The sequence below is a fragment of the Enterobacter sp. Cy-643 genome (assembly GCF_011752815.1).
In the GTDB taxonomy this organism is placed as follows: Bacteria; Pseudomonadota; Gammaproteobacteria; order Enterobacterales; family Enterobacteriaceae; genus Cedecea.
In genome coordinates, this window is the sequence record NZ_VWWV01000004.1 from 345135 (window position 1) to 402805 (window position 57671).

A 57671-nucleotide genomic window follows, 5' to 3' on the forward strand; every position below is an offset into this window, starting at 1 on the left:
ACGGAGGCAAGGGCAGAATCGTTGATGCTATCTACCGGCTTGCCGCTAAAGGAGAAGCTGTTCAGGGCACCGATGAAAATACTGACGATCACGATGACCTTCCCGGCGCGAAGCACGAAGCCTTTCAGGCGCTGCCAGGTTTGTAAAATCAGGCTCTTGAGGTGAGGGACGTGGTAAACCGGCAGCTCCATGACAAACGGCGAAGCTTCGCCGCGCATGATGGTATGCTTCAGCATCAGGCCGGTGAGAATAGCCATGACAATGCCGAGAATATAAAGTGAGAACACCACCAGCGCGCCCTGCTGGCCGAAGAATGCGGCAGCAAACACCGCGAAAATCGCCAGGCGGGCGCCGCAGGACATAAACGGCGCCATCATGATGGTCATCAGCCTTTCGCGCGGCGCATCAAGCGTGCGGGCACCCATGACCGAAGGCACGTTACAGCCGAAGCCGACAATCAGCGGCACAAAGGATTTACCCGGTAAACCCAGCGACTGCATCAGGCGATCCATCACAAAGGCTGCGCGCGCCATATAGCCGGAATCTTCGAGGAAGGAGAGGAACAGGTACATCATGCCGATTTGTGGCACCAGCGGCAGCACGGTATTGATCCCGCCGCCGATGCCCTGGGCCAGGAAAATCGTCAGCCATTCCGGGAAGTGCAGCGTATAACCGAGCCACTGGATGCCGTGAATGAATATCGCCACCGAGCCGCCATCAAAAATGGGCTGCAGCGCGCCGCCGATGTTAATCGCCAGCAGGAACATCAGGTACATCACCAGCATGAAGATTGGCAGGCCGAGATAGCGATTGAGGATGATTTTATCCATCGCCACCGTCAGTCGGTTTGGTTCGGCGGTCAGGCTATTACTCACCGCGTCGCAAATGGAAGCGATGCTTTGGTAACGGGCATCCGCGATCAGCAGCGCGGGATCGTCAACTGTTTCAGCCAGGCGCGCGCGCGCTGCGTCAAGTTTGTCCGTGAAATTGCCCGCATAAGCGAGGCTGTAGATATCGCCTTCCAGCATCTGCAGCGCCAGCCAACTGCGTTGCGTCACCGGCATTTCCTGCGGCATATCCTCGGCCAGTTTTTTTGCCTCTTGCTGTAAAACCTGCGGATAGTGCACCAGCTCGTTTTTCTCGTTGGGCTGCTTGCGGTCAATGGCGAGCTTCAGGCTTTCAATGCCGCGCCCGCGAGTAGACACCAGCGGCACCACAGGGCAGCCAAGGCGAGCGGCAAGCGCGTCGATGTCGATGCGAATCGCCTGTTTCTCGGCAATATCCAACATATTGAGCGCCACCACGCACGGGATACCCAGCTCGAGAAGCTGCAGCGTCAGGTAGAGGTTACGCTCAAGGTTAGAAGCATCCACTACGTTGATTAACAGATCGGCATCGCCGCTCAGGATGTAGTGACAGGCGATTTGCTCATCAAGCGAAGTTTGCGACGAAATGGTGGTGAGGGAATAGGTGCCGGGTAAATCAACCAGCGTCACCTGGTGCTCAAGGGTGGAAAACTGACCTTCTTTGCGTTCTACGGTAACGCCAGCCCAGTTCCCCACGCGCTGGCGGGCACCCGTCAGCTGATTAAATAAGGTGGTTTTCCCCGAGTTAGGATTGCCGATTAAACCTATGGTTAAGTTTTTCATTTTATTCGTGAACTTCGTTGAGTGTGCAAAAAGCGCGGACGCTTCCCCGCCATTACGCTACGGCTTCAATATTGACCAGCGCGAGATCTTTTTTACGCAGCACCAGGCTTACGCGGCGCGTTTCGATATGAATAGGGTCGCCGAGAGGCGCCACGCGGACGACGTTGAATGAAGAACCCGGCAACATGCCGAGGGATAATAATTTTTGGCGATAAGCCGGACTGATTTCACTGGCGAAGCCGGTAATTTTCCACGCGCTATTCGGTATGAATTGCATAAGACCTACTTAGAGCTGGGCTCTGCATTGACGCTGACTGAACGATCGTTTTTTTTCACGAGTCATGCATGTAATAAAAACGAATTAAACTATCGGAAGAAAGAGAAGAAATATCGTCCAATGCAATGATAATGAGAATGGTTACTGTCGACAATATATATTTTTCTTAGCGAATTTAACCAAAAATACGTATTTTTCTGGCTGGTTTTGCGGGGTGGCCATTAATGAACTAAAGCGGATAATTTCTTAATTATATGAAAAATAGAAGAATGGCTTATCGTTGGTGAGCGATGAATGTTATTTCGCTATTGCCGATGTTACAAGGATGATAATTACTGGTTTCACGGTGGAGTAATTATTGAAAATTGATTTAGATCAAGAGTCGGTTATTTTTCTGCCTTTGCAGGCGACTGCAGAAATAAAACCTCTCCCCGAAGGGAGAGGTTAAACAATTAACGCTTCTTGCCCATCGCGGCGGCGAGTGCATCCATCATCGCGCTGTTTCCACCGCTGGCATTTTCGCGCCCGCGCGGTTTTTGCTGCGCTGCTGGCCTGCCTTTTTGCTCGCGAGGTGCGTTGTTGCCCCCATTACCGCGACGGCTGCCACCTTCGCCAGGCTGCTCGTCAAGACGCATGGTCAGGGCGATGCGTTTCCGCTGCAGATCGACTTCCAGGACTTTGACTTTAACGATATCGCCCGCTTTCACCACTTTATGCGGATCGTCGATGAATTTGTCCGACAGGGAGGAGATATGCACCAGGCCGTCCTGATGTACGCCGATATCGACAAAGGCGCCGAAGTTGGTGACGTTGGTCACCGCGCCTTCCAGCACCATACCCGGCGTCAGGTCGTTCATGGTTTCCACGCCTTCGGCAAACTGTGCGGTCTTAAACTCAGGGCGCGGGTCACGGCCCGGTTTTTCCAGCTCTTTAATAATGTCCGTCACGGTAGGGACACCGAAACGCTCATCGGTAAACTGGCTGGCCTTCAGATCGCGTAATTCGCTGCTGTTGCCCATCAGGTCCTGCAGCGCCTGCTGAGTGGCGGCCAGAATACGTTCGACCACCGGATAGGCTTCCGGGTGTACGGTAGAGGCATCCAGCGGGTTATCGCCGTGGTTGATGCGCAGGAAGCCCGCACACTGCTCAAAAGCTTTGGGCCCCAGGCGGCTGACTTTCAGCAACTGCTGGCGGTTCTGGAAGCGGCCATTTTCGTCGCGCCAGTTGACGATGTTCTGCGCCATCATGCGGGTCAGGCCAGCCACGCGGGTCAGCAGCGGCACGGAAGCCGTATTGAGATCCACGCCAACGGCGTTCACGCAATCTTCGACGACCGCATCCAGTTTTTTCGCCAGCTGAGTCTGGCTGACATCGTGCTGATACTGGCCTACGCCGATAGATTTCGGGTCGATTTTCACCAGCTCGGCGAGGGGATCCTGCAGACGGCGGGCAATGGAGACTGCGCCGCGGATGGACACGTCCAGATCCGGGAATTCCAGCGCCGCCAGCTCGGAAGCTGAGTAAACGGAAGCGCCGGCCTCGCTGACGATCACCTTCTGGGCGGTGACTTTCGGGAACTGTTTTTGCACATCCAGGAAGAAGCGCTCGGTTTCACGGGAGGCTGTACCGTTGCCGATAGCGACCAGCTCGACGTTGTGTTTTTCACAAAGGGCAGCCACGGCCACGGCGGCTTTTGCAGCCTGACCGGTATGCGGATAAATAGTATCGGTTGCTACCAGCTTGCCGGTGGCATCAACCACCGCGACTTTTACCCCGGTACGCAGGCCCGGATCGAGACCCATGGTGGCGCGCAGGCCAGCCGGAGCTGCCATCAGCAGATCGTGAAGGTTGCGGGCGAAAACGTTAATAGCTTCGTCTTCGGCGCGTTCGCGCACGGTGCCCATTAGCTCGGTTTCAAGGTGCATTAACACCTTGATGCGCCAGGTCCAGCTCACCACGGCCTTGCGCCAGCTATCGGCAGGGGCATTGTTCAGGCGCAGACCCAGATGATTAATGATCAACTGCTCGCAGTAGCTCTCGCGCGGCGGCTCATCAAACTGCGGATCGGCATTCAGCGACAGCTGTAAAATACCTTCGTTACGTCCGCGGAACATCGCCAGCGCACGGTGGGAAGGAACGGTGGCAATGGCTTCGCGGTGGGCGAAGTAGTCGCGGAATTTGGCGCCTTCTTCCTCTTTGCCGCTTACAACGGCGGAAACCAGATGCGCATTTTTCCACAAATAGTCGCGCACTTTCGCCAGCAGCGCGGCGTCTTCAGCGAAGCGCTCCATCAGAATGTAGCGTGCGCCGTCCAGCGCGGCTTTGGTGTCGGCCACGCTTTTGTCGGCGTCCACGAAGCGAGCAGCTTCCTGCTCCGGGTCGTGTGAAGGTTCGTTCCACAGTAAATCCGCCAGCGGCTCAAGACCTGCTTCGATGGCGATTTGCCCGCGGGTACGGCGCTTGGGTTTGTACGGCAGGTAAAGGTCTTCGAGTTCGGTTTTGCTCAGCGTGCCGTTGATGGCACCGGCAAGTTCGTCACTCAGTTTACCCTGCTCGGCAATAGATTTGAGGATGGACTGACGGCGCTCCTCCAGCTCGCGCAGGTAGCTAAGACGAGTCTCCAGTTGACGCAGTTGCGTGTCATCCAGACCGCCGGTGACTTCCTTACGATAACGTGCAATAAACGGCACGGTATTCCCTTCATCCAGCAGGCGAACGGCGGCTTCCACCTGTTCGTTTCTGGCCTGAAGCTCACCCGCAATAATGCGGCAAAGCGAATCATTCATCATGGCTTTTCATCTGTGTAGTACGGAAAATTCAGCAAACAGTTATACGGATCGGGGCGCGAAAATGCCAGCCGACGACCCACGGATATTGGGTTTCAGACAGTTCTGTGCACATTACTCGGGTTTAGGGTACTCAATTTCATTGACGTACCACTGCGCCTCTCCCGCCGGCGTTTGCACCACGGCTAAATCACCCACTTCTTTTTTGAGCAGCGCGCGTGCCATCGGCGAATCAATAGAAATGTAGTCCTTGCGGCCAAAGATTTCGTCGTAGCCGACGATGCGAAAGCGCAACAGGTCGCCGTCGTCGTTTTCGATTTCGACCCACGCGCCGAAGAAGACTTTGCCTTCCTGCTGCGGTGAGTAATCGACGATTTTCAGTCGCTCAAGAGATTTGGTGATGTAGCGAACCCGGCGGTCAATTTCACGCAGGCGTTTTTTGTTGTACTGATAGTCGGCGTTTTCGCTGCGATCGCCGAGGCTGGCGGCCCAGGTCACTTTTTTGGTCACTTCGGGGCGCTCTTCACGCCACAGATAATCCAGCTCTTTTTTGAGCTTTTCGTAGCCTTCGCGGGTGATTAACGGCGTTTTCATCTTTCTGCCCTACAGCCTGTAAAATCAGAGTGTGATTTAAACCGATGCTCAATAAGGAATGCAACCGGCGCATTTTGGGAAGCAAGTCACCAAATTTTGATTTAAAACGTTGATAACCGACTGTTTAATATGCTTTGTAACAATTTCGACTAGAATGTATACCAGAATTGACTGGTTGTATTAGCGCAGTTTTTTAAGAATACACACTCAACTGTTCGAGCCTTTGGGAGTACAAACGATGCAAGAGAACTATAAAATTCTGGTGGTCGATGACGACATGCGTCTGCGCGCGCTGTTAGAGCGTTATCTCACCGAGCAGGGCTTCCAGGTTCGCAGCGTCGCTAACGCCGAACAAATGGATCGCCTGCTGACCCGTGAATCCTTCCATCTGATGGTGCTGGATCTCATGCTGCCGGGCGAGGATGGTCTGTCTATCTGCCGCCGTCTACGCAGCCAGAGTAACCCGATGCCGATCATCATGGTCACTGCGAAAGGCGAAGAAGTTGACCGTATCGTCGGCCTGGAAATCGGCGCGGATGACTATATTCCGAAGCCGTTTAACCCGCGTGAGCTGCTGGCCCGTATTCGTGCGGTTCTGCGTCGCCAGGCGAACGAACTGCCGGGTGCGCCTTCTCAGGAAGAAGCCGTTATCGCTTTCGGTAAGTTCAAGCTGAATCTCGGCACTCGTGAAATGTTTCGTGAAGACGAGCCAATGCCGCTGACCAGCGGTGAGTTTGCGGTGCTGAAAGCACTGGTCAGCCACCCGCGCGAGCCGCTTTCCCGCGACAAACTGATGAACCTGGCCCGTGGCCGTGAATACTCCGCGATGGAACGTTCTATTGACGTGCAAATCTCCCGCCTGCGCCGCATGGTGGAAGAAGATCCGGCGCATCCGCGTTATATCCAGACCGTTTGGGGTCTTGGCTACGTCTTTGTCCCGGACGGCGCTAAGGCATGAGGCGAGTTCGCTTCTCCCCCAGAAGCTCGTTTGCCCGTACGCTGTTGCTGATCGTCACCTTGCTGTTCGTCAGCCTGGTGACGACTTATCTTGTCGTTCTGAACTTCGCGATTTTGCCGAGCCTGCAGCAGTTTAATAAGGTGCTGGCGTACGAAGTCAGAATGCTAATGACCGACAAACTGCAGCTTGAAGACGGCACCCAACTTGTGGTGCCGCCTGCGTTTCGGCGAGAGATTTACCGCGAGCTGGGTATTTCACTTTACTCCAACGAGGCGGCGGAAGACGCTGGCCTGCGTTGGGCGCAACATTACGAGTTTCTGAGCCAGCAAATGGCGCAGCAGCTTGGCGGCCCGACCGAAGTGCGCGTTGAGGTGAACAAAAGCTCCCCGGTTGTCTGGCTGAAAACCTGGCTGTCGCCGAATATCTGGGTCCGCGTTCCGCTGACCGAAATCCATCAGGGCGATTTCTCCCCGCTGTTCCGCTACACGCTGGCGATCATGCTGTTGGCGATAGGCGGTGCATGGCTGTTTATTCGAATACAAAACCGACCGCTGGTCGACCTGGAGCACGCTGCGCTGCAGGTCGGTAAAGGAATTATTCCTCCTCCCTTGCGCGAATATGGCGCTTCGGAAGTGCGGTCTGTGACGCGGGCGTTTAACCATATGGCCGCGGGCGTTAAACAGCTGGCCGACGATCGCACGCTGCTTATGGCGGGCGTCAGCCATGACCTGCGCACGCCGCTGACGCGTATTCGCCTGGCGACCGAAATGATGGGGCAGGAGGATGGCTATCTGGCCGAGTCGATTAACAAAGATATCGAAGAGTGTAATGCAATTATCGAACAGTTTATCGACTACCTGCGCACCGGGCAGGAGATGCCGCTGGAGATGGCGGATCTCAACAGCGTGCTCGGGGAAGTGATTGCGGCAGAAAGCGGCTACGAGCGAGAAATCGATACCGACCTGCAGGCCGGCGAAATTCGCCTGAATATTCATCCGTTGTCCATCAAGCGTGCTGTGGCCAACATGGTGGTGAACGCAGCGCGCTACGGCAATGGCTGGATCAAGGTCAGCAGCGGCAGCGAGTTAAACCGCGCCTGGTTCCAGGTGGAAGATGATGGTCCGGGCATTGAGCCAGATCAGCTTCAGCATTTGTTCCAGCCGTTTGTGCGTGGCGACAGCGCCCGCAGTACCAGTGGTACCGGGCTGGGCTTAGCCATCGTGCAGCGCATCATCGACAACCATAACGGAATGTTGGATCTCGGGAAGAGCGAGCGGGGAGGGCTGCGAATCAGGGCTTATCTCCCGCTGCCGATAACCCGGGTGGTAACTCACCGGGAAAGCTAGCTGGCCTGTGGCCCAATAAAAAACGAACCCCGAAGGGTTCGTTTTTTTTCGCCTAATGCTTCAGATTTACAGCTTCGGGCCGGCTTCGACCAGAGCTGCACCGGCAGGAGTATCGGTGTATTTCTCGAAGTTCTCGACAAACAGCTTCGCCAGCTGCTCAGCTTTTTCCTGCCACTGCTCCGGAGACGCGTAGGTATTACGCGGATCCAGAATCTGGGTATCAACGCCCGCGAGGGAGGTTGGAATGGCAAGGTTAAACATCGGCAGCGTAAAGGTTTCTGCGTCGTCCAGCGAGCCGTCGAGAATCGCGTCGATGATCGCGCGGGTGTCTTTAATTGAGATGCGTTTGCCGGTGCCGTTCCAGCCGGTATTCACCAGGTACGCCTGGGCGCCGGATGCCTGCATGCGTTTCACCAGCACTTCAGCATACTGCGTTGGGTGCAGCGACAGGAACGCCGCGCCGAAGCAGGCGGAGAAGGTTGGCGTTGGCTCAGTCACGCCGCGTTCGGTACCCGCCAGTTTGGCGGTAAAACCGGACAGGAAGTGGTACTGAGTCTGGTTCGCGGTGAGGCGGGAAACCGGTGGCAGTACGCCGAAGGCATCCGCAGTCAGGAAGATAACTTTGGTTGCGTGGCCCGCTTTCGATACCGGCTTAACGATATTGTCGATGTGATAAATCGGGTAAGAAACGCGGGTGTTTTCCGTTTTGGACGCATCATCGAAGTCGATGGTGCCATCAGCACGGACGGTCACGTTCTCCAGCAGCGCATCGCGGCGAATTGCGTGATAGATATCCGGCTCTGCCTCTTCTGACAGGCGAATGGTTTTGGCGTAGCAGCCGCCTTCAAAGTTAAACACGCCGTCGTCGTCCCAGCCGTGCTCATCGTCGCCAATCAGGCGGCGTTTCGGGTCGGTAGAAAGCGTTGTTTTACCGGTGCCGGACAGGCCGAAGAACACCGCCACATCCCCTTTTTCACCGACGTTTGCCGAGCAGTGCATGGAGGCGATGCCCTTCAGCGGCAGCAGGTAGTTCATGATAGAGAACATCCCTTTTTTCATCTCGCCGCCGTACCAGGTGCCGCCGATAAGCTGCATACGCTCAGTCAGATTAAAGGCGACAAAGTTTTCGGAGTTCAGGCCCTGTTCTTTCCAGTCTGGATTGGTACATTTAGCCCCGTTCATCACCACAAAATCAGGCTCAAACGTCTCCAGTTCTTCGTCCGTTGGGCGAATAAACATGTTTTTCACGAAGTGGGCCTGCCAGGCAACTTCGGTGATAAAACGCACTGACAGGCGGGTATCGGCGTTGGCGCCGCAAAATGCGTCGATAATAAACAGGCGTTTGCCCGAAAGTTGATGAGTGACGAGCCCTTTAAGCTGGTGCCAGGTCTCTTCGGAAAGCGGTTTGTTATCGTTTTTGCCTTTACCGTTGTCAGCCCACCATAAGGTGTCGCGGGTGGTGTCATCGCGGACGATGTATTTATCTTTTGGAGAGCGGCCGGTGAAGATCCCGGTATCTACGGAGACGGCGCCTAATTTAGTGACCACACCGCGCTCAAAACCCTGCAGATTTGGGTCGAGCTCTTCGCGGTAAAGAGTGTCGTAATCGGGGTTATAGACGACTTCGCTGACGTCATGAATGCCATAAGCCTTGAGATCTTGCGGGGTTATGCCTTTAACTCGCATTTCACTGCTCCTTAGCCAATTTATACTGCCGAATATTGTAGGGTTGTTTAGGGGGTGTTAACCGCGACCACTATCATAAATTTACGCGCCTGCTTAAATTTAACAGGGGAAATGCACAGGGGATGCCGCAACGGGGGCAGAGTATGGCAGGAATTCTCTGGCTTTCGGGGAAAATATGGTGGATATGTTAATAATTAGGATAATAACGGAGAACTTTGTGAATGAACGCGCTCTCATGCGCAACGCAATGAAACAAGAGCGTCATTTGCAAGTCGCAGCAAGCCGTTACACTAACTCAAAAATGAGCTCATAAGGGATGACAACCATGTTCATGTCAGAACCGTTACCTAAGGCGACCCGCTGGGGTATTTTGCTGGTGGGGTTTCTTTTAGGCGTGGTGCTGTACCTCACCGAAGGAGATAGGGTGAGTAGCATCTGGCTGCGAGGGGATAATCAGGCCCTGTACCTGCGCTCGCTGTCCGTGGTGCTGGCGGCAACGCTGGCGCTAATCGTCCAGCGTTTCAATGACCTGCGATTTTGGAGATGGGTGCTGCTTCCCTTGCCGATCGTGGCATTGATGAGCGGCTGGGTGAACTGGACGACCCAGGGGCTGGAAAGCTGGAACCGGCACGATATCGTGCTGGGGTATCTGTGTTCGCTGGCGGCGATGTTGTTTCTGGCCTTGCCCTGGCTGCAGGGGCGGCTGTATTCGAATCGCGGTTGGGGAGGCTGGCAGATGTTCTACGGCCAGCTCTGGCGGAATGGCATTACTCTGCTGCTGACCGGGCTGCTGGTACTCTTTTTCTGGGGCGTGCTGGCGCTTTGGGCCGGTTTATTTAAGCTGGTGGATATCACCTTCTTTGACCGCTTGTTCTTTAGTTCTTCGGCGTTTGCCTGGATTGCCACCTGTATGGCAGCATCGCTGGCGGTAACGCTTTGCCGTGACCAGATCCGGGCCATAAACGCGGTAAAACATTTCTTCAGCATTTTTGCGACGGGACTTTTACCGCTGCTATCGCTGATCTCTCTGATGTTTTTGGCGACGCTGCCGGTGGTCGGCCTGGGGTCTATTTCACTGCATTTTTCCTGTAACGCACTGCTCAACACGCTGACGCTGATGGTGATGGGCACTGCTGCAGTGGCATATCATCCGGAAAGAGAAAGCCGGCCTTATCCCGCTTTGCTTGATGGCGCGATAAAGCTGACGCTATTGCTGTCGCCGATTTATGCCTTGCTGGCAAGTTATGCGCTGTGGCTGCGCGTTTCGTCATACGGCTGGACGCCGACGAGGGTGTATGCGGCGCTGATAACTTTCACCGTGCTGGTGTGGGCTTTCGGCTATGTTGTCACGCTCGTTCGCCAGCGTCGGGAGCCTGTTCTACAGCCGGGGGGGATTAACCGCGCGGTGCTTTTGCTGGCGCTGGTTCTGTTGGTTGCGGTGAATTCTCCGCTTTTGGACCCTTACCGGATCAGCGTTAATAACCAAATGGCGCGTTACCACAGCGGCGTCCTGAAGCCCGAGAAGCTGAGTATGAACATGCTGCAATACGCCGGGCGGCGGGGCTATGATGCGCTCAGCGAGCTGCAAAAAGACCCGGTGTTTGTCGCCAGCCCCGATCGCAGAAGGCAATTGGCTATGCTGTTGAGCAACGGCAAAGCTGGCAGCGTGGCTGCGGTGAAGCTTACTGTTGAATCTTTGCGCCAGCGAATCGTGCTGGCGGATAAAAACCGTGTACCGGAAAACGCGTGGTGGCAGGCCATGGTAAAAGATGAAAGTTACCAGGCTCGTGAGTGTCTGGATGACGAGGATAAGTGTCTGCTGGTTGGGATGGATCTGAACGGCGATGGACGGGATGAATGGCTGCTTTGCCAGCCGGAAATGAGCTACTGCAAAGTTTACGGCAAGATAGACGGAAGCTGGAAGGATATCGGCCAGGCCCGGGATCTGGATAAAAACCAGATGATGTCAGCGCTGAAGCAGGCCGCTTCTGAAGGAAAACTGACGGCGGCGCCGAAGGTCTGGCAGGACGTGATGGTGCAGGGGCAGCGGGTTAAAATCGACTATTACCGCTGAAAAAAAACGCCTCCGATTGGAGGCGTTTTGCAAACTTAGTGAACCTGCGGATCCGCCGGAGAGGCATTGTTGCGAATCGCTGCGATATCCATGGAGTCAAACACATAGCGGCTGCCGCAGTAATCACAGTTCATGTCGATTTCGCCGTCTTCGGCCAGAATACTGTCGACTTCTTCGTCCGGCAGCGTGCGCAACGCGTCAGCACAGCGCTCGCGTGAGCAGGTGCATTTGAACTCTACGTCCTGCGGATCGTACAGCGTGACTTCTTCTTCGTGGTACAGACGCCATAGCACATCGTTTGCCGGCAGCGTCAGCAGCTCTTCAGCCTTGATGGTTTCGGTGAGCGTCGCCAGGTGGTTAAAGTCGTCGGTTTCGGCGTTCTGCGCTGGCAGAACCTGCAGCAGCATACCGCCCGCCGCCGCTTTACCGTCTACTTCACCGGTACGAATAAACAGACGAGTTGGCAACTGCTCGGAACGCATGAAGTAATCTTCCAGGCAGGCGGCCAGCGTATCGCCTTCCAGGCCGACCACACCCTGATATCGCTCGCCTTCGGCTGGGGTGATGGTAATCACCAGATAGCCGTTACCCACCAGATCTTTTAACGCAGCATCCGCCGGAATATCACCCTGCACACGCGCTACGCCGCGCATTTGCTGCTTGTTGTTGCCGTTAATCACGGCCAGCGTCATCGGGCCATCGCCCTGAAGCTGAACGGTGATATCTCCGTCAAACTTCAGCGTGGCGGTCAGCAGGCTGGTGGCGACCAGCAGTTCGCCCAGAATTTTTTTGACCGGCTGCGGATAGTCATGGTTTGCCATGATCTGCTGCCAGGTTTCGGAAACCGTCACCAGCTCGCCGCGCACGGCGTGGTTTTCAAACAGATAGCGGTGTAGTTGGTCGTGTTGAGTCATCGTCATCTCTCTTACTGGTCGGCGAATTTACGCTTCGCCACCGTGTTTAAATTTCATCAAATCTCGCCGCTCTTTTTTATCCGGGCGGCGATCGGGATGCGGCATGGTCAGCGCGTTCATTTTGCGTGCCTGCGCCATTTTTTCCCGTTTGGCGATGCTTTCTGCCGTCTCTTCATAAAGCTGAGTGGCTTCCGCGGCTGGCCTGCGCTGTTCGGTAATACCCAGGACGATTACGGTGCGCTCGTCATTTCCCTGACGCAGCGTGAGTACCGCGTGAAGCTCAACCAGTTTGCTCGGCTTGCTGCGTTGGCCGTTGTAATGCACTTTCCCGCCTTCAATCATTTCCCGCGCCACCGCGCGGGTTTTATAAAAGCGTGCGGCCCACAGCCATTTATCCAGGCGTACGCCCTCGGCGGTTTTTTCTTTCATTACGCCTCCTTAAGCGGAAAGCGACGGGATCAGGCTACGGTAATCGCTTAGGCCTGGGTGGCGCTCAAACGTTTTTTCCGCTTCACCTGAGTCCGGGTTGAGGACGCCAAAGCAGTAGCGAATCCCAAACGTTGCGGCTGCATCAAGAATCGCTTCGCTGTCGTCGATAAAGACGGTTCTGGCCGCATCGAATCCGGTATGCCCGGCTACCGCCTGCCATAAACGCTGATCTTCTTTCGGATACCCAAATGTGTGGGTGGAAAGTAATAAATCAAGGTGCTCGTTCAAACCCGTGTGCTCAAGCTTCACCGCCAGGTTGTGCGGGTGCGCGTTGGTGAGCAGAATTCGGCGCTTGCCGCTGGCTTTCGCAGCTTCAAGAAATGGCACGGTATCTTCACGCAGCGCGGCTTTTGGCCCCTGTTCGGTGGTCATGCCACAGATATCAAGGCCGAGGCGTTCGCTCCAGTAGTCGAGACAGTACCAGTTTAGCGTATGCTGCACGGCGTGGTACTCGCGGGAAATCAATTCATAGGCATCCTGAAGCGGAATACCGCGCTGCAGGCTAAGGGTTTCCGGCACCAGCTTTTTCCAGAAATGGTTATCAAAGGCCAGGTCCAACAGGGTCCCGTCCATATCCAGCAGCAGGGTGTCCACGTCCTGCCAGGCAATAGCACCAGACATAGCTTTAGTCTCGATTGAGGGAAAATAGCGTACCAGGGTAGCATAACCCGGTACGCAAAGTTTACCCGTAGCGGCTACTTCAGCGGCGCGGGCGGGGTCAGTGTGGGGTTGAGGCAGCTATCATAATAGCGCTGTATTTCAGCCAGTCGCGTACTGGCGCGTCGATAGCGAGACACCGCCAGAACGCCGTTTATGGCTGCGCAGGCCAGCATCGCGATCAGCATCAGAGAAATACCGATGTAGCTCCAGAGGCTATGCGTGTCGGAGATCCGATGCAGGGTGACGTGCTGCGTGCCGTTGGCATCCGTATAGATGCCGGTAATGATCCCTTCGGCGTGGAACGGCGTGTGCAGCAGCATTTCCGCCAGTCGCTGGAATTCGGTCCATTGTTCCTGGGCCGGGAAGTCATACAGCGACATTGGCGGCAGCGGCTGGTCCACAAAATCACCACCTTCGTCGTTGATGATAATATAGCCGCCAGGAGCAGGGCTATTTAATGCCTGTGCGGCCCGCGCCGTTTCACGAATAAAGAAGGGGGCGGTTGAGGTGGTCACCAGATTATCCAGCGACTCGGCGCTAACTGGCCGCAGCAAAACATTCACCCCGGTCAGTTTTCCTGAGTCCGCGCGCTTGATCAGCGAATCCCAGTCTTTGGTGTTACCCAGGTTCACAAGCGCATTCTTCAAACGTACGCACTCTTCTTCTGCAGTACACAGTGCCTGGGTTTTTTTCACAATCCCGGCAAAATCATCCAGCAGGACCATGCCTGATTTCTGAATGGCGTCCGCGAGCTGGGGGTTAACTTTGCTGTCACCTTCTCCACCCTGAGGATGAATTTGCCCGCTGACGGCTTTGGTCAGAGCGACCGCTTTATCCATGATCTCGGACTCCGGCAAGGGCAGAGGGCGGGCGGTATTCCATATAATCTGCGAGCAGTCGAATGGCGTGAATGGGAAGTTTTGGCGCGAATGATAGCCGCCTGGCGTTTGAATATTACACATCCCCGTCCCGTTAACTCTCAGCGTATCGCCTACCTGCAGCTTGTATTTAGCGAGCTCCTCAACGCTGGTGGCTTCAATGGACTGAGCGCCCTTCAGCCATGAGGCGCTAAGCTTGATAGGCATTTCCAGCGGCACCCAAATAGTCATCATCAGCAGGACTAGCAGCGCGCCGGCGGCAATCAGCAGGTTACGCACCCAGTGCTGTAGCGGGAAGTTACGCACTTCATCATGGAGCGAAAGGAAACGCCCCTGACGCACCACATGGCGATCAAGATAGATATCAATATTGGTTTTCTGCCCCAGATCCTGAGCCACAAAAGGCTGCCAGTGCGGCGGATAAACCAGGTCGATAATGCCCAGGGAGATGTTGTTCATCTGGTCCTGGTCAGACTCGCCGAACAGCCCCCAGCGTTTAGGTGTGCCGCGCAGGCAGTGGATCTCGCGCAATGCCGTTTTTGCCGGCGGAGCAAACAGGCCCCACAACCCGGCGGCAATCAGCAGGACGGCTCCGCCAATCAGCCAGGGGAGAAACACCGACGGCGTCACGAGGCTCAGGAACAGCATGATAAAAGCGATGCAAATAAGCGCGGCTTCGCGTACGCCGTCGGGACGGCTCAGGGAATACTCTTCCTGAGTTTCCTGACGAATGTTTAGTAGTTCGATTTGCTCGCTTTCTTCGCCACGAATGGATGCCTGAGTGCCTGAGTAGCCTTCCAGGGCATACTGCTGAACATCCATCGTATCGTTTTGCAGCGTATTGCCATTGAGCGAAATCACCAGCGGGATGCTGCTCGTTCGAATCAGCTCTACGTCGTTATCGTTGGTGATGTACTGCTCCCACAGCGGCGGGAGGTGAACTTCAACAGAATCAAGATAATAACGCCATTTATTGGCGTCATCGGCAGAGAGGCCGTAGCGAGTGATCGACCGGGTCAGGGAGAAAACCGTACTGCTTTGCGCGGTGAGCGTTAGCCTTGGCGGTGGGTTGCTTGCGCCGGAGGGGCCAATCAGCTCCTGGGAACGCGAATAGCGCTCGAGATAATTTTCGACGGCAAGGCGCTCTTCCGGGGTGAGTTTGCGCGTGGTGGCACCGGTGAAGGAACGATCGTGCGAAACCTGGGCACGTAGTTTCAGGCTTCGCCAAATCAGCCATCCGGCAATGACCGCGCAGGCCAGCATAGCAGCTAACAGAAATAATAAGGTGCTCATGCTTTCCCCATCAAACAATCGTCTTTTTCATCAAACTCGGCAAAAGATCGGCCTTTCAAATGGTTAAGAGTTCAGAAGTCATTATCGGCAGGTAAAGCTGCAAACTTGAGCTATTTTTAAGGTGACCGGCCTACAGTAACACAATGTTAGCAAAGCGACTTCGTCCGAAATACAAGTAAATTCCTATTCAATAATACCTGCCTTGACAGACTGGCGTATTACGTGTTTTAGCGCGCCAAACGTTACAAAAATGTAAATAATAGCCAATGCTCGTTGCACGATATGTGCGGCATGCCGCACAATAACTTACCTCTTTCACTGTTGATCCCGGCCACATGAGCAAATCACTAATAAAACCAACGATTTTAAATGTCGAAACCGTGGCGCGTTCGAGGCTGTTTAATGTCGAAACGGTGGATCTGGAATTTAGCAATGGCGTTCGCCGCGTCTACGAACGCATGAAACCGTCTTCCCGTGAGGCGGTAATGATAGTGCCTGTTGTTGATGACCACCTGATCTTAATCCGTGAATACGCAGTTGGCACAGAATCCTATGAACTTGGGTTCTCTAAAGGGCTGATCGATCCGGGCGAAACGGTATTTGAGGCCGCTAACCGTGAGCTAAAAGAAGAAGTGGGCTTTGGCGCGAATCAGCTAACGTTTCTGAAAAAACTGACGATGGCACCGTCCTATTTCTCGAGCAAAATGAACATTGTGATTGCGGAAGATCTGTATCCCGAATCCCTGGAAGGGGATGAGCCGGAAGAACTGCCGCAGGTGCGGTGGCCGCTGGCGAAAATGATGGACTTGCTCAATGAAGATGATTTCAGCGAGGCGCGTAACGTCAGCGCTTTGTTCCTTGTTCGGGAATGGTTAAGACAGCAGGGCAGGCTGTAAATCTGACCGCTAAAGCGTGAAAAGGGCCGCTAAGCGGCCCTTTGCTATTTTGCTATGGGTTAGAACAGCTCGTGCTCTTCCCCGTTATCGATAAGCGTCGTACCCACTTCATGCACGGCCTGTTGCGTAGGCTGCGTACCTTCGATGAAATACTCCTCACGACTGTTACCGCCGTTGGCTAGCTGCCCGGTACTGCGGTCAATATTGACGGTGACGATACCCGGCGGTGGCGTCATCGGCTCTTCCGGTACGCCAGCCAGCGCGATTTTCATGAAATCATCCCAGGCGGGCTGGGCGCTCTTAGCCCCGCCTTCGTAGCCGGAGATCTGATCTTTAATCGCGCCTGAAGCGGTGGTGCGACCAAGATCGCGGCGATGGTCGTCGAACCCAATCCATACCGACGTGACCACGCCAGGGCCGTAACCGGAGAACCAGGCATCTTTCGAACTGTTGGTCGTCCCTGTTTTGCCGCCGATATCCCGGCGTTTCAAATCACGGCCTGCTCGCCAGCCGGTTCCCTGCCAGCCCGGTTCGCCATAAATGTTGCTGTTAAGCGCACTTTTTATCAGGAACGCCAGCGGCGTGTTGATCACGTGTGGCGCATACTCCTCGCCCTGTGCTTTCGCCACCAGAGCGCTGTTAGCTTGCTCCAGCTGAGGCATGGGTACGCTGCTGTTTTGTGGCGTTTGCGAGATGGCAACGTCTTCTACGTCCTGGTTTTCCAGAACCGTTGATTTAGGCGTATCGCCGTAGATAACTGGAATATCACAGCTGGCGCAGGCAATTTTAGGCTTCGTCTCAAACACGGTATTACCCGCGTCATCGACAATTTTGGTGATGTAGTAAGGGTCAACCAGGAAGCCGCCGTTTGCCATCACGGAGTAACCGCGGGCAACCTGCATTGGCGTAAATGAGGCAGAGCCCAGTGCCAGCGATTCGGTATGAACAATGTTTGCCGCAGGGAAGCCAAAACGCTGCAGATATTCTGCGGCATAATCTACGCCCATTGCCCGCATTGCGCGTACCATCACCACGTTTTTGGACTCACCCAGCCCCTGACGTAGACGGATGGGTCCGGCATATTGGGCTGGAGAGTTTTTCGGCCGCCAGTCGGAACCTGCCCCGGCATCCCAGCGTGAAATAGGCACGTCATTGAGAATGCTTGCCAGCGTCAGGCCTTTGTCCATCGCTGCGGTATACAGGAAAGGTTTGATGTTTGACCCTACCTGGCGTAGCGCCTGGGTCGCGCGGTTAAATTTGCTTTGGTTAAAGTCAAAGCCGCCGACCAGCGCCAGCACGGCACCATCATGCGGATTGAGCGAAACCAGCGCTGAGTTCACGTCGGGCACCTGGCTAAGCCACCACGCATCGTCCACTTTACGAACCCAAATTTGCTGGCCTGCCTGAACCACATCGGTCACTTTGCGTGGCGTAGCGCCTTGCGCGGTGTCGGAACGATACGGACGCGCCCAGCGCATGCCTTCCATACCCAATGAAACGGAGCTGCCGTCTGCCAGCATGGCCGTGGCTTCATCAGGCACTGCGCGGGTGACAACTGCCGGGAACAGCGGGCCATAAACCGGAAGACTTTTCAGCGAATCGGTGATTTTTTTCTTATCCCAGGCGCTTTCCCCCACTTTCCACAACACATTATAGGGGCCGCGGTAGCCATGGCGCATATCGTAGGCGATGACGTTGTTGCGAACGGCATCCTGAGCACCCTGCTGGATTTTACGGCTCAGCGTGGTGTAAACCTTGTAGCCATCTTCGTAGGCTTTGTCACCATAGCGGGCGACCATGTCCTGACGCACCAGCTCTGAAAGGTATGGCGCGGAGAAGGCGATTTCAGGCGTATGGTAGCTGGCGTCAATCGGCTGATTGCGCGCTTCATCGTACTGACTTTGGCTGATGTAACCTTCGCTCAGCATGCGCGACAGCACCACGTTACGGCGTGCCGTAGAGCGATCCATGGAGTATAGCGGGTTAAAGGTTGACGGCGCTTTAGGCAACCCGGCAATCACCGCAATCTCGCTCAGGGTCAGCTGATCCACCGTTTTGCCGAAGTAAACCTGAGCGGCAGCGCCGACGCCGTAGGCGCGGTAACCGAGGTAGATTTTGTTCAGGTAGAGCTCAAGGATCTCGTCTTTGTTGAGCATCTGTTCGATGCGCACCGCAAGAAACGCTTCCTTAATTTTGCGCATCAGGGTGCGTTCGGGGCTAAGGAAGAAGTTACGCGCCAGCTGCTGCGTGATGGTACTTGCTCCCTGAGAAGCATGGCCCGAGAACAGCGCCACGCTTGCAGCACGGAAGATGCCCACCGGGTCAACGCCGTGGTGCTCGTAAAAGCGGCTGTCTTCTGTCGCGATAAACGCTTTTACCATCACCGGAGGGATCTGGTTCAGGGTCAGAGGAATACGGCGTTTTTCGCCGTACTGAGCGATCAGCTCGCCGTCAGCGCTGTAAACCTGCATTGGAATCTGCAGTCGCACGTCTCTCAATGTCGCCACGTCAGGCAGCTGGGGCTCAATGTATTTGTATAAACCGTAAATCGAGCCAGCTCCCAGCAGAACGCAACAGACTGCAAGGATTAATAAATACTTTACGAACTTCACCTTAAATTTCCCATCAGGTTTCAATTGGGCAGTTTCTAAACAACCGCGCGGTAGTATAAAGGCAAGCCAGAAGCTTTGATATACCCGTTACTGTTTCGGGGTCAGGGCTGTTCATCATCCGGATAAGGAGATCGAAACCATGATGTTTCCTGGTTGGCGGATTGGCCTGGATATCCAGGCGGAGGGCGTACGTGCCGCAGCGGTTCAGTGGCACCGGCAGGGGTGGCAGCTGCGCCATTGGTGGCATTTACCTTTCCCGAAACAGACACTTGCGGACGGCATGTTACCCGAACCCGACATGCTGCGCGAGGCGCTTGCGGCATGGCGTAAAGAAATCCCTGTACGCCATCATCTGCGGGTTGGCTTTCCGGCACAGCGGGCTTTGCAGCGGCAGGTTCCCAGACCTCCAGGGCGGTTACAGGAATCAGTTCAGGAGAAGTATATCTCGGGGGCAACGGCTCGCCAGTTGCAAATGTCCGCGGAACAACTCTGCTATGACTATCTGGAGGAAGATTCGTCATTTTCCGTGACGGCGGCTAAACGGGCGGATATTGCTTCATTGCAGGCCATTTTTGCCAGCATGAAGCTCTTTCCCCGGACAATAACGCCGGGAGACAAAATTCTGAGCGCCTTGCCTCAGGATTGCTATCCAACACATTGTCGTTTTCTGGTTCATGAAGAGCCGGGTTACTGGTTGTGGGCATCAGTCAATAACCTCGAACGTTCCGGCTGGCTGGATAAACGGCAGACAGTGGATTTCCCGGCTCTATGTCAGCAGTTGGAGGCCAGCGCCGACGAAATTGCCTTTAGCCATGCCGATGCCGGGCGCTCCTGGCCTGCCGGAGCAGAAAGGCTAAATACCTGGCAACCCATTGTCCGCCAGCAGCCGCCGTTGCCGCGTCATGGCGGGCTTTACACGCTCGCATTGGGGCTCGCTCTGGGAGCCGAACGCTAATGATGCCGCTGATAAACCTTCTGCCATGGCGGCCGTTAAAACGCCGTCATCGGCTAAAACTTTGGGGCAGCCTTCTCATATGTGGCGTGCTTTTAGTTATGGGGCTGATGCTGCTTTGGGCTCAATCTCTCGGCATGAAAGTGCGCTGGCAACAGGCCCAGACAACCGAATATGAGGTGCAGGAATCCGCCCTGAAGGCGCTGTTATCACGTCGGCTAACAGAGTTGAAAGATAATCAGCAGCGGCTGGCGATATTGCAGGCGGAGGTGGTGCGCACAGGCAATATTTCCCGTTGGGAAAGCGTGCTGAATGTGCTGGCCTCACGGTTGCCTGAGAACAGCTGGCTACAGAGCGTTAGCTGGCAGAACGAAAGCGCTATCGTCTCTGGCGTGGCGGGAGATGCACGCGAACTGGAGCGGTTTGAGGCAGTTTTAGCCGATTTGCCGGGAACGTTTGAGGTCAAGCCTGGTGAGCTGCGTGATGAAAAAAACAAAGGTCTGGTCTTTACCTTCACCTTAAACCCTCAGGGGGGCGAACATGCTCAGTAACCTGGATCGCCTCATTGATGGGCATGTTGCCTGGCGGGCATTGAGCCTGTTGGTATGTTTGTTGTTCATCGCTTTAGCCTGCTTGTGGCTGCTGGTTTGGCCCCTGCGACAAGAATTGCAGGCTAAACAACAGCATCACCATCAGCGCTGGCAGCATGTGCTCTCGCAGCAGCGGGAAATTGCAGCCTTGCCGAAACCAGAGCCGCTGCCCGATGTCGTGTCTCTGGAGAGGTTTTCTGCCATGGCAGCGGTAAAACGATCCGGCGGGAGGCTGGTGACGTGGCGGCCTGAACCTCAGCATTCTGTGTTGGAAATGCTGATTCCCTGGCCCAATGTGCCGCCCCTTTTTAGAGAACTGGCTAACTATTCAAGCCTGAAGCTGCCGGCATTTATCTTGAGTGAAGCTGGGGAAAAGGTGCGGGTTTTGCTCACACTGGAGTTTACTGATGAAAGCCGCTAGTTGGATGTTACTGGTCGTGCTCAGCTCACCCCTGCAGTCGTCGCCGCGTAATCCTTTTCTTTTACCCGTCTCACCCTGTGAAGCGCTGCTCAAGCGTCTTGATGGCTGGCAGTTACGCGGCGTGTTTTACCCGACTGGCTCTGCAGACAGCATTGCTTTAATGAAATTCTCGGGGAAACGCTGGCAAAGGGTAAAAGAAGGTTTTTTTCTGGAGCCTGGCGTGCAGGCGATCGCGCTTCATGAGCGGCAACTGAGAGTTTCGCTCAACGGCGCCTGTGAAGGGCGTCATTACCACTGGGAAATAGAGGGAGGAGTCAATGATAAGGCACATCGTGGCAGGCATACTGATGCTGATGCCCCTGACGGGGTGGACGAATAATCGCGTTACTCTGACGTTAGATGAAACACCGGTCGTGCAGGTTTTGCAGGCGCTGGCCGAGCAGCAAAACTTTAACGTGATGATTGCGCCTGAGGTGACGGGGAGTCTTTCGCTACGTTTGGCTGATGTGACGTGGGAGCAGGCTTTCCAGCAGGTACTCAGATTAGCAAACCTGACTTCGTCGAAAACGGGCAATATTCTTCAAATCCAGCAGAAACAGGATCCGGCGCAACGACGTGCTCAGCAAGAGGCCACTCGTAAGCAAAAAGCGCTTGAGCAGCCGCTGGTACAAATGGTTTATACGCCGCGTTATGCTGAAGTTGCCGACCTTGCCGCGGGGATAAAAGCCCATGAAGAAAAACTGCTTGGTCCCCGGGGCAGCATTACCGTAGATAAGCGCACAAACCGGCTTGTGGTCCGCGACAGCCAGCAGGCACAAAAACGAGTGGCAGCCTGGATTAAAGATATGGATGTTTCGATGGGGCAGGTCGAGCTGTCCGCGCATATTGTCACCATCAACCAGGACAAGCTTCGAGAGCTCGGCGTGAAGTGGAGTGCCCCGGCAGGTGAGACTGAATCCGGACTATATCAGGCCACAACAGTCTCAAGTGAGTTAGCAGTAAACGCGGCAACCACAACGGTAGGATTTAATATTGGCCGGATCAACGGCCGTATGCTTGAGCTGGAACTCAGCGCGCTTGAGCAGCAGCAACAGCTAGAAATCATCGCCAGCCCGCGCTTGCTGGTGGCACACCAGCAGTCTGCCAGCATCAAACAGGGCACTGAAATTCCCTATCAAATCTCTAATGGTAAAAATGAAGCCACTTCGGTGGAATTTAAGGAGGCGGTGTTGGGGATGGAGGTTATGCCGACGATAAGTCACCACGGGACAATTCGCCTGCAGCTTCGCATCAGCCAAAATATGCCTGGGCGCAGCATCCAACACGCAGATGGGGAAGCACTCGCCATTGATAAGCAGGAGATTGAAACGCAGGTCGAGGTGAAAGACGGTGAGACGCTGGCGTTAGGCGGAATCTTCCAGCAGCAGAACAACCACACCAGGGATAGCGTTCCTTTGCTGGGAAATATTCCTTTTATCGGACAATTGTTCCGGCACGACGGGAAAAAGCACCAACGTCGGGAATTAGTCGTGTTCATCACGCCCAGATTAATTGCATTACCTTAGGTTTTTCCTCTTCCCCCTGCGGGTTTTTCTGCCAAACAGCGCCCAGGTGTTTGACGACAGAGAGGAATTAGCTTACAAGGTGTACCGTTTCGGGAGGCTGGGTATTGAGAGCCTGTGGTCGGTAAAGCTGGCGCACGCTTTTCGTCCCGAGCCGGGCGCCAGGTGATTTATTCGGTTGCCAAACCCCCTTGAGTGTTGAGATAATTTTTAGTCTGATTCTCGAACTCACGCTTATGAGGTTTCAGTTCATGTCCCGCCGCAGCAAGTTGTTACCGGGCGGGTTTATCATCAACGAATTGTCTTAGTAGTACCGAAAAAATGGCAGAGAAACGCAATATCTTTCTGGTTGGGCCTATGGGTGCCGGCAAAAGCACTATTGGGCGTCAGTTAGCTCAGCAACTCAATATGGAATTTTTCGATTCTGATCAAGAGATTGAGAAACGTACCGGAGCTGATGTGGGCTGGGTATTCGACGTTGAAGGCGAAGAAGGCTTCCGCGATCGCGAAGAAAAAATCATTAACGAACTGACTGAAAAACAGGGCATCGTGCTGGCTACCGGTGGCGGCTCTGTGAAGTCTCGTGAAACCCGCAATCGTCTTTCCGCCCGTGGCGTAGTGGTTTACCTTGAAACCACCATTGAGAAACAGCTTGCTCGTACTCAGCGCGATAAAAAACGTCCGCTGTTGCAGGTTGAGACTCCACCTCGTGAGGTGCTGGAAGCACTGGCCGGCGAACGCAATCCGCTGTATGAAGAGATTGCCGATGTAACGATTCGCACCGATGATCAAAGCGCCAAAGTGGTCGCAAACCAGATCATTCATATGCTGGAAAGCAACTGATTCTGGCTTAATTAAGAAACGCCTGCGGGCAAAGCAACAATAAGGTGGGCTCCGCGTAATGGAGAGGCTGACAGTCACTCTCGGGGAACGTAGTTACCCTATTACCATTGCCGCCGGGTTATTCAATGACCCGGCTTCCTTTTGGCCGCTGAAGGCTGGCGACCAGACCATGCTGGTTACCAATGAAACCCTTGCACCGCTCTATCTGGACAAGGTTCGTGGTCTTCTGGAACAGGCAGGCGTTAAAGTGGATACCGTCATTCTTCCGGATGGCGAGCAGTTTAAAAGCCTCGCGGTGCTTGATACCGTCTTTACGGCACTGTTGGAAAAACCTCACGGCCGCGACACCACCTTGATTGCTTTAGGCGGTGGCGTTGTGGGCGATTTAACCGGTTTTGCCGCAGCGAGCTATCAGCGCGGGGTGCGTTTTATCCAGGTTCCTACCACACTGCTTTCGCAGGTGGACTCCTCCGTTGGCGGCAAAACGGCCGTTAACCATCCCCTCGGCAAAAACATGATTGGCGCATTCTACCAGCCCGCTTCGGTGGTGGTGGATCTCGACTGCCTGTCGACTTTGCCTGCTCGGGAACTGGCTTCGGGCCTGGCGGAAGTCATTAAATACGGCATTATTCTGGACGGCGAGTTCTTTGACTGGCTGGAAGAGAATATCGACGCATTGTTAACGCTGGACGGCAAAGCAATGGCGTACTGCATTCGTCGTTGTTGTGAGCTGAAAGCCGAAGTTGTTGCCGCAGACGAGCGAGAAAGCGGCTTACGTGCTTTACTGAATTTGGGTCATACGTTTGGCCATGCCATTGAAGCTGAAATGGGCTATGGCAACTGGCTGCATGGCGAAGCCGTGGCGGCCGGGATGGTGATGGCGGCGCGGACCGCTCAGCGTCTGGGTCAATTCAGCGAGGCAGAAGTTCAGCGCGTGATCGCGCTGCTGGTACGAGCCGGTTTACCGGTTAACGGGCCGCAGGAAATGTCCCCTGACGCGTATATGCCCCACATGATGCGTGACAAAAAAGTATTAGCCGGTGAGCTGCGTTTGATTCTGCCGCTGGCGATAGGGAAGAGTGAAGTGCGCGGTGGAGTACCGCACGATGTCGTTCTATCAGCCATCGCTGATTGCCAGCAGGCTTAACAACTAGAATTTTTATAGTATTTAACTTCGGGCGTGATGCAGAGATGAGCATACGCCTTTGAGTGGGGTGTTAAATGGATGAGTTTAAACCAGAAGACGAGCTGAAACCCGATCCAAGCGATCGTCGTCCTGGGCGTTCCCGCAAACCTGACGAGTTCGATAAAGAACCGCAGATCAACGTTGATGACGTCGATCTTGATGCGGACGACCGTCGCCCTTCACGTGCTCGTCGTGAGCGTGAAGAAGAGGTTGAGGAAGAGTACGAAGGTGATGACGGCCTGGCCGCGGAGCCTCGTCCGGCGCGTGGGCGTAAAAAGGCAGCGAAACAGAAAGCGCCTGCTTCTCGTCAGCACATCATGATGGGCGTCGGGATTCTGGTTCTGCTGCTGCTTATCATTGGTATCGGCTCAGCCCTGAAAGCGCCTTCATCCACCCCAGATACTGCCGAGCAAAAACCAGGCGCCGAGAAGAATATCGATCTTTCCGGTTCTAACGGTGCGGCACCTGCCGACCAGGCCAACGCCGCTCAGCCATCGTCAGGAAATACTCCAGTTGCTGGCCAGCAGAATCAGCAGGATGTTTCACTGCCGCCTATTTCTTCTACACCAACCCAGGCTCAGACGCAGCCGCAGCCGGAAGGGCAGCAGCGCGTTGAGGTTCCTGGAAATCTGAATAACGCCCTGACTCAGCCTCAGCAGCAGGGCCAGATTGACAATGTGGTGAGCAATTCCACGCTGCCTACTGAACCGGCTACAGTCGCGCCAATCGCTGGCAGCAAAACCGAGCCTCGCAAGCTGGCTGGTACCCAGGAGCCAACCCGCGCCGTTGAATCTCGCCCTGAGCGTAAGAAAACGGTCATTGAGCCTGTGCGTAAAGCCGAGCCTAAACCGCAAGTGAAAACTGAAAGCAAGCCAGTTGCAACGGTGAAGCGTAGTGAACCTGCACCGGTGGTTTCTGCTCCGGTAACGGCACCATCAACCAGCGCGGCCACTTCAAACCCGGCACCGAAGGCGACGGCATCTACTGCACCAAAAGCAGCACCGCAGGCTGCCGCGACGGCAAGCACTGGCGGTACAGTCGCGGGTGATGCGAGCGCGATTAAGAGTGCGCCCGGCAGCCACTACACGCTGCAGCTGAGCTCTTCTTCAAACTCCGCAAACCTGAATGCGTGGGCGAAAAAAGAGAACCTGCAACATTATATGGTTTACCAGACTCAGCGTAACGGCCAGCCCTGGTTCGTGCTGGTGAGCGGTGTTTATGCCACGAAAGACGATGCAAAACGCGCGGTGACAAGCCTTCCGGCCGACGTTCAGGCTAAGAATCCGTGGGCAAAACCTATTCATCAGGTGCAGTCTGACCTCAAGTGAAAATAAGCGCAGTCGCTGTCGGAGCCTTTCCACAGCTGGATAAGGTGTAAATAGTAAGACAGCATGAAAAAAAATCGCGCTTTTCTGAAATGGGCAGGGGGGAAATTCCCCCTGCTGGAAGATATAAAAAAGCATCTGCCGGAAGGCGACTGTCTGATTGAGCCTTTTGTTGGCGCCGGGTCGGTATTTCTTAATACCGACTACTCACGCTACGTCCTCGCCGATATCAATAGCGATCTGATTAACCTCTACGATATTGTCAAAAACCGTGCAGATGAGTACGTGCGGGAGTCTCGTTTGCTCTTTACTAAAGCGCAAAACGAGGAAGCGATTTATTACGCTTGCCGGGCCGAATTTAACCAGTGCACCGACGAATTCCGGCGTGCGGTGTTGTTTTTGTACCTTAACCGCCATTGTTACAATGGCCTGTGCCGTTATAATCTGCGCGGTGAATTTAACGTTCCGTTTGGCCGTTACAGTAAGCCTTACTTCCCTGAAGAAGAGCTGTACAACTTTGCCGAACGGGCTAAAAATGCCACTTTTGTCTGCCAGTCTTATGATGTCAGCATGGTAAACGTTGCTGCGGGTTCCGTAGTGTATTGCGATCCGCCCTATGCGCCGCTTTCCGCCACCGCCAACTTTACCGCTTATCACACGGACAGCTTCAGCATGGTGCAGCAGCAGCATCTGGCCGAACTGGCTGAAAGACTGCGGGAGCAGAGTATTCCGGTGCTGATTTCGAATCATGACACCGAGCTGACTCGCCTGTGGTATCAGAACGCTACCGATTTCCATAAGCTGCAGGTTCGCCGCAGCATCAGCCGAAACGGTGGTAAACGTAACAAGGTGGACGAACTTCTGGCCCTTTATAGAGTAAAGGTTGCCTGAGCCGTTTCGCCCGCCGCCGAAAGATGAATGACTCCTGGAGATGCGGATGAAACAGTATTTGATTGCCCCCTCAATCCTCTCTGCCGACTTCGCCCGACTGGGCGAGGATACGGCTAAAGCGCTTGCCGCAGGTGGTGATGTCGTCCATTTTGACGTCATGGACAACCACTATGTTCCCAACCTGACGATGGGGCCGATGGTACTCAAGGCGCTGCGCGATTACGGCATCACTGCACCTATCGACGTTCATCTGATGGTGAAGCCAGTGGACCGGATCATCCCCGATTTTGCCGCTGCGGGCGCCAGCATTATTACTTTCCATCCTGAATCCTCCGAACATGTCGATCGCTCTCTGCAACTGATCAAAGAGCACGGTTGTAAAGCGGGTCTGGTGCTTAACCCGGCGACCTCGCTTTCCTGGCTGGATCACGTCATGGACAAGCTGGATGTCATTTTGCTGATGTCCGTCAACCCAGGGTTTGGCGGGCAGTCGTTTATTCCACACACGCTGGAAAAGCTGCGCCAGGTGCGCGAACGCATTGATGCCTCCGGCTATGATATTCGCCTTGAAGTGGATGGCGGCGTCAAAGCCGACAATATCGCGGAAATTGCCGCAGCGGGCGCGGATATGTTCGTTGCAGGTTCTGCTATTTTCGGCCAGCCTGATTATAAAGCGGTCGTTGATCGCATGCGTTCTGAACTGGCTAAGGTAAGTCATGGATAAGTTTCAAAAAATTCGGGGTGTTGCCTTTGATCTCGACGGCACGCTTATCGACACGGCGCTTGGCCTGAGTCAGGCCGTTGATCTCGCGCTTTATGCGCTTGAACTGCCTGTGGCAGGTGAAGATCGCGTCGTCACCTGGATCGGCAACGGTGCAGATATCATGATGCAGCGGGCGCTTAAGTGGTCGCTGAAGGATAAAGAGCCCGATCTCGCCCAGCTGAATATGGCGCGCAAACTGTTCGATCGCTACTATGCGGAAACGGTTGAAGAGGGAAGCTTCTTGTTCCCGGGCGTAGCCGCAACGCTTGCTGCGCTGAAAGAAAAAGGTCTGCCGCTCGCCGTCGTTACCAACAAACCCACGCCTTTTGTCACCCCGCTGCTGGAAGATCTGGGCATTGCCGATTATTTCCAGACCATCATCGGCGGGGACGATGTGAAAGAGAAAAAGCCGCACCCGGAAGCGCTGTACAAAGTCATGGAAACCCTGGGGCTGGCCGCGGATGAGCTGCTTTTTGTCGGCGATTCCCGCAATGACATTCAGGCTGCGCAGGCGGCCGGTTGCCCAAGCGTCGGTCTGACCTGGGGCTATAACTATGGTGAAGCGATTGGCCTGAGCAACCCGGACGTTGTGTTCGATCGTTTCGAAGACTTATTGCCCGCTTTTGGGCTACCACCTTTAGCAAATCAGGAAGCAGAACATGAGTAAGCCCATCGTATTTAGCGGCGCCCAGCCGTCAGGCGAATTAACTATCGGTAACTACATGGGTGCGCTGCGTCAGTGGGTAAGCATGCAGGATGATTACCACTGCATTTACTGCATCGTTGACCAGCATGCGATCACCGTTCGTCAGAACCCGACCGCGCTGCGCAAAGCGACGCTGGACACTCTGGCGCTGTATCTGGCCTGCGGCATTGACCCGAAAAAAAGCACTATCTTTGTTCAGTCCCACGTGCCTGAGCACGCTCAGCTGAGCTGGGTGCTTAACTGCTACACCTATTTCGGCGAGCTGAGCCGCATGACGCAGTTCAAGGACAAATCTGCCCGCTACGAAGAAAACATCAACGCCGGCTTGTTTGACTACCCGGTGCTGATGGCCGCAGATATTCTGCTGTACCAGACCAATCAGGTGCCGGTGGGCGAAGATCAGAAGCAACATCTGGAGCTGAGCCGCGACGTTGCCAGCCGCTTCAACGCGCTGTACGGCGACATCTTCAAAGTACCTGAGCCGTTTATTCCTAAGTCCGGTGCCCGCGTGATGTCCCTGCTGGAGCCGACCAGGAAGATGTCCAAGTCTGACGATAACCGCAATAACGTCATCGGCCTGCTGGAAGATCCGAAATCCGTGGTGAAGAAGATCAAACGCGCGGTAACCGACTCCGAAGAGCCGCCTGTCGTTCGCTACGACGTGAAAGAGAAAGCGGGCGTTTCTAACCTGCTGGACATTCTTTCCGGCGTAACCGGCAAGCCGATTCCTGAGCTGGAGGCCAGCTTTGAAGGCAAGATGTATGGTCATCTGAAGGGCGAAGTGGCGGAAGCCGTGTCCGGTATGTTGACCGAGCTTCAGGAGCGCTACCACCGTTACCGTAACGACGAAGCTTTCCTGCAGCAGGTAATGAAAGAGGGCGCTGAAAAAGCCCGTGCCCGTGCCGCGGAGACATTGAAAAAGGTCTACGAAGCGATCGGTTTCGTCGCTCACCCATAATCTTTCCCTATGAATAACCCGTCATCCGGCGGGTTATGTCTTTTTTGTGACTTCATTCTCCTTTTGTCATTTTCCCCTTTGCCATCTATATTCAATTTTATGAAGATATATTCATTCAATAAATTGAAGATAACAAATGAGCCGCAGCTTTATTAAAAAAGAGGGCGTTGCCCAGTCCAGTCTGGCCCGTTATTTACTGGGTGAGAAATGTGGTAACAGGCTGAAAACCATAGATGAATTAGCTGGTGAATGCGGCTTTTCCGTTGGCCTGACGCAGGCCGCGTTGAAGACGCTGGAGAAGGCCGGAGCCGTGAGCGTTGAACGCCGCGGTCGCAACGGAAGCTACCTGCTGAGCATGGATAACAAAGCCCTATTGGCGTTTGCGGATATCGGCAATGTAGTGTGTGCTATGCCGCTGCCGTACACCCGGCTTTATGAAGGACTTGCCAGCGGTCTGAAGGCGCAGTTTGACGGGATCCCGTTTTATTACGCCCATATGCGTGGGTCGGATGTTCGCGTGGAATGTTTGCTGAATGGCGTTTATGACCTGGCCGTTGTCTCCAGGCTGGCAGCGGACAGCTACCTCAGCAACCCGGATCTTTTTATCGCGCTGGCGCTGGGGCCGCACACTTACGTGGGCGAGCACAAGCTGATTTGCCGCGCCGGGCAGCAGGAGAGCATCCGCCGTATTGGAATTGATCCACGTTCGGCGGATCAGCGCATCATGACGGATGTTTATTTCTCCGGACAGGATGTGGAATTGCTTGATGTGTCGTACCACGAGTGTCTGCACAGAATCGCGAAGGGCAGCGTGGATGCGGTGATTTGGAACGTCAGCAACGAAGCCGATTTGACGGCACTGGGGCTGACGGCACTCCCTCTAAGCGGGGATAAATGCTTCCTGGCGGCATCGGAAGCGGTGGTGCTGACGCGCAGCGAAGATATCCCCATTCAGCAATTGCTGAGAACGGTGGTGGATAAGAATGCCCTGCTGGCTCATCAGCAAAGCGTACTGAGCGGCGAACAGGAACCAAGCTATTGACAGAGGTAATCAGTATGGAAGACCGGCTCAATCTGCTCTGTGAGGCAGGCGTCATCGACCGGGATATTTGTGATGGCATGAAAGTGGTTGTGACACAGTTGGAAACCCGTTGGGCTATCCCGCTGCAGAACGACCAGGGAGCAATGGCGATCACCCATATGGCTAACGCGCTGATGCGCAGTCGCCGGGGGGAAGCGGTGAACCCACTGGACGAAGAGCTGCTGGCGGAGATCAAAACCGACAGCGTCTTTGGTGACGTGGAGCAGGTTCATCACGCATTGCTGGCGCCGTTCAACGTTCAGCTACACCCGAACGAAGAAGGGTATCTGCTGGCCAACCTGTTCAGCCTGTGGCTGATTCATAAGGGCTAACGGATTAATGAGCAGCGTTATTTCTTAGCTTAAATATTCAAAAAAATGATTATTTAAGAAGTTTATTTCTCAGGTCGCGAGGCAAGGCATGTTTATTGAGGCACTCAAGGCACAGAACCCGGCGTTGATTGATGCCGCCAGAACGCTTTGGCGGCAGGGGGCAGTACTCCCCGATACCTGGATTATCGATGTCGATCAGGTTCTGGAGAACGGACGGAAACTGCTCGCGGCGGCGCAAAAGCATGGCATCACGCTCTACTTTATGACCAAGCAAATCGGGCGTAATCCATGGCTTGCCAACAGGCTGGTTGAGCTGGGCTTTAAAGGCGCCGTGGCGGTTGATTTTAAAGAAGCCCGAACGCTGCGTGAAGCCAATGTGCCGGTTTCGCATGTGGGCCACCTGGTGCAAGTGCCGGTGGCTCTGGTGGAAGAGAATGTGAACGGCGAGACGGAAATCATCACGGTGTTCTCGCTGGAAAAAGCCCGTGAGGTGTCTGATGCCGCGCTGACGAGCGGGCGCGTTCAGGCGGTGATGCTGAAGGTATTCGCCGAATACGACCGGCTTTATCCGGGTCAGGAAGCCGGTTTCCCGCTGAGCGAGCTGGACGATGTGGTACGCGCCATTCGCGCGATGCCGGGCATTCGTCTTGCCGGATTGACGCATTTTCCCTGCCTGCTCTGGAACGAAGAGCAGCAACAGACGCAGCCAACCCGCAATTTGTTCACGCTGCTGAAAGCGCGCGACCTGCTGCACGAACAGGGGATTGAGATAGAGCAAATCAACGCGCCGTCGGCCTCAAGCAGCAGCACTTTCTCCATTCTTGCTGAGCACGGGGTGACCCATGCTGAACCGGGCCATGCGCTAACCGGCACCATTCCGGCGAATCAGCATGGCGATCAGCCCGAGGCGATTGCCATGCTCTATCTGACGGAAATTTCCCACCAGTTTCAGGGCAAAAGCTATTGCTTCGGCGGCGGATATTATCGCCGGGGCCATGCCCAGAATGCGCTGGTGTTCAGCAGCGATACACAGCCCGCGCAGGCGAGATTGCTGCCGCCAGATAACACCAGCATTGATTATCACCTGGCGCTGGAAGGCAGTTATCCCGTTGGCAGCCCGGTGGTGATGTGCTTCCGCACGCAGATTTTTGTTACCCGCAGCGATGTGGCGCTGGTGTCCGGCATTCAGAGCGGGAAACCGGTACTCGAAGCGCTGTACGACAGCCTTGGTCATCCTATTCCGGGAGGTCAGCATGAGTAAGTTTCTGGTGCTGGTGATAGACAGTTTTGGCGTGGGCGCGATGGATGATGTACCGGAAGTCAGGCCGCAGGACATAGGCGCGAACACCTGTGGGCATATCCTGCAGCATTTTCCCGATCTGCGTTTGCCTGCGTTGGAGAAGCTGGGCCTGATTAACGCGCTGGGCTTTACGGCCAATGTGATGCAGCCGAACGCCGGTGCCGTGTATGGCACTGCGGCGCTGCAGCATGAAGGCGGTGACACCTTTATGGGGCACCAGGAAATTTTGGGTACGCGGCCACAAACGCCTTTACGCATGCCGTTTTCTACAGCGATCGATGACGTTGAACGTGAGCTGATCGCTGCCGGTTGGCAGGTTGAACGCAAAGGCGGCGAGCTGCAGTTTCTGTGGGTAAACCAGGCCGTCGCCGTGGGCGATAATCTTGAAGCCGATCTCGGGCAGGTGTTTAACATCAGCGCCAACCTTAGTGCCATACCGTTTGAGCAGGTACGCACCATTGGTGAAGTCGTTCGCCGTTGCGTCAAAGTGGGTCGGGTGATTGCCTTTGGCGGCCTGCTGGAGAACAGCGAACAGTTGATTCACGCCGCGGAAGAGAAACAGGGGCTTTATGTTGGCATTAATGCCCCTCGTTCCGGGGTATATAAAAGTGGATTCCAGGTGGTGCATATGGGCTACGGCGTGGATGCGAGCGTTCAGGCTCCACAGCAGCTGCATCAGGTCGGCGTTAAAACCGTGCTGGTGGGTAAAGTGGCAGATATTGCGATTAATCCTCACGGAACCAGCTACCAGAATCTGGTCGACTCACAGAGCATTCTCGATATTACCCGGGATGAGTTGAATAAGCCTGGCAGCGCGTTTATTTGCACCAACATTCAGGAAACCGATCTGGCGGGGCACGCCGAAGACGTAGCGCGCTACGCCGAGCGGCTTGAGCTTGTCGACAAAAACCTGGCTTTGCTGATGGCGGACATGCGCGCCGGAGATTGCCTGGTTGTGATGGCGGACCACGGGAACGACCCGACGATTGGCCACAGCAAGCACACCCGGGAAAACGTACCGTTGCTGGTTTGGCAGCCCGGTATAGCAGGCGCTTATCTGGGGGCACGCGCTACGCTTTCTGATGTGGGCGCCACGGTTTGTGACTTTTTTCGGGCAGCCGCGCCGCAGAACGGAACGTCGTTCCTGCCGCTGCTGAACATCTCTTCAACAGGTGGAGTGAATCATGACGGGGCATAAGCATATCGATCCATCGGGCTATACCTATGCCCACGAGCATCTTCATATCGATCTTTCCAGCTTCAAGGACAATATTGATTGCCGGCTGGATCAGTACGCGCTGATTTGCGGTGAAATGAAGTCACTCTACGCGCAGGGTGTCCGCAATATTATCGAAATGACCAACCGCTACATGGGGCGCAACCCACAGTTTCTGCTGGATATTATGCGCGATACCGGCATGAACGTGATGTCCTGCACCGGTTACTACCAGCACGATTTCTTCCCGCCGCATGTGGCCACTACGCCGGTAAAAACACTGGCGCAGGAAATGATTGATGAAATCGAAACTGGCATCGACGGCACGGCGTTAAAAGCCGGGATCATCGCGGAAATTGGATCCAGCGTGGACGTTATTACCCCAGTGGAGAAGCGAGTTTTCCAGGCGGCAGCCATCGCGCATCATGAAACCGGCAGGCCGATTTCTACCCACACGTCATTCAGCACCATGGGGCTGGAACAGCTTGCGCTGCTGAAATCATGGTGCGTGGATCTTTCCCGCGTCACCGTCGGGCACTGCGACCTGAAAGACAATCTGGACAACATCCTGCGGATGATCGATCAGGGCGCCTATGTGCAGTTCGATACCATCGGCAAAAACAGCTATTACCCGGACGAAAAACGCATTGCGATGATAAGCGCGCTTAAAGATCGCGGGCTGCTCGACCACGTCATGCTGTCGATGGACATTACTCGCCGCTCTCACTTAAAAGCGAACGGTGGGCTAGGTTTTGATTATTTACTCACCACGTTTGTGCCGATGCTGCTGGAGGCCGGTTTCAGCCAGCCAGACATCGATTTGATGTTACGTGACAACCCCTCTGTCTTTTATAAGTAAGGATTTTCCATGAAAAAGATCGGTGTCGCTGGCCTACAGCGCGAACTCATCAAACAAACCATCGAAACCGCCGCCCCGGGCAGCTTCGAAGTGTTTATCTATAACGATATGGACGCCGCGCTGAAGGTGAAATCCGGCCAGCTTGATTACTACATTGGGGCCTGTAATACCGGGGCGGGAGCGGCATTGTCTATCGCTATCGCCGTGATCGGTTACAACCGCAGTTGCACCATCGCCAAGCCCGGTATTAAAGCTAAAGAAGAGCAAATCGCCCGCCTGGTCTCAGAAGGCAAAGTGGCATTTGGCCTTTCCGTGGAGCATATCGAGCATGCCATCCCGCTGCTGGTTAACCATTTAAAATAAAGGCATCCGTATGGAATTTTACCTTCACCTTGTTGTTGTTGCCTTGCTGACCGGGATGACGGCTTTGCTGGCGCACCGCTCTGCGGCGGTGTTCCACGACGGGATTCGACCGATTCTGCCGCAGCTCATTGAAGGCAATATGAACCGCCGTGAAGCGGGGAGTATCGCCTTTGGACTGAGTATCGGCTTTGTGGCCTCCGTCGGGATCTCCTTCACCCTGAAAACCGGCCTGCTCAACAGCTGGCTGCTGTTCCTCCCGACCGACATTCTCGGCGTGCTGGCGGCTAACAGCGTGCTGGCGTTTGGGCTGGGTGCCGTCTGGGGGATTCTGATCCTCACCTGCCTTGTGCCGGTGAACCACCTGCTGACCGCGCTGCCGGTAGATGTTCTCGGCTCGTTGGGTGAGCTGAGCTCTCCGGTGGTATCTGCCTTTGCGTTGTTCCCGTTGGTGGCGATTTTCTACCAGTTTGGCTGGAAGAACAGCCTGTTCGCGGCGGTGGTTGTGCTGCTGACCCGCGTGCTGGTGGTGCGTTTCTTCCCGCAGCTTAACCCGGAGTCAATCGAGATCTTCGTGGGCATGATTATGCTGCTGGCGATCGCGATTTTTCAGGATCTGCGCTCGAGGGATAAACATGAACACGATGCCCACGGGCAGTCAGTGTTTGAAGAGCGGACGTCCAGAATTATCAAAAATTTGCCGTATATCGCCATCGTTGGCGGGCTGATCGCTACCGTTGCCAGCATGAAGCTATTTGCCGGCAGCGAGGTGTCCATCTTTACGCTGGAGAAAGCCTACAAAATTGGGCTGGATCCGACGCAGTCTCAAAGCCTGATTGATCAGGCCGCGCTGGCCGAGTTTATGCGTGGCCTGGGCTTTGTGCCGATGATTGCCACGACGGCGCTGGCGACAGGCGTTTATGCCGTGGCCGGGTTCACCTTTGTCTTTGCCGTCGGCTACCTGATTGCTAACCCGCTACTCGCTTTTGTGGTCGGGGCGCTGGTGATTTCCGCTGAGGTTCTGCTGCTGCGCTCCATCGGGAAATGGCTTGGCCGTTATCCTTCGGTACGCAACGCCTCGGACAACATCCGCAACGCGATGAACATGCTGATGGAGATGGCGCTGCTGATTGGCTCTATCTTTGCCGCTATCAAAATGGCGGGCTACACCGGCTTCACCATTGCGACGGCGCTGTATTTCCTGAACGAATCATTGGGTCGCCCGGTGCAGAAAATGGCCGCGCCGGTTGTGGCGGTGATGATAACCGGCATTGTGCTGAATATTCTGTTCTTCTGCGGCCTGTTTATCCCGGCCTAAGGGGGTTGTGTGGAAAGCTGGCCGTTGCAAAGCCTGAGCCTGGCTCAGGCCCAGCAAAAGCAGTTTCAGCTGGTGGATATTATTTGCCGTCATTTTCCCGGGGCTGATTTTCTAAGCCTGGGGGATGTCGGCCTGGTACCCGGTCTGAATCAGCCCAACACTACGCAGCGGGTTGAGGCCGTGCTGGCTGATTTCTTCTCTGCGCCAGCCGCCGCGCTGGTGCAGGGAGCCGGCACCGGGGCTATTCGTAGCGGGCTGGCAGCGTTGCTAAACGCTGGCGATAAGCTGCTGATTCATCAGGCTCCGCTGTACCCTACCACGGCGGTTATTGCCGAACAGATGGGGCTGGAGCTGATTCGTGCCGACTTCAATGAGTTAAATGACGTGGAGGCCGCTATTGCGGCTTACCGTCCGGCTGCAGCCTTGATTCAGCACACCCGCCAGACCCTGGAGGACGCTTATTCGCTCGCTGAGGTTTTGGCCTGCTTTAATCGCCACGCTTTGCCGTCGCTGGCTGACGATAATTATGCGGTGATGAAGGTCGACAACATCGGCTGCGAGTGCGGAGCCACGCTGTCGACCTTCTCCTGCTTTAAACTGTTTGGTCCGGCGGGCGTCGGCGCCGTGGTCGGTGAGAAACTGGCCGTGAAGACGGTGCGGCAGAGCATGTACTCCGGCGGCAGCCAGGTTCAGGGCTTTCAGGCTATGGAGGTGCTGCGTGGCTTAGTTTTCGCCCCGGTGATGCACGCCGTTCAGGCGCAGGTGAACGATACCCTGGTTGATCTATTATCACAGGGCGCTGTGCCCCAGGTTAAAAGTGCATTTATCGCCAATGCGCAATCGAAGGTCCTGCTGGTGGAGTTTCATCGGCCGATTGCCGAAAAGGTGCTGGCCGTGGCGCAAAAGTTGGGCGCATTGCCTTATCCGGTAGGGGCAGAATCTAAATATGAAATCCCGCCGCTGTTTTATCGGGTTTCCGGGACGTTCAGGCAGGCTGCGCCGGCGCTGGAAAAGCGAATGATCCGCATCAATCCCAACCGCAGCGGGGCGGAAACCGTGCTGCGAATTTTGCGGGAAAGTTGTGCTGAGGCAGAAAAGTAAAAGGGAGGCTGCGGCCTCCCTTGGTATTTAATGGTTTGAGAACCAGTTTAGCTTGTCCCGAAGGCCCACGACGCGGCCTACAATAATCAGCGCCGGGCTGCCAACCTGGGTGGCCAGCTCGCCTAATTGGTTTAGGGTGCCGTCCACGACGCGCTGATTCACCGCCGTGCCGTTTTCTACCAGCGCAACCGGCATGCTCTCTTCCATTCCGTGGGCGATCAGCTGCTGCTGAATAGCGGAAGCCTGGTTCAGACCCATATAGAACACCAGCGTTTGCTTCTCTGCCGCGAGGTTGGCCCAATCGAGTTCGCCCCCGGTTTTTAAATGACCGGTGACCAGGCGTACGCTTTGGGCGTAATCCCGGTGAGTAAGCGGAATACCTGAGTAGGCGGAACAGCCGGAAGCTGCGGTGATCCCCGGGACGACAGAGAACGGAATTCCGCCGTTGCACAGCGTTTCCAGCTCTTCACCACCGCGCCCGAAGATAAACGGATCGCCACCTTTCAGGCGCACCACGCGTTTACCTTTTTGCGCTTCCCGCAGCAGGATCTGGTTAATTTCTTCCTGAGGTACGCAGTGGTAGCCCGCGCGCTTGCCTACGAACACGCGGTCGGCATCGCGGCGGACCAGATTCATGATGTCGTCCGACACCAGGCGGTCATAAACCACAACGTCAGCCTGCTGAATTTGCTGCAGGCCTTTCAACGTCAGCAAGCCAGCATCACCGGGGCCTGCGCCGACAAGCACCACTTCGCCGCGGTGATCGAGCGGAGTGGAGAACAGTGATTCCGTCTCTTTTTCAACGGCAAGCTGGTCTTCGTTGGCCAGATACTGCGCCAGGCGATCGTTAGTGAAGAACTTCTCCCAGAAGCGACGACGCTCGCCCATGGTGGCAAAAGTTTGTTTCACGCGGCCACGCAGAGTGCCTGCAAAAGCGGCGATTTTACCCAGATGCAGCGGCAGGCTGGCTTCCAGCTTTTCGCGCAGCAATCGGGCCAGAACGGGGGACGTACCGCCGGAAGAGACGGCGACCATCAGCGGGGAGCGGTCGATAATCGACGGCATAATGAAGCTTGCCTGTTTCGGCGCATCCACCACGTTGCAGAAGATCCGGCGGGATTCAGCGGCATCGCTAACTTGCTGATTAACTTCATCGTCGTCGGTGGCGGCAATCGCCAGCCAGCTTTCGTCCAGCAGCGTTTCTGAGAATGCACCTTCGGCCAGCGTCAGCATATTTTGCTCAGCCCACACCTTAAACTGTGGGCTGAATTCGAGGGCGTTAACGGTGATGCGTGCACCTGCCTCCAGCAATAAACGCGCTTTGCGTTCAGCGACATCGCCACCGCCTACCAGCAGGCAGGCGCGGCCACGTAACTGACAAAATATCGGCAGGTGATCCACGGTCAATCCTCAATTAATTACGGGCGGTTTCCGCTGCGCCTGCGGCGGCAGGCTGCGGACGTTCGGCTTTCGGCGTAGCATACCAATAACCCAGACCCATGAATACCACGCCGGAAAGGGTGTTCCCCAGCGTAACCCACAGCAGGTTATGGCCGATGCCGGACAGCGTATAAGCCTCGCTATGATGGCCAAACCATGACAGGGCAAACAGCGTCATGTTGGCGATGGAGTGTTCGTAACCGGAGGCGATAAACGCCAGCAGGCACCACCAGATTGCGATGAACTTCGCCGCACCTTCGGTACGAATCGCCATCCAGATTGCCAGGCAAACCAGCCAGTTACACAGCGCGCCCTTAAAGAACAACACCATCGCTGGCGCGGTGGTTTTTGCCAGCGCTACAGCGTGCACAATGCTGGTGTCCACCGGTAACAGGCTACCGCCGCCCCAGCTATACAGCAGCGCGACAAATACCGAACCAACCAGGTTACCCAGCCAGGTTTGCGGCAGAATTGCCCACATCTGGCCGTGAGATATCGTGCCGGCTTTTACGCCGAAGGTCAGAAACATGGTGTGGCCGGTGAACAGCTCCGAACCGGCAATAATCACCAGCGTCAGGGCGATCCCGAAGGTCGCGCCCATCACCAGCGGACGAATGGCCGGGTCGAGTAAATTACCGAGGGTGAAGATCAGGATGATACCGAGGCCAACGTAGGCTCCAGCCATGGCGGAACTCACCCAGAAGCCCAGAGGGTTTGTCTGCGAAAGACGGTTAATGCGCGCGGCATTCGCCGCACATTTATTGATAGTGTCGGTGAACATTTTTGCTATCCCAATGAAGTTAAAAATAAAAATTAAAAAAAGAATTGATTTCCCCTCACCCTAACCCTCTCCCAGGGGGAGAGGGGATCGCCGGAGAAGCCTTTGTGACTTTCTCCCTCTCCTGGAGGGAGAGGGCCGGGGGTGAGGGCGAATGGATTACGCTTTTATCTGCACCAGCCCGTCCTGCACGCGAGCTTCATAGTGCGGCACGGAGCGGCTTTCATCCTCCATGCACAGGCCGTCCCGCAGGCGGAAGTGCTGTTTTTTCAGCGGGCTGGCAACCCACAGTTCGGCCTGATGCTCTGCAATCAGCCCGCGCGATAGCACGCTGGCTTCGAAGAACGGGTCGATATTGCTGATGGCGTAAACCTGCTCGTCTTTACGAGGACGGAAAATAGCCACCTGTACCGAACCAACCAGGGCGCAAACGCCGGTTGCTGGCAGGATATCGTCTAGCTGACAAACGGTTGTCCACTGGCTCATGCGTGTTCCTCCACTTCTAACAGGGTGACCGGAATACGCTCATGCGGCGTGGCCGGACGGTGTTGATCGCGCTCGCCAACAATTTGCACATTCGGGTCGCGCTGCGGGCTGTTGATAAAGTGTTTGAAGCGCACCTGCGCCTGCGGGGTGTTCACGGTCTCCGTCCACTCGCAGATCACTTTCTCGCGCAGGCGGTTGAGCTCTGCCTCAAGCTGAGCGTTCAGGCCCAGCTTGTCATCGACAATCACGCTGCGCAGGTAATCAATGCCGCCTTCCAGGTTCTCAAGCCACACGGATGTTCGGGTGAGTTTGTCGGCGGTGCGGATGTAGAACATCATAAAGCGGTCGAGATACTTGATGATGGTATCGTGGTCGAGATCCGCCGCCAGCAGGTCCGCATGGCGCGGTTTCATGCCGCCGTTACCACACACGTACAGGTTCCAGCCCTTCTCAGTGGCGATAATACCCACGTCTTTGCCCTGCGCTTCCGCACATTCGCGGGTACAGCCGGATACGCCAAACTTCATTTTGTGCGGGGTGCGGATGCCTTTATAGCGATTTTCCAGCTCGACGCCGAAGCCTACGCTGTCGCCCACGCCGTAGCGGCACCAGGTGCTGCCGACGCAGGTTTTCGCCATACGCAACGCTTTGGCATAGGCGTGGCCGGTTTCGAACCCGGCTTCAATCAGCTGACGCCAGATTTCCGGCAGATCGTCCTTTTGTGCGCCGAACAGACCGATGCGCTGGGAACCGGTGATTTTGGTGTAAAGGTTGTATTCACGGGCGATACGCCCCACTTCCATCAGCCCTTCAGGCGTGATTTCGCCGCCTGCTGAGCGTGGGATCACCGAGTAGGTGCCGTCTTTCTGGATGTTGCCGAGGAAGTTATCGTTAGTATCCTGTAGCGGCGTCAGCTCAGGCTGCAGGACGTAGTCGTTCCAGCAGGAAGCCAGCAGTGAACCCACGGTGGGTTTACACACTTCGCAGCCGTAACCCTTGCCGTATTTGTGCAGCAGCTGGTCGAAGGATTTGATCCCTTCGACGCGGATCAGGTGGTACAGCTCCTGGCGCGAGAAGGCAAAGTGTTCGCACAGGTTGTTGTTTACTTCGATACCGGCTTTGGCCAGTTCGGCGTTCAGTACCTGCGTCACCAGCGGAATACAGCCGCCGCAGCCGGTCCCGGCTTTGGTTTCGGCCTTCAGCGCCGCCACGGTGTGGCAACCTTTATTGATGGCTTTGATCAGGTCGCCTTTGGTGACGTCAAAGCAGGAGCAAATTTGCGCGCTTTCCGGCAGTTTATCGACGCCGATTGACGGTTTGCCGCTGCTGGCATGAGCCGGCAGGATGAGCGAATCCGGGTTTTCCGGCAGCTCAATCGCGTTTAGCACCAGCTGCAGCAGATTACCGTAGTCGCTGGTGTCACCCACCAGTACCGCGCCAAGCAGAGTTTTGTTGTCTTCGCTGACCACCAGACGTTTGTAAACCTCTTTGCTTTCATCGAGGTAAACGTAGCTGCGGGCGTTTGGCGTGCGGGCATGAGCGTCGCCAATCCCGCCGACATCAACGCCCAAAAGCTTCAGCTTGGCGCTCATGTCTGCGCCTTCAAAGGCGTTGTCGCTACCGAGCAGGTGGTCGGCCGTGACCTGAGCCATTTTATAACCCGGTGCGACGAGCCCGAACACGCGGTTATTCCAGCTGGCACATTCCCCGATGGCATAAATATCCGGATCTGAAGTCTGGCACTTGTCGTTAATGGTGATCCCGCCGCGCTGGGCCGTTTCGAGTCCACATTGCGTCGCCAGTTTGTCCTGCGGACGAATACCGGTGGAGAAAACGATGAAATCTACTTCCAGCTCGCTGCCGTCGGCAAAACGCATGGTTTTACGAGCTTCGGTGCCCTGTTGGACGATTTCCTGAGTGTTTTTGCCGGTATGCACACGCACGCCCATGCGTTCGATTTTGCTGCGCAGCTGTTCGCCGCCCATGCGGTCAAGCTGCTCGGCCATCAGCATTGGCGCAAATTCGATAACGTGGGTTTCCACGCCGAGGTTTTTCAGCGCACCGGCCGCTTCCAGCCCCAGCAGGCCACCGCCGACGACGGCGCCGCGTTTGCTTCGGCGGGCGCAGGACTCAATGGCGTTAAGATCTTCGATGGTGCGGTAAACGAAGCAGTCCTGGGTTTCAGAGCCTTTAATCGGCGGGATCCACGGGTAAGAACCGGTCGCCATCACCAGTTTGTCGTAATAAACGGTGCGGCCGGTATTGGAGTGGATCACTTTTTCCTGGCGGTTGATGGTAATCGCGCGTTCGCCAACCAGGACTTTTACGCCATGTTTTTCGTAGTAGCCGTCGCGGACCAGGGAGAGTTCTTCGGCGGTATGGTGGGAGAAATAAGAAGAAAGGTGTACGCGATCGTAGGCTTTACGCGGCTCTTCACAAAATACGGTGATGTCGAACTGGTCCGGCGGGGCCTTATCAAGTAAGTCTTCGATAAAGCGATGGCCAACCATGCCGTTACCGATAACTGCGATTCTGACTTTGCTCATAATTGCCTCAATTTCTTTTCTATTACCGCCTACCTTAACGATTCAGCTCGGGCGATTATTGATGCAAATCAAATGCGCCTTTATATACCCATTAAGAGGTATATCATTGATTTTGATGCGTTTTTGTAAGTTATGGAATTGGCTGGTTTTTCGCCAGGTTTAGACGGGGAGGATTCTTCAGCTCAGCAGAGGGTTAGCGCGTAGGCGGGCGACGATCAGATCTACAAACGTGCGGACTTTGGCGGAAGCATGGCGACCTTCGGTATGCACCACATGAATGGGGAAGGGTTCGAGTTCGTAATCACTCAGGACGATGTGCAGCGTGCCCTCGCGCAGTGCCGGTGCAATCTGATAATCCAGAACCCGGGTAAGGCCCCAGCCAGCTTTTGCGGTGGCAATGGATGACTCGTTGTTGTTGCACTGGAGCGCAGCGTTGATCATCACTCGCTGGTCTCCCGCAAAGCGCCACTCCGGTGAGGCCCAGGCGCTGGCCGAAGAGGCAATACGATGGTTTTTAAGGTCCGCAGGCGTCAGCGGTGTGCCGTGTTTCTCCAGATAATCTGGCGACGCGCAGACAACCCGGCGCACGGTGCCGACTTTGGTTGCTGTTAACCCTGAGTCGGGCAGGTGTCCAATGCGGACGGCGACATCAATGCCTTCTTCGATGATGTTCACCTGACGATCAACGAACAGCGACCTGGCGCGCATGGTTGGCCAGGCATCAAGATAATCGGTAATAACCGGCAGGACGAATTTCTGCCCAAAGAGTACGGAGGCGGTGATCGTCAGAATCCCGGACGGCGTGGCGTAAGAGCCCGCCGCTGCGGCTTCGGCCTCCTCTATGCTGGCGAGGATTGTACGGCAGTCGGCGAGATACCTCAGGCCAGGCTCTGTCAGCTTAACGGTTCGGGTAGTGCGGATGAAGAGACGTGTGCCGATGGTCTCTTCCAGCGCGGCAATCGCGCGCGTTACCACCGGGGCACTGATATGAAGCTGGCGTGCCGCAGCGGCAAAACTCTCTGTTTCTGCGACTTTGACGAAAATTTTCATCGCCTGCCAACGATCCATGCCCAACCTCATCACCTGCCTGTAAGGAACTTCAGTATCGACTATTCGCCGGGGATGGCGCAATCGCGATGTTACAGCTCAAGCTGAATGCGGTTTTCTTCGCCTGCGGGCAACTGTGCCGGGACTGCGCAGCAAATCAGAACCTCATTTTCCCCTCTGCTGGCCGAGGGCATTTTGGGGTAGGTGACCGAGCCTTTGAGCAGTTTGGTCCGGCACGTTCCGCAGTGGCCTTCCCGGCAGCTGAACTCCGGACTTAATCCGCGGGCTTCGGCCAGGTCTAAAAGTGAACCTGAATCCGGCATCCAGCGAGCCTCTTTTAGCGATTGCATAAAAGCAACCGGTACGGGGCTGGTGGCCGGAGGCAGGGCGTCAGATTTTGGGGCGGAGGCGTCTATGGTACGCGTCAGCGATGAAGGGCCAAAGGCTTCCGCGTGGATCCTGTTATCACTGATGTCGTATTTCCGCAGCCCATCATAAAGAGACTGAGTAAACGCCGCCGGGCCACAAAGATAAAAATCGTAGTCGTTAAACGGCAGGCGGCTCGTGAGCAGCGACATATCAATATGGCCTTGCACGTCATAGTCTTTATCTGGCCGGGTATCGCCTGGCTGGCTGAGGACGCGAATTACCTGCACGGCGCCTTTAGCCGCCGCGACCAGCTCGTTAAGTTCGTGAGTAAACGGCAACTCTTCTGCCTGTCTTGCAGCCTGGAACAAAAATGTTTGCCGAATACGCTGTTTACGCAGCCCTTCATAAACAATATGCCGCACCATGGCGAGCATCGGAGTAATGCCGACGCCACCCGCCAACAGGACGGCCGGACGCGGCTCGTGGGCATTCAGGGTGAAATCACCCGCCGGAGCACGGACGTCAATGTTATCGCCAATGGAAACGCTGTCGTGCAAGTGCCGGGAAACACTTCCGTCCCGCTTAACGCTGATGCGGTAAAAAGCATCTGAGGGAGCGGAGGAAAGCGTGTAAGTGCGGATAACCGGCGCTTCTGCGCCATCAGGCTTCACGCGAATGGGTAAATGCTGCCCGGCGAGATGAGGCAGCAGGCCAGCATCGTCGTCAGGTTGAAGATAGAAGGAGCGAATCGAGCGGCTCTCATCCTCAATCTTCGCCACGCGAAAAGGCCGCCAGCGGGTGGCGAGTTCCGTCGCTTTCAGGCGATTGCTGGCTGCCTGCCAGTCTCCGGTCATCAGCGAATGAGGAGAAAGCCCCTCGGCTTCAAACTTCCAGCGCAGCGCCAGCGCGTTGCGGCGGCGTACAATCCGGCGGGCTTTAAATGTCCATAGCCGTTCTGCCCCCTGAAAGGCGGCGATTTCTGGTGAGTCCAGAATCACTTTTGCTTCGCCGGTCATTTGCAGCATGTCGCCGGTGTTAAAGTCCACGAACAGTAGGCCAGCCTGGCCGTTAAGCAGGATGTTACCGAGCGTGGCAAAAAAGAGATTACCGTTGAAGTCGGGAATGGTCAGCGTGCCGTCGTCGCTAACCCGAATGAAGCCCGGTTTGCCGCCGCGGTGGGAAACGTCGGCCTGTCGCTTACCTTCTCTTTCGGCCCAGGAGGCGACAAAAAAAGCGTCGGCCGACTCAATCACTGTCCTGGCTTCAGTATCAGGTTCTGCCAACGTCTCAACCTCACCCCTGGCCGGGCTGCCAGGTTTGCGGCTAAAAGTGAACTCGCGGAGCTGAATATAGCGCGGGCAGTTGCCAAAGCTTTGGTCGACCTCGACCTGAAAACCTTTGTCCGTTTGCAGGAGCGTGCCGTTCATCCGGTTACGCCGCCGGGTATGAAGCTCGATTCCCAGCAGGCCAATGGAGGCGCGATCCTGCATTCCTTCGGCGGCCGGATCTTCCGTTGTCAACGACGCCGTAATTGTCAGACGGGTCGACGTCGGAGATGTGATAAAACCGGGATCCCCTTCCAGAAATGTTGCCCACGCTTCACCCGTTGGGGAGACGCTGCCGATGACGATAAAAGGCAGCTGAGCGTAGAAGTCACGATGCTGCTCGGGCATGTGATCGCGTATCACTCGCTGGCCTACCTCCGCCATGCGTTCAGTTACGCCGACCTTGTCCTGAAGGAATATTTCACCTTCATGCCAGACGGACTTCTTCGCCAGCTTATCGCTCATTTATTTGCTCTCCCCGGAAGCTCGAGATCAGGCGACGGCGTTCAGGCCGGCGGCCGTTTTCACGAAAGGCACAAATCCCGGCAGTGCTTCGATACGGCGCAGGAAGGCGTTAACGGCCGGGTAAGCAGAAAGATCAACATTCCCTTCAGGTGCGCTGGAGGTGTAGCTGTAAATGGCAACGTCGGCGATGGTAGGGTGGTCGCCGACCAGCCATTCACGGCCGGCAAGATGTTGCTCAAGGCGCCCCAGAACCACGTGTGCCCGGGCAATCACCTCATCGGGGTTAAATTTTGCGCCGAAAACCGTCACCAGGCGCGCAGCTGCCGGGCCAAAAGCGAGATCTCCCGCCGCGACGGAAAGCCAGCGTTGAACGGCTGCTGCACCCTGCGGGTCTTCCGGTAACCATGCACTTTGGCCGCTTTTTTTCGCCAGGTAGACAAGAATGGCATTGGAGTCAGGGATCAGCGTGCCTTCGTCATCCAGCAGTGGCACCTGTCCAAACGGGTTAAGCGCCAGGTATTCCGGCTGTTTGTTGGCACCCGCTTTCAGATCCAGTTCAACAACTTCATGGGGGAGACCGAGCAGGGAAATGAATAAGCGTGCGCGGTGGGCATGGCCTGAGAGAGGGAAGCTATAGAGTTTCATGCTTAGAGTCCTGATTGGCTGAGCGGGAAGATCCCCGAACGATGCAAACAGGTTGCCACAGACAATAATTGGCAGGAATAAGCCTTATCGGCAATTCATTATTGCGGAAAACGTAATAATAGCGGGAGGGGGAAGGTATCCTCTCCCGTTTGGGAGAGGATACCTTCCAGGGCAATTAGTGCGCGGCAGCCTCTGTGCCATGGCGGCGGTGTTTGGTCACGAAACCTAACAGCAGGCACATAACGAACACCACAGCGTACAGGCCATTGGCGGTGTGCAGAGCAGCCAGAGGGCCGCTCTGCGCCACGATTGGGCCAGTGACGATGAAGGTCAGCATGGTGCCCACGGTGCCGCAGGTCAGCACGAAGTTAACCAGTTTCGGTGAAGACACTTTGGTCTGCTGTGAACCCAGAGTAATGATGGTGGTGTAAATGGCGCTGGAGAAGAAACCGAGCGACAGAATAAACCAGGCCAGGTGAGCCGGGTCACCGTGGTTGAACAGGTACATCAGCACGGTGGCTGCGCCGGCGAGCACGGTCAGAATGCGCTGCAGGTCGAAGAAACGCAGGATGAAGCTGAACGCCCACATACCGAACATGTAAGACATCCAGAAGTCACTCACCAGTTTACCGGCATCGTTGATGCTCATGCCCAGGCCTTTGGCATATTCCGGAACCCAGGAGATAAAACCCAGCTGGCCGAGGATGTAGCACAGCGCCGCGATGGACAGGAACAGCACGCCGATGCCCCATTTTTCTTTGGTGACAGGCTGGTCGTCTTTCTTCGCATGTTTGCCCAGCGCCGGGAACTCGCAGCCCAAGGTCAGCAGGAAGATAGCGACGTAGACCAGGCCGATACACACGTAGACCCAGTACCAGTTGATGCTGCGAGCCAGCAGAATTGCGGCGACCATCGGGAAAATCATCCCGGCCATGCTGAAGAAGGAGTCGGTAAACAGCAGGCGGGAACCGCGCTGACGCCCTTCATACATGTGGGTGATCAGGAAGGTACCAATCGACATCGTTATCCCGCTCACCAGACCGAGGACGAACATGGAGGCGGAGAAGATAGCCAGGTTATGACCGAAGATAAGGCCGGCGACGGCCAGCACCATCAGCAGGAAGCCAAAGCGCAGCTGGGTTTTCAGCGGTACGATTTCCATCAGCCAGGCGTTCAGGAAGATAGAGATCAAAATACCGGCATTAAGGAAAGTAAAGGTATTACTCATGCTGGACACCGGCAGATTAAAGTACTCTGCGATGTTTCCCATCACCATCCCGGTGACGATCACCAATGCCCCGGTCAGGGCGTAGGAGAAGAAGCTAATCCATAAGAGCTTGGTTCGGTTGCTGTTAGTCATAACGAGCCTGTGCAAGGAAATGTAAAGCGCATTGACAGCGCGGCGGACGGGCAGATTTTAGTCATTTGCGTGATCTATTTAAATGAATTATGAATTTATTGCTGAAATAAACTGATCGAATCATGAAGTGCGTCACATATTTCAACCTGTTTCAGTATGTTGGCGCTGCAACTTGTTGATTTGCGTAAAAGTAAATAACAGTAAATGGCTGGCATCGACTGCGGTGCCTCTTTACAATCAAGCCACTTGCTTCACTCACTGCCTTCGTAAGGAATTATTCATGCTCAAATCGACACTGGCGGCTGTTGCAGCTGTATTCGCCCTCTCTGCGCTTTCCCCTGCGGCGCTGGCTGCAAAAGGTGACCCGCACGTTCTGTTGACCACCTCGGCTGGCAATATTGAGCTTGAGTTAAATAGCCAAAAAGCCCCTGTTTCGGTCAAAAACTTTGTGGATTACGTCAACAGCGGTTTTTATAACAACACCACCTTTCACCGCGTGATCCCGGGCTTTATGATTCAGGGCGGTGGCTTCACCGAAGATATGAATCAGAAGCAGCCTAACCCGCCTATCAAAAACGAAGCGGACAACGGCCTGCGCAATACCCGTGGCACCATTTCTATGGCGCGCACCGCAGACAAAGACAGCGCCACCAGCCAGTTCTTCATCAACGTGGCCGACAACGCGTTCTTGGATCATGGCCAGCGCGACTTTGGCTATGCCGTATTTGGTAAAGTGGTCAAAGGCCTGGACGTTGCCGATAAAATTTCCCAGGCACCAAGTCATGACGTCGGCCCTTACCAGAATGTGCCGACTAAGCCTATCGTGATCCTCTCCGCGAAGGTTCTGCCTTAATATTTTTGGCGCGGGCCTTTTCGTCCGCGCTGCCCCTTCCTGAAGCAGAGAATTTCAATAAGTGGTGAGCCTGGCGTGGGAATGCGACTAGAATAGCGCGTTCTTTTTTTGCCCTGGAGCCGCCATGTTACTGCTTATCGACAACTATGATTCCTTCACCTGGAACCTTTACCAGTATTTTTGCGAGCTGGGCGAGGAGGTGCTGGTTAAGCGTAACGACGAAATTGGGCTGGACGATATTGAGCGCCTGGCTCCGGGCAAGCTGGTGATCTCTCCTGGCCCTTGTACCCCGACTGAGGCAGGTATCTCCCTTGCCGCTATTAATCACTTCGCCGGACAACTCCCTATTCTGGGTGTTTGCCTCGGGCATCAGGCCATCGCGCAGGCGTTTGGCGCGAGTATTGTGCGGGCCGAGCAGGTGATGCACGGTAAAACATCCGCCATCAGCCACAGCGGCTGCGGCGTGTTTCGTGGACTGAATAATCCGCTGACCGTGACGCGCTATCATTCACTGCTCATTGATCCCGATACTCTGCCTGGCTGTTTTGAGGTCACGGCCTGGACGGACAAACAGGAAATCATGGGCATCCGTCACCGCTCGCTGGATCTGGAAGGCGTGCAGTTCCACCCGGAAAGTATTCTCAGTGAACAAGGGCATGTACTGCTGGCAAATTTCCTCCAGAGATGAATTGTCACTTGCCTGAGTTTGGTTTTTTATGCATATTTTATGATTATATTTTCATTCATATCTAACGCATAAAAACGGGTGGCGAATAAATGGCAACTGAACAATCAGCGGTTAGGCGGGCAACCTTCGATGAAGTGATTCTGCCGATTTATGCACCAGCAGAATTTATTCCTGTGAAAGGGAAGGGCAGCCGCGTGTGGGATACCGCCGGGAAGGAGTACGTGGATTTCGCCGGAGGAATCGCCGTAACCGCGCTGGGACACTGCCATCCCGCGCTGGTGGAGGCGCTGAAAACTCAGGGCGAAACCCTGTGGCACACCAGCAACGTCTTTACCAATGAGCCTGCCCTCAAGCTTGCCCGTAAGCTGATTGATGCCACCTTTGCCGAGCGCGTTGTGTTTATGAACTCCGGTACAGAAGCGAACGAAACGGCCTTTAAGCTGGCTCGTTACTACGCTTCGACCCGCTATAGCCCGTATAAAAGCAAAATCATCGCCTTCTACAATGCGTTTCACGGCCGTTCGCTGTTCACCGTTTCCGTGGGCGGACAGGCTAAATATTCCGACGGCTTCGGCCCGAAACCTGCCGATATTATTCATGTGCCGTATAACGACCTCGCGGCGGTGAAAGCGGTAATGGACGATCATACCTGCGCGGTAGTGGTGGAGCCGATTCAGGGCGAGGGCGGAGTGACCGCCGCGACGCCGGAATTCCTGCAGGGGCTGCGCGATTTGTGTGATGAGCACCAGGCGCTGCTGGTCTTTGATGAAGTGCAGTCCGGCATGGGCCGCACGGGCGAGCTTTTCGCTTATATCAACTACGGCGTCACGCCAGATATTCTGACCAGTGCGAAAGCGCTTGGTGGCGGTTTCCCGGTGAGCGCAATGCTGACCACCCATGAAATTGCCTCCGCGTTCCACCCAGGCAGTCACGGCTCGACTTACGGCGGCAACCCACTGGCCTGTGCGGTGGCCGGGGCGGCTTTCGATATCATTAACACACCAGAAGTTCTTAAAGGTGTGGCGGCTAAACGTCAGCTTTTCGTTGAACAACTGCAAAAGATAAACGCACAGTTCGATCTGTTCAGTGACGTTCGCGGCATGGGGCTATTGATTGGTGCAGAGCTTAACGAGAAGTACAAAGGCCGCGCCCGCGAGTTTCTCTATGCCGGAGCGGCGGCAGGTGTGATGGTGTTGAACGCCGGGCCGGACGTCATGCGTTTCGCGCCTTCGCTCATTGTCGAGGAGGCGGATATCCTGGAAGGAATGCAGCGCTTCGCCAAAGCGGTTGCCAGCGTGGTAGCCAGCTAAGGCTAACCCGAGCGTCGCAGACGTCGGCTGAGCCAGATCCCATGATGAGGCCGCTGGCGCCAGGCTACCGAGGAGATGGTATGCATGGTGTTCAGGTGGCCAATGATTCGCTGTAAATGCTGCTCCATGGTGCTTAACGGCCCTGTGGGCAGCGTATCCGGCTCCAGGATATTCGCGTCGTTCGACCCACCAGGCCCGTCATACTCCAGCCTTTGCTGGCAGCGCTGTAATCCAATTTCACAAGACTGCAGGTACTTCTGTGCCAGGTCCGGCGTCAGCATGTTGTGTTCGCGCGCCAGCGTGGTCATGGCGTTGATATGCTCGACGATGAACTGGCTATGCGTCACCCACAATTTCATGTCTGCCAGGTAGTGAGAGTTAAAGCCTGGCTCCTGCATTGCCTGATTGAGCGAGTTGAACAGCGCATTGTGCGCCTGGTTGACACGCATACGCTGCCAGGCCAGCGGCGTGGGCTCCGGATCGTTGCTCAATATCAGTCGGATAGCGTCCTGATCCGCCTCCAGCGCGTCGTGGGCGTTCTGACGCAGCAGGCCGGTTTGCCACTGTGGCCACAGCCAGATCATGCCGCCAAAGGCAATCAGGCAGCCGAGCAGAGTGTCTATCAGCCTGGGAATGATGTAACTCTCGGCGCTGAGGGTGATGAGCTGCAGGGTATATACCGCCGTGACGGTGAAGCCGATGGTGGCCCAGCCGTAGCTTTTGCGGATAAACAGGTAACTCACCAGCGTAATCATTAACATCGCCATCAGGGTGTAGCTGTCCGGGACATGAAAGTGCAGGGTAATGCCAGCAATACATAGCCCCGCCATGGTGCCTGCCGCTCGGTGAACAATGCGCACTCGCGTTGCACCATAGCCATTCTGCGTGACAAACATGACCGTCATCAGGATCCAATACGGCTTTGGCAGGTGTAAGAAGGAGCCCAGCAGACTGGCAATGGTCAGCATCACGCCTAAGCGCGCGGAGCTGCGTAAAGCGGAAGATTTGAACGAGAGATAGCTTTTCAGGGCCGGGAAAAACGGCAGACGTCGCTCCCGGTCTTCCATTAAATCCCTCACGTACAGCGGCCGCTGGGTTTTCAGCACGCGGGCAATGCGGCTGAAGTGATAATGGCAGAACTGCCCGACCGGGTTATCCGGATTCTGGCGGGCGATTTTTTCCAGGGCGTCGATCTGCTTATCCATGGTAAAGCGCGTTGGATAGCGGTGGTAAAGAATATCGTCTGCCAGCACGCGCAGGCGCGCGGCAATGGTTTGGGCATTCCAGCGGATCACGGCTTCCGCATGGCTTTGCTCGACCAGTTTTTGCACCTCTTCAGGCTGATGCAGGCTAACCGAAATGTGCTCCTGTAAATCCAGGGCGACCTGGAAAGCGCGTAACAGGCGCTTGTAGCCGTTTTGCTGGTTGGCCGACAGCATATGCAGCTGTTGGTAACAGGTGGTAATCAGGTCGACGGCTTTTTGCTGGCGGGCCAGCAGCGGCGGCAGCGCTTTTTCCGGATCGGTATGCTGGGTTAGCAGGCTGTATTTTGCTTCACAGTAGTCAGCCAGCTGGCGATACAGCAGGCTGAGCGACTCCCTGAGCGGCTGTTCACGCCATAGCCGGAACCAGAACCAGTTGAAGGCGCCGTACCAGATGGTGCCGAAGATATAGAGCACCATGGGTTTCCAGATCGGCATATTCCCGGCCATGCTGAGCGTAAAAATAGCGGCGATCAGCGATGCGGGTAGCAGGCGCGCGTGAAGTGAGCTGATTTCTGCCGTCACGCCGAGCAGCAGAGCCATAACGATCAATATCGCCGGCAGCGGGATGTGGGTGTAAAGCAGCAGAAGCTGCAGGATAAGACTGCTGAGGGCGAACAGGCTGCCGCCAATAATCAACCGTTTGAAGAAGCGTTTGTGCGGCGTGTCCAGCCCGGCAATGTTGCAGCAGGCGGGAACTAACGAGAAGAGCAGACCGTTTTGCAGGCTGCCAAGCAGCAGGCCGACAGCCACGGGAAGACACAGCACCAGCGTTTGCCGCAGCGCGTAGTTAACTTCCGGGTGGTAAATTAATCTCTTCCACATAGCCTGAATTGTAGAGACAAAAAAGGCGTGTTACCGAAGCGACACGCCTTTATAAGGGCTAATTAACGGGTGCCGTAAACGACAATCGTTTTACCGTGGGCGGAAATGAGGTTCTGATCTTCCAGCATTTTCAGAATACGGCCAACGGTTTCGCGGGAGCAGCCCACGATCTGACCGATTTCCTGACGGGTAATTTTGATTTGCATCCCGTCCGGGTGGGTCATGGCATCCGGCTGTTTAGCCAGGTTCAGCAGCGTCTGAGCAATGCGGCCGGTCACGTCGAGGAAGGCGAGGTTGCCTACTTTCTCAGAAGTTACCTGCAGGCGGCGCGCCATCTGGGAAGAAAGGCGCATCAGGATGTCCGGGTTGACCTGAATCAGCTGACGGAATTTTTTATAGGAAATTTCAGCTACTTCACAGGCTGACTTGGCGCGAACCCAGGCGCTACGCTCCTGGCCTTCTTCGAACAAACCTAATTCACCAATGAAATCACCCTGATTCAGATAAGAAAGGATCATCTCCTTGCCTTCTTCATCTTTAATCAGAACAGCTACGGAGCCTTTGACGATGTAGTACAGCGTCTCCGCCTTTTCACCCTGGTGAATCAGCGTGCTCTTCGACGGATACTTATGAATGTGGCAATGAGACAAGAACCATTCGAGAGTCGGGTCTGTTTGCGGTTTGCCAAGCACCATGCGCGGTTATCCTCTGTTATAAACTGGCTACCAAAGACAAGACGCGGAACCTCTTGTCTGGCGTTGCAATCGTGAAATTTTCCCAAGCCCTGGGAGCTGGCGTGCAGGTTAACCCTGCGGCCTGTAATTAGTCGTTTCCTCTGCTTACGGCATAAACGTCTCTGTATCGCAGCAGCATCCGGATTGTTTTAGCATAGCTTTTAGTTAGTGTCTTGTATTGTCTCGTTTCAGCATGACCTGGATCGCCTTACGTTGCCTGTTTTCACGTAGACGCGTAATCTGAAAGAAATTTTTATTACGGGAGTAGGTAAAATGCAGGCACGTGTTAAATGGGTGGAAGGCATGACCTTCCTCGGCGAATCCGCTTCTGGCCACCAAGTTCTGATGGACGGTAATTCAGGGGACAAAGCGCCAAGCCCGATGGAAATGCTGCTGATGGCCGCGGGCGGCTGTAGTTCAATTGACGTGGTGTCGATTCTGCAAAAAGGCCGCCATGACGTGACGGATTGTGAGGTGAAGCTGACTTCCGAACGTCGTGAAGAAGCACCTCGTCTGTTTACCCGCATCCATCTGCATTTTGTTGTGACCGGTAAAGAGCTAAAAGAGAGTGCGGTTGCCCGTGCGGTTGAACTGACCGCAGAGAAATATTGCTCGGTAACGTTGATGCTGGAGAAAGCCGCAGAGATTAGCCATAGCTACGAAATTATTGAAGCCTAAGTAGAAAAGGGCGGTGTGCAAACCGCCCTGACGCCATCAGGCAATTTTCCTGCCTTCCGCCAGCCGCTGCACCAGCGGGGCCATAATCAGCTCCATCGCCAGCCCCATTTTCCCGCCCGGCACCACCAGTGTATTGATGTGGGAAATAAACGAGCCTTGCAACATCGCCAGCAGATAAGGGAAGTCAATGTCGTCCAGCCCACGGAAATGAATGACCACGAAGCTTTCGTCCAGCGACGGAATGGCTCGCGCGGCAAACGGATTAGAGGTATCCACCGTCGGGACACGCTGGAAGTTAATATGGGTGCGTGAGAACTGCGGGGTAATGAAGTTGATGTAATCATCCATGGAGCGCACCACGGAATCCATCACCGCTTCCCGTGAATGACCGCGTTCGCTGGTATCGCGTACCAGTTTCTGGATCCATTCCAGGTTAACAATGGGCACCACGCCTACCAGTAAATCGACGCAGTCGGCGACGTTATGCTGAGGGGTGACCACGCCGCCGTGCAGACCTTCATAAAACAGGACGTCAGTGGGCTCCGGGAGCGGCTGCCAGGGTGTAAAAGTGCCCGGCACCTGGTTCCACGGCACCGCTTCATCGTAAGTATGCAGATATTTACGCGATTGCCCTTTGCCGGTCTGCCCGTACTCGATAAAGGTTTGCTCCAGTAACCCGAAGTCGTTGGCGTCTGGCCCAAAGTAGCTAATATGGCGGCCAGCATCGCGTGCTTTGCGGATAGCCATGTCCATTTCCGGGCGGGTATAACGGTGGAAACTGTCGCCCTCAACTTCGGCGGCGCGCAGGTTGAGCTGTTGAAAAATCTTGCGGAAAGCGAGGCTGGTGGTTGTTGTTCCGGCGCCGCTGGAGCCTGTGACCGCAATAACCGGGTGTTTGGCTGACATAGGGTGAAAACTCCGTGAGGGATCAGAAAGAGGTCTGTATCTGCTTGTTATACTTTTCAGCCAGTATAGATCACCCCGCCAGTTAGCGATCAGCCGCGAAACTGCCCGCGCGGCATAATGTTCACCGTTTCATGGAGTTCAGACCAAACCAGCACGGCCTCGCCGCTTTGTAACTGGCGCTTCACGTCGGCGACTTTTTGCGTCAGCGAGCGCTCCTGCTCACCATAATCGGTGCCCTCCCGTAATACAAAAGATTCAATCAAATTGTCGAGCGTTTCAGGGTCGAGATCTTGCCAGGGAATGATCATTTCAGTGGTCCAGGAAGCGGGTTAGCCAGTCGGGAATGCGTTGCTCAAGCCACATCTGTGGGCGCAGCAAAGTCCCGCCGACAAACCCAACGTGGCCGCCATAAGTGGTGAGTTGGTACTGGATATTTGGCGGCAGCGTTTCGCGATCCGGGATGACGTGGTGATCCATAAACGGGTCGTCTTTGGCGTGGATAATCAGCGTTGGAGCGGCGATTTCAGGCAAAAGCGGCATGGCGCTGCACTGGCGATAGTAGTCCAGCGCGTCGGCAAAGCCATGGATCTTCGAGGTAATCAAATCATCGAATTCGCGAATGCGGCGCAGACTTTTCAGCTTGCGGAGGTCGATAGGCAGCGAGCCTGGGTAGCTCTTCAGCTTACGGGCGGCATTTTTCTTCAGCAGATTCAGCAGGTAATGCTGATAGACGCGCGAGAAGCCCTGCTCCATGTGGTAGCAGCACTGCTCAAGCATCAGCGGAGCGGAGACAATCACGCCGGCTTTCAGCGTGCACGCGGCGCCCTGTTTTGCCATCAGGCATGCGAGCATGTTCCCGCCCAGCGAGAAGCCAACCGCCGCGGTGGGGACTTCGCCGTAGCGCTGATTCAACCATTCGAGAAAGTAGGTGCCGTCTTCGGTTTCGCCGGAATGGTAAATACGTTCCTTGCGGTTCGGCACGCCGCTGCAGCCGCGGAAATGCATCACCACGCCCAGCCAACCGCGTTTTTTCGCCGCTTCTATCATGCCGTGAGCATAGGGGCTGTGGAGGCTGCCTTCCAGCCCGTGAAACACCACGAGACGCGGTTTGTGCATGGCGGTTTGCGGATCTTCGCTCCACGCAAGATCGACAAAATCCCCGTCCGGCATATCTAATCGCTGCCAGTGGGGTTTGAAATTGATTCGACGACGAATCAAACGTGGGATCATGGTTTGCAGATGCGGGTTACTGAGTCCGCGCATCGGGCGGAAATCGTCACCTTCATCATGATGAATATTCAATTCTAAAGGACTTGTACTGGCCATATCACACTGTTAGTTTCGTTTAGTTCGCTAATTATTCTTCGGGTGTGGAGCACCCAATTCATGGACTTAACGCTTTTTCTTTCGATGCTGGGCTTTCTCTGGGTCGCCGCCATCACACCTGGCCCTAATAATACGCTACTTACCGCATCCGGGGCGAATTACGGTTTCTTTCGCAGCCTGCCGCTAATGATTGGCATCATGCTCGGGATGCAGTGCATTTTAGTGCTTGTTGCTTTCGGCGTGGGGAGTTTAATCCTGCTTTACCCCGCTCTGCACCTTATCCTGAAGATTGCCGGGAGCGTTTACCTTTTGTGGCTGGCCTGGAAAATTGGCACCGCGAAATACGAGCGCCTGGAAACGGATGCTGCGCCGCCATCTCCGGTGCCTTTCTGGCAAGGTGGCCTGCTGCAGGTGATTAACCCTAAAGCGTGGCTGATGGCGCTGGGCGCCGTCGCCAGTTTTAGCCTGGCGGGTGCTGCCTACCTGCATTCCGTGGCGATGATTAGCGTAGGGATTGCGCTGGTGAATATTGTGGCCGGCGTTATCTGGATAGCCTTTGGCAGCCTGATTGGCCTGTTCCTGCGCAGCCGTCGCTCCTGGGCGATTTTCAACGTCAGCATGGGCGTGTTAACCGCCGCCTGCGTGCTGCTTATCTGGCGTTGAGGGCAAACCCTCTCCTTGCGAGGAGAGGGAAACCCTGGCGTTTAGTCGCCCTGCAGCATCTGTTCAAGCTGTTCCTGAATATCCAGCCATTCCATCTCGCACTCTTCCAGCGCCGACTTCACTTTTACCTGCATCTGCAGGCATTCGTTCATTTCGGCTTTGCGGCTCTGGTCGTAGATCGCGCTGTCTGCCAGCTTATCTTCTACCTCTGCAAGCTGAGCGTTGAGCTTTTCCATCTGCTTTTCGAGCTGGGTGATTTGCTTGCGCAGCGGCTGGGTTTGGGTACGAAGTTCGGCCTCACGGCGCTTCTGGTCCTTGCGGGCCTGGGCGCTGTTGGCGTTATCCTTCGCTGATTCCGCGGGCTGGTTTTCCTGCTTTTGCAGGTCACTCAACCACTGTTGGTAATCCTCGAGATCGCCATCGAAAGCTTCCACTTTGCCGTCGTGCACCAGATAGAGATCGTCCGTGGTGGAGCGCAGCAGGTGGCGGTCGTGCGAAACCACAACCAGCGCGCCCTCAAAGTCGATGAGCGCTTCGGTCAGCGCCTGGCGCATGTCGAGATCAAGGTGGTTCGTCGGTTCATCGAGCAGCAGCAGGTTAGGGCGCTGCCAGACAATCAGCGCCAGCACCAATCTGGCCTTTTCACCGCCGGAGAAACGCGCCGTTTGCTCCGTGACTTTATCGCCCTGGAAACCAAAGCCGCCCAGATAATCACGCAACTGCTGTTCCAGCTCGCGTGGGGCAATGCGAGCCAGATGCTGAAGAGGCGATTCATCGGCGCGCAGGTATTCCAACTGATGCTGGGCGAAGTAGCCGAGCTTGATGCCTTTAGCGAGGCCAATGTCACCCTGCAGCGGCTGTAATTCACCGGCCAGCAGTTTGATTAACGTGGATTTACCCGCCCCGTTTCGGCCCAGCAGGCCAATACGTGAGCCAGGGACAAGATTCAGTTTGATGGAGTTGAGGATCACCCGCTCGCCGTAGCCTGCGCTGACCTTTTCCATACGCAGCAGCGGATTGGGCAGGTTTTCTGGCGCTCGGAAGCTGAAGTGGAACGGATTATCGACGTGGGCCGGGGCAATCAGCTCC

Annotated in this window: 53 protein-coding genes (2 of these 53 cut by a window edge); 29 read left to right on the forward strand and 24 right to left on the reverse strand. The window is 55.3% G+C overall.

Annotated features, from left to right (window positions below):
- The 4 genes from feoB to greB form a co-directional block, all read right to left on the reverse strand.
- Nucleotides 1-1649, reverse strand: partial view of a Fe(2+) transporter permease subunit FeoB gene (gene feoB, locus F3J29_RS17585; protein ID WP_166868012.1) — the 5' portion only. It extends 670 nt beyond the left edge of the window; 1649 of the gene's 2319 nt are visible here — the first part of the coding sequence; it begins with the start codon at nucleotides 1647-1649; its stop codon lies off the left edge, out of view.
- 52 nt (nucleotides 1650-1701) lie between these two features.
- Nucleotides 1702-1926: a ferrous iron transporter A gene (feoA, locus tag F3J29_RS17590; RefSeq protein ID WP_008457875.1), complete on the reverse strand. Its 225-nt coding sequence runs from the start codon at nucleotides 1924-1926 to the stop codon at nucleotides 1702-1704.
- Nucleotides 1927-2378: 452 nt separating this feature from the next.
- Nucleotides 2379-4715 (reverse strand): Tex family protein, encoded by a 2337-nt coding sequence (locus tag F3J29_RS17595; protein WP_166868014.1) that lies wholly within the window; start codon nucleotides 4713-4715, stop codon nucleotides 2379-2381.
- A gap of 111 nt (nucleotides 4716-4826) precedes the next feature.
- On the reverse strand, nucleotides 4827-5306 hold the full coding sequence (gene greB, locus F3J29_RS17600; RefSeq protein WP_038478036.1) for a transcription elongation factor GreB: 480 nt from the start codon (nucleotides 5304-5306) through the stop codon (nucleotides 4827-4829).
- A gap of 238 nt (nucleotides 5307-5544) precedes the next feature.
- On the opposite strand from greB, the gene ompR reads away from it, so the two are divergent.
- Both ompR and envZ read left to right on the forward strand, forming a co-directional pair.
- Entirely contained in the window at nucleotides 5545-6264 is a 720-nt protein-coding gene (ompR, locus tag F3J29_RS17605) for an osmolarity response regulator transcription factor OmpR (RefSeq protein ID WP_006177890.1), read from the forward strand.
- The gene (gene envZ, locus F3J29_RS17610) at nucleotides 6261-7610 is read left to right on the forward strand and encodes a two-component system sensor histidine kinase EnvZ (RefSeq protein ID WP_039288465.1); all 1350 of its coding nucleotides are present in this window, start codon (nucleotides 6261-6263) and stop codon (nucleotides 7608-7610) included. Before ompR ends, envZ begins: the two co-directional genes overlap by 4 nt.
- A gap of 66 nt (nucleotides 7611-7676) precedes the next feature.
- On the opposite strand, the gene pckA is transcribed toward envZ, so the two are convergent.
- Nucleotides 7677-9296 carry a phosphoenolpyruvate carboxykinase (ATP) gene (gene pckA / locus F3J29_RS17615; RefSeq protein WP_166868015.1) on the reverse strand — a complete coding sequence of 540 codons (1620 nt, stop codon included), beginning with the start codon at nucleotides 9294-9296 and terminating at the stop codon, nucleotides 7677-7679.
- A 325-nt stretch (nucleotides 9297-9621) separates the two neighbouring features.
- Here pckA and F3J29_RS17620 point away from each other — a divergent pair, with 325 nt between their 5' ends.
- Nucleotides 9622-11370, forward strand: a complete 1749-nt coding sequence (locus F3J29_RS17620; protein ID WP_166868017.1) for a DUF4153 domain-containing protein — start codon at nucleotides 9622-9624, stop codon at nucleotides 11368-11370.
- Nucleotides 11371-11405: 35 nt separating this feature from the next.
- Here the strand turns inward: F3J29_RS17620 and hslO are convergent, their stop codons facing one another.
- The 4 genes from hslO to F3J29_RS17640 all read right to left on the reverse strand — a co-directional run bounded on the left by hslO (nucleotide 11406) and on the right by F3J29_RS17640 (nucleotide 15604).
- A complete protein-coding gene (hslO, locus tag F3J29_RS17625; protein ID WP_166868018.1) occupies nucleotides 11406-12284 on the reverse strand; it encodes an Hsp33 family molecular chaperone HslO in 879 nt (292 codons plus the stop codon).
- A gap of 27 nt (nucleotides 12285-12311) precedes the next feature.
- The gene (hslR, locus tag F3J29_RS17630) at nucleotides 12312-12713 is read right to left on the reverse strand and encodes a ribosome-associated heat shock protein Hsp15 (RefSeq protein ID WP_166868020.1); all 402 of its coding nucleotides are present in this window, start codon (nucleotides 12711-12713) and stop codon (nucleotides 12312-12314) included.
- Between the two features lie 9 nt (nucleotides 12714-12722).
- Entirely contained in the window at nucleotides 12723-13394 is a 672-nt protein-coding gene (yrfG, locus tag F3J29_RS17635) for a GMP/IMP nucleotidase (protein WP_166868022.1), read from the reverse strand.
- Nucleotides 13395-13468: 74 nt separating this feature from the next.
- Nucleotides 13469-15604: an intracellular growth attenuator family protein gene (locus tag F3J29_RS17640; protein ID WP_166868024.1), complete on the reverse strand. Its 2136-nt coding sequence runs from the start codon at nucleotides 15602-15604 to the stop codon at nucleotides 13469-13471.
- Nucleotides 15605-15939: 335 nt separating this feature from the next.
- Between F3J29_RS17640 and nudE the strand changes: the two genes are divergently transcribed.
- Nucleotides 15940-16500 (forward strand): ADP compounds hydrolase NudE, encoded by a 561-nt coding sequence (nudE, locus tag F3J29_RS17645; protein ID WP_166868027.1) that lies wholly within the window; start codon nucleotides 15940-15942, stop codon nucleotides 16498-16500.
- A 59-nt stretch (nucleotides 16501-16559) separates the two neighbouring features.
- Here nudE and mrcA read toward each other — a convergent pair whose 3' ends face one another.
- On the reverse strand, nucleotides 16560-19112 hold the full coding sequence (gene mrcA / locus F3J29_RS17650) for a peptidoglycan glycosyltransferase/peptidoglycan DD-transpeptidase MrcA (RefSeq protein ID WP_166868030.1): 2553 nt from the start codon (nucleotides 19110-19112) through the stop codon (nucleotides 16560-16562).
- Between the two features lie 139 nt (nucleotides 19113-19251).
- Here mrcA and F3J29_RS17655 point away from each other — a divergent pair, with 139 nt between their 5' ends.
- The 20 genes from F3J29_RS17655 (at nucleotide 19252) to F3J29_RS17750 (ending at nucleotide 36876) form a co-directional block, all read left to right on the forward strand.
- A complete protein-coding gene (locus F3J29_RS17655) occupies nucleotides 19252-20067 on the forward strand; it encodes a type IV pilus biogenesis protein PilM (RefSeq protein ID WP_166868033.1) in 816 nt (271 codons plus the stop codon).
- Between the two features lie 107 nt (nucleotides 20068-20174).
- The gene (locus F3J29_RS17660; RefSeq protein WP_166868035.1) at nucleotides 20175-20615 is read left to right on the forward strand and encodes a PilN domain-containing protein; all 441 of its coding nucleotides are present in this window, start codon (nucleotides 20175-20177) and stop codon (nucleotides 20613-20615) included.
- Entirely contained in the window at nucleotides 20605-21075 is a 471-nt protein-coding gene (locus F3J29_RS17665) for a HofO family protein (RefSeq protein WP_166868036.1), read from the forward strand. The genes F3J29_RS17660 and F3J29_RS17665 overlap by 11 nt, the downstream gene beginning before the upstream one ends.
- Nucleotides 21062-21454 (forward strand): HofP DNA utilization family protein, encoded by a 393-nt coding sequence (locus F3J29_RS17670; RefSeq protein ID WP_166868038.1) that lies wholly within the window; start codon nucleotides 21062-21064, stop codon nucleotides 21452-21454. Before F3J29_RS17665 ends, F3J29_RS17670 begins: the two co-directional genes overlap by 14 nt.
- Complete coding sequence (gene pilQ, locus F3J29_RS17675; RefSeq protein WP_166868041.1) at nucleotides 21393-22640, forward strand: type IV pilus secretin PilQ; 1248 nt, start codon at nucleotides 21393-21395, stop codon at nucleotides 22638-22640. Before F3J29_RS17670 ends, pilQ begins: the two co-directional genes overlap by 62 nt.
- A gap of 318 nt (nucleotides 22641-22958) precedes the next feature.
- Entirely contained in the window at nucleotides 22959-23480 is a 522-nt protein-coding gene (aroK, locus tag F3J29_RS17680) for a shikimate kinase AroK (protein WP_008457837.1), read from the forward strand.
- 58 nt (nucleotides 23481-23538) lie between these two features.
- Entirely contained in the window at nucleotides 23539-24627 is a 1089-nt protein-coding gene (gene aroB / locus F3J29_RS17685) for a 3-dehydroquinate synthase (RefSeq protein ID WP_166868043.1), read from the forward strand.
- A gap of 74 nt (nucleotides 24628-24701) precedes the next feature.
- Entirely contained in the window at nucleotides 24702-25994 is a 1293-nt protein-coding gene (gene damX / locus F3J29_RS17690) for a cell division protein DamX (RefSeq protein ID WP_166868045.1), read from the forward strand.
- 63 nt (nucleotides 25995-26057) lie between these two features.
- A complete protein-coding gene (dam, locus tag F3J29_RS17695) occupies nucleotides 26058-26882 on the forward strand; it encodes an adenine-specific DNA-methyltransferase (RefSeq protein WP_166868047.1) in 825 nt (274 codons plus the stop codon).
- A gap of 46 nt (nucleotides 26883-26928) precedes the next feature.
- Nucleotides 26929-27606 carry a ribulose-phosphate 3-epimerase gene (rpe, locus tag F3J29_RS17700; RefSeq protein WP_166868049.1) on the forward strand — a complete coding sequence of 226 codons (678 nt, stop codon included), beginning with the start codon at nucleotides 26929-26931 and terminating at the stop codon, nucleotides 27604-27606.
- Nucleotides 27599-28312, forward strand: coding sequence for a phosphoglycolate phosphatase (locus F3J29_RS17705; RefSeq protein WP_166868051.1), 714 nt, complete (start codon nucleotides 27599-27601; stop codon nucleotides 28310-28312). Before rpe ends, F3J29_RS17705 begins: the two co-directional genes overlap by 8 nt.
- Nucleotides 28305-29309 (forward strand): tryptophan--tRNA ligase, encoded by a 1005-nt coding sequence (gene trpS / locus F3J29_RS17710; RefSeq protein WP_166868052.1) that lies wholly within the window; start codon nucleotides 28305-28307, stop codon nucleotides 29307-29309. The genes F3J29_RS17705 and trpS overlap by 8 nt, the downstream gene beginning before the upstream one ends.
- 136 nt (nucleotides 29310-29445) lie before the next feature.
- Complete coding sequence (gene yhfZ, locus F3J29_RS17715; protein ID WP_166868054.1) at nucleotides 29446-30351, forward strand: GntR family transcriptional regulator YhfZ; 906 nt, start codon at nucleotides 29446-29448, stop codon at nucleotides 30349-30351.
- A gap of 14 nt (nucleotides 30352-30365) precedes the next feature.
- Nucleotides 30366-30722: a PRD domain-containing protein gene (locus F3J29_RS17720; RefSeq protein ID WP_166868115.1), complete on the forward strand. Its 357-nt coding sequence runs from the start codon at nucleotides 30366-30368 to the stop codon at nucleotides 30720-30722.
- An 88-nt stretch (nucleotides 30723-30810) separates the two neighbouring features.
- Entirely contained in the window at nucleotides 30811-31983 is a 1173-nt protein-coding gene (locus tag F3J29_RS17725; protein ID WP_166868056.1) for a YhfX family PLP-dependent enzyme, read from the forward strand.
- A complete protein-coding gene (locus F3J29_RS17730; RefSeq protein ID WP_166868058.1) occupies nucleotides 31976-33220 on the forward strand; it encodes a phosphopentomutase in 1245 nt (414 codons plus the stop codon). Before F3J29_RS17725 ends, F3J29_RS17730 begins: the two co-directional genes overlap by 8 nt.
- A complete protein-coding gene (locus tag F3J29_RS17735) occupies nucleotides 33207-34097 on the forward strand; it encodes a phosphotriesterase-related protein (protein WP_166868060.1) in 891 nt (296 codons plus the stop codon). The genes F3J29_RS17730 and F3J29_RS17735 overlap by 14 nt, the downstream gene beginning before the upstream one ends.
- A 9-nt stretch (nucleotides 34098-34106) precedes the next feature.
- Nucleotides 34107-34460, forward strand: coding sequence for a DUF2620 domain-containing protein (locus F3J29_RS17740; protein ID WP_038478118.1), 354 nt, complete (start codon nucleotides 34107-34109; stop codon nucleotides 34458-34460).
- Between the two features lie 10 nt (nucleotides 34461-34470).
- Entirely contained in the window at nucleotides 34471-35775 is a 1305-nt protein-coding gene (locus F3J29_RS17745) for a YhfT family protein (RefSeq protein ID WP_166868062.1), read from the forward strand.
- 9 nt (nucleotides 35776-35784) lie between these two features.
- Entirely contained in the window at nucleotides 35785-36876 is a 1092-nt protein-coding gene (locus F3J29_RS17750; protein WP_166868064.1) for a PLP-dependent aminotransferase family protein, read from the forward strand.
- A 27-nt stretch (nucleotides 36877-36903) separates the two neighbouring features.
- Here the strand turns inward: F3J29_RS17750 and cysG are convergent, their stop codons facing one another.
- The 8 genes from cysG to tsgA form a co-directional block, all read right to left on the reverse strand.
- Nucleotides 36904-38277 carry a siroheme synthase CysG gene (gene cysG, locus F3J29_RS17755; RefSeq protein WP_045784194.1) on the reverse strand — a complete coding sequence of 458 codons (1374 nt, stop codon included), beginning with the start codon at nucleotides 38275-38277 and terminating at the stop codon, nucleotides 36904-36906.
- 13 nt (nucleotides 38278-38290) lie between these two features.
- The gene (gene nirC, locus F3J29_RS17760) at nucleotides 38291-39097 is read right to left on the reverse strand and encodes a nitrite transporter NirC (RefSeq protein WP_008457795.1); all 807 of its coding nucleotides are present in this window, start codon (nucleotides 39095-39097) and stop codon (nucleotides 38291-38293) included.
- 156 nt (nucleotides 39098-39253) lie between these two features.
- Nucleotides 39254-39580, reverse strand: coding sequence for a nitrite reductase small subunit NirD (gene nirD, locus F3J29_RS17765; protein ID WP_166868066.1), 327 nt, complete (start codon nucleotides 39578-39580; stop codon nucleotides 39254-39256).
- Nucleotides 39577-42126, reverse strand: a complete 2550-nt coding sequence (gene nirB, locus F3J29_RS17770; protein WP_166868067.1) for a nitrite reductase large subunit NirB — start codon at nucleotides 42124-42126, stop codon at nucleotides 39577-39579. The genes nirD and nirB overlap by 4 nt, the downstream gene beginning before the upstream one ends.
- A gap of 177 nt (nucleotides 42127-42303) precedes the next feature.
- On the reverse strand, nucleotides 42304-43194 hold the full coding sequence (locus F3J29_RS17775; protein WP_166868069.1) for a LysR family transcriptional regulator: 891 nt from the start codon (nucleotides 43192-43194) through the stop codon (nucleotides 42304-42306).
- Between the two features lie 71 nt (nucleotides 43195-43265).
- Nucleotides 43266-45332 (reverse strand): 2Fe-2S iron-sulfur cluster-binding protein, encoded by a 2067-nt coding sequence (locus F3J29_RS17780; protein ID WP_166868071.1) that lies wholly within the window; start codon nucleotides 45330-45332, stop codon nucleotides 43266-43268.
- Between the two features lie 27 nt (nucleotides 45333-45359).
- Complete coding sequence (locus F3J29_RS17785; RefSeq protein WP_166868072.1) at nucleotides 45360-45977, reverse strand: glutathione S-transferase family protein; 618 nt, start codon at nucleotides 45975-45977, stop codon at nucleotides 45360-45362.
- A gap of 175 nt (nucleotides 45978-46152) precedes the next feature.
- Nucleotides 46153-47337 (reverse strand): MFS transporter TsgA, encoded by a 1185-nt coding sequence (tsgA, locus tag F3J29_RS17790; protein WP_166868074.1) that lies wholly within the window; start codon nucleotides 47335-47337, stop codon nucleotides 46153-46155.
- A 280-nt stretch (nucleotides 47338-47617) separates the two neighbouring features.
- On the opposite strand from tsgA, the gene ppiA reads away from it, so the two are divergent.
- From ppiA to argD, 3 genes are all read left to right on the forward strand, one after another.
- Nucleotides 47618-48190, forward strand: coding sequence for a peptidylprolyl isomerase A (gene ppiA / locus F3J29_RS17795; protein WP_008457067.1), 573 nt, complete (start codon nucleotides 47618-47620; stop codon nucleotides 48188-48190).
- A 124-nt stretch (nucleotides 48191-48314) separates the two neighbouring features.
- Nucleotides 48315-48878: an aminodeoxychorismate synthase component 2 gene (gene pabA / locus F3J29_RS17800; RefSeq protein ID WP_166868075.1), complete on the forward strand. Its 564-nt coding sequence runs from the start codon at nucleotides 48315-48317 to the stop codon at nucleotides 48876-48878.
- A gap of 89 nt (nucleotides 48879-48967) precedes the next feature.
- Nucleotides 48968-50188 (forward strand): bifunctional acetylornithine/succinyldiaminopimelate transaminase, encoded by a 1221-nt coding sequence (argD, locus tag F3J29_RS17805; protein WP_166868076.1) that lies wholly within the window; start codon nucleotides 48968-48970, stop codon nucleotides 50186-50188.
- 2 nt (nucleotides 50189-50190) lie between these two features.
- Here argD and F3J29_RS17810 read toward each other — a convergent pair whose 3' ends face one another.
- A complete protein-coding gene (locus F3J29_RS17810) occupies nucleotides 50191-52275 on the reverse strand; it encodes a YccS/YhfK family putative transporter (protein WP_166868078.1) in 2085 nt (694 codons plus the stop codon).
- Nucleotides 52276-52337: 62 nt separating this feature from the next.
- A complete protein-coding gene (crp, locus tag F3J29_RS17815; RefSeq protein WP_003852956.1) occupies nucleotides 52338-52970 on the reverse strand; it encodes a cAMP-activated global transcriptional regulator CRP in 633 nt (210 codons plus the stop codon).
- Between the two features lie 312 nt (nucleotides 52971-53282).
- Between crp and F3J29_RS17820 the strand changes: the two genes are divergently transcribed.
- Entirely contained in the window at nucleotides 53283-53687 is a 405-nt protein-coding gene (locus F3J29_RS17820; RefSeq protein WP_166868079.1) for an OsmC family protein, read from the forward strand.
- A 36-nt stretch (nucleotides 53688-53723) separates the two neighbouring features.
- Here F3J29_RS17820 and F3J29_RS17825 read toward each other — a convergent pair whose 3' ends face one another.
- From F3J29_RS17825 to F3J29_RS17835, 3 genes are all read right to left on the reverse strand, one after another.
- On the reverse strand, nucleotides 53724-54593 hold the full coding sequence (locus tag F3J29_RS17825) for a phosphoribulokinase (RefSeq protein WP_166868081.1): 870 nt from the start codon (nucleotides 54591-54593) through the stop codon (nucleotides 53724-53726).
- Nucleotides 54594-54682: 89 nt separating this feature from the next.
- Nucleotides 54683-54901, reverse strand: coding sequence for a YheU family protein (locus tag F3J29_RS17830; protein WP_008457083.1), 219 nt, complete (start codon nucleotides 54899-54901; stop codon nucleotides 54683-54685).
- A 1-nt stretch (nucleotide 54902) separates the two neighbouring features.
- Nucleotides 54903-55919 (reverse strand): hydrolase, encoded by a 1017-nt coding sequence (locus tag F3J29_RS17835; protein ID WP_166868083.1) that lies wholly within the window; start codon nucleotides 55917-55919, stop codon nucleotides 54903-54905.
- Nucleotides 55920-55979: 60 nt separating this feature from the next.
- Here F3J29_RS17835 and F3J29_RS17840 point away from each other — a divergent pair, with 60 nt between their 5' ends.
- Entirely contained in the window at nucleotides 55980-56582 is a 603-nt protein-coding gene (locus tag F3J29_RS17840) for a LysE family translocator (protein WP_008457089.1), read from the forward strand.
- Between the two features lie 41 nt (nucleotides 56583-56623).
- On the opposite strand, the gene F3J29_RS17845 is transcribed toward F3J29_RS17840, so the two are convergent.
- Nucleotides 56624-57671, reverse strand: partial view of an ABC transporter ATP-binding protein gene (locus F3J29_RS17845; protein ID WP_166868085.1) — the 3' portion only. Its footprint extends 857 nt past the window's final position; only the last 1048 of its 1905 coding nucleotides appear in the window; the start codon falls outside the window, past its right edge; it ends in the stop codon at nucleotides 56624-56626.

Coding starts and splice junctions, on each gene's coding strand:
- ompR (WP_006177890.1), top strand. CDS start 5,545: ATGCAAGAGAACTATAAAATTCTGGTGGTCGATGACGACATGCGTCTG.
- hslR (WP_166868020.1), bottom strand. CDS start 12,713: ATGAAAGAAAAAACCGCCGAGGGCGTACGCCTGGATAAATGGCTGTGG.
- nirC (WP_008457795.1), bottom strand. CDS start 39,097: ATGTTCACCGACACTATCAATAAATGTGCGGCGAATGCCGCGCGCATT.
- yhfZ (WP_166868054.1), top strand. CDS start 29,446: ATGAGCCGCAGCTTTATTAAAAAAGAGGGCGTTGCCCAGTCCAGTCTG.
- rpe (WP_166868049.1), top strand. CDS start 26,929: ATGAAACAGTATTTGATTGCCCCCTCAATCCTCTCTGCCGACTTCGCC.
- F3J29_RS17665 (WP_166868036.1), top strand. CDS start 20,605: ATGCTCAGTAACCTGGATCGCCTCATTGATGGGCATGTTGCCTGGCGG.
- F3J29_RS17595 (WP_166868014.1), bottom strand. CDS start 4,715: ATGATGAATGATTCGCTTTGCCGCATTATTGCGGGTGAGCTTCAGGCC.
- tsgA (WP_166868074.1), bottom strand. CDS start 47,337: ATGACTAACAGCAACCGAACCAAGCTCTTATGGATTAGCTTCTTCTCC.
- F3J29_RS17830 (WP_008457083.1), bottom strand. CDS start 54,901: ATGATCATTCCCTGGCAAGATCTCGACCCTGAAACGCTCGACAATTTG.
- dam (WP_166868047.1), top strand. CDS start 26,058: ATGAAAAAAAATCGCGCTTTTCTGAAATGGGCAGGGGGGAAATTCCCC.
- F3J29_RS17820 (WP_166868079.1), top strand. CDS start 53,283: ATGCAGGCACGTGTTAAATGGGTGGAAGGCATGACCTTCCTCGGCGAA.
- F3J29_RS17620 (WP_166868017.1), top strand. CDS start 9,622: ATGTTCATGTCAGAACCGTTACCTAAGGCGACCCGCTGGGGTATTTTG.
- F3J29_RS17775 (WP_166868069.1), bottom strand. CDS start 43,194: ATGGATCGTTGGCAGGCGATGAAAATTTTCGTCAAAGTCGCAGAAACA.
- nirB (WP_166868067.1), bottom strand. CDS start 42,126: ATGAGCAAAGTCAGAATCGCAGTTATCGGTAACGGCATGGTTGGCCAT.
- F3J29_RS17835 (WP_166868083.1), bottom strand. CDS start 55,919: ATGGCCAGTACAAGTCCTTTAGAATTGAATATTCATCATGATGAAGGT.
- nudE (WP_166868027.1), top strand. CDS start 15,940: ATGAGCAAATCACTAATAAAACCAACGATTTTAAATGTCGAAACCGTG.
- F3J29_RS17720 (WP_166868115.1), top strand. CDS start 30,366: ATGGAAGACCGGCTCAATCTGCTCTGTGAGGCAGGCGTCATCGACCGG.
- F3J29_RS17640 (WP_166868024.1), bottom strand. CDS start 15,604: ATGAGCACCTTATTATTTCTGTTAGCTGCTATGCTGGCCTGCGCGGTC.
- crp (WP_003852956.1), bottom strand. CDS start 52,970: ATGGTGCTTGGCAAACCGCAAACAGACCCGACTCTCGAATGGTTCTTG.
- pckA (WP_166868015.1), bottom strand. CDS start 9,296: ATGCGAGTTAAAGGCATAACCCCGCAAGATCTCAAGGCTTATGGCATT.
- envZ (WP_039288465.1), top strand. CDS start 6,261: ATGAGGCGAGTTCGCTTCTCCCCCAGAAGCTCGTTTGCCCGTACGCTG.
- damX (WP_166868045.1), top strand. CDS start 24,702: ATGGATGAGTTTAAACCAGAAGACGAGCTGAAACCCGATCCAAGCGAT.
- F3J29_RS17780 (WP_166868071.1), bottom strand. CDS start 45,332: ATGAGCGATAAGCTGGCGAAGAAGTCCGTCTGGCATGAAGGTGAAATA.
- feoA (WP_008457875.1), bottom strand. CDS start 1,926: ATGCAATTCATACCGAATAGCGCGTGGAAAATTACCGGCTTCGCCAGT.
- pilQ (WP_166868041.1), top strand. CDS start 21,393: ATGATAAGGCACATCGTGGCAGGCATACTGATGCTGATGCCCCTGACG.
- F3J29_RS17670 (WP_166868038.1), top strand. CDS start 21,062: ATGAAAGCCGCTAGTTGGATGTTACTGGTCGTGCTCAGCTCACCCCTG.
- aroK (WP_008457837.1), top strand. CDS start 22,959: ATGGCAGAGAAACGCAATATCTTTCTGGTTGGGCCTATGGGTGCCGGC.
- argD (WP_166868076.1), top strand. CDS start 48,968: ATGGCAACTGAACAATCAGCGGTTAGGCGGGCAACCTTCGATGAAGTG.
- F3J29_RS17655 (WP_166868033.1), top strand. CDS start 19,252: ATGATGTTTCCTGGTTGGCGGATTGGCCTGGATATCCAGGCGGAGGGC.
- F3J29_RS17735 (WP_166868060.1), top strand. CDS start 33,207: ATGACGGGGCATAAGCATATCGATCCATCGGGCTATACCTATGCCCAC.
- pabA (WP_166868075.1), top strand. CDS start 48,315: ATGTTACTGCTTATCGACAACTATGATTCCTTCACCTGGAACCTTTAC.
- F3J29_RS17740 (WP_038478118.1), top strand. CDS start 34,107: ATGAAAAAGATCGGTGTCGCTGGCCTACAGCGCGAACTCATCAAACAA.
- F3J29_RS17730 (WP_166868058.1), top strand. CDS start 31,976: ATGAGTAAGTTTCTGGTGCTGGTGATAGACAGTTTTGGCGTGGGCGCG.
- trpS (WP_166868052.1), top strand. CDS start 28,305: ATGAGTAAGCCCATCGTATTTAGCGGCGCCCAGCCGTCAGGCGAATTA.
- greB (WP_038478036.1), bottom strand. CDS start 5,306: ATGAAAACGCCGTTAATCACCCGCGAAGGCTACGAAAAGCTCAAAAAA.
- F3J29_RS17725 (WP_166868056.1), top strand. CDS start 30,811: ATGTTTATTGAGGCACTCAAGGCACAGAACCCGGCGTTGATTGATGCC.
- F3J29_RS17705 (WP_166868051.1), top strand. CDS start 27,599: ATGGATAAGTTTCAAAAAATTCGGGGTGTTGCCTTTGATCTCGACGGC.
- yrfG (WP_166868022.1), bottom strand. CDS start 13,394: ATGTCTGGTGCTATTGCCTGGCAGGACGTGGACACCCTGCTGCTGGAT.
- F3J29_RS17825 (WP_166868081.1), bottom strand. CDS start 54,593: ATGTCAGCCAAACACCCGGTTATTGCGGTCACAGGCTCCAGCGGCGCC.
- hslO (WP_166868018.1), bottom strand. CDS start 12,284: ATGACTCAACACGACCAACTACACCGCTATCTGTTTGAAAACCACGCC.
- F3J29_RS17810 (WP_166868078.1), bottom strand. CDS start 52,275: ATGTGGAAGAGATTAATTTACCACCCGGAAGTTAACTACGCGCTGCGG.
- ppiA (WP_008457067.1), top strand. CDS start 47,618: ATGCTCAAATCGACACTGGCGGCTGTTGCAGCTGTATTCGCCCTCTCT.
- aroB (WP_166868043.1), top strand. CDS start 23,539: ATGGAGAGGCTGACAGTCACTCTCGGGGAACGTAGTTACCCTATTACC.
- F3J29_RS17840 (WP_008457089.1), top strand. CDS start 55,980: ATGGACTTAACGCTTTTTCTTTCGATGCTGGGCTTTCTCTGGGTCGCC.
- nirD (WP_166868066.1), bottom strand. CDS start 39,580: ATGAGCCAGTGGACAACCGTTTGTCAGCTAGACGATATCCTGCCAGCA.
- F3J29_RS17660 (WP_166868035.1), top strand. CDS start 20,175: ATGCTGCTTTGGGCTCAATCTCTCGGCATGAAAGTGCGCTGGCAACAG.
- F3J29_RS17785 (WP_166868072.1), bottom strand. CDS start 45,977: ATGAAACTCTATAGCTTCCCTCTCTCAGGCCATGCCCACCGCGCACGC.
- F3J29_RS17745 (WP_166868062.1), top strand. CDS start 34,471: ATGGAATTTTACCTTCACCTTGTTGTTGTTGCCTTGCTGACCGGGATG.